Here is a 56,281-nt window from a genome sequence, read left to right as displayed (position 1 = left end):
CAAAGAGCTAGGATTTTCTTTCTTCTTTCAAATATACTTATATTATTTATGCAAAGCTGGACTTAAAAATGAAAATTATTTTTGTTGCACTGTTTTTTCTGAGCGCTTTATTTGGATCAGATATGGAAAAAGCTTTATTTGACGCTGTTTATAATAATGACATAAAACGATTGGAACAACTCATCAAACAAGGTGTAAATATTAATATCCAAAATCAGAAAAAACAAAGTCTTATCATGGTTGCAACATATAATAACAATATTAAAATGGTTGAAATGCTTTTTAAAAACGGTGCTGATGTGAATCTTCAAGATGATTATAAAAATACTCCGTTTTTATATGCTGGAGCAAATGGGCAGCTTGAAATTTTAAAAATCATTTATACAAAAGCAGACGCTATAAAACCATTAAATCGTTACGGTGGAAATGCCTTGATACCTGCTTGTGAAAAAGGACATGTTGAAGTTGTTGAATTTTTGCTTAAAAATACTAGCGTAGAAGTAAATCATATCAATAATCTTGGTTGGACAGCACTTTTGGAAGTGGTTATTTTGGGCGATGATACGCCAGAATATGCCAAAATTGTTAAAATTCTTGTAGAAAATGGTGCAGATATTTATATCAAAGATCACAAAGGAAAAGATGCTTTGTATTATGCCAAAAAGAACAAAATGTTTAAAATACTAAAGGTTTTAGAAAACCCATAATCACACAGTGGGTATTAAAATTTCAATTTTGTTTTGAAAAATAAATACTAAAAGTTATTTTAAGAAATTAAATTCGTGTAATTTTAAAAACTCTTGCTTAAAATTCAAATACTTATGATAATATAATTTTTTATTTTATTAGCAAGGAACAAATATGCAAGAAAATTCTCGTTTGCGTCTTGCCATACAAAAATCAGGCAGACTTTCAAAAGAATCTATAGAACTTTTAAACAAATGCGGGATTAAAATGCATATTCATGAGCAAAGTCTTATAGCTTTTGCGACTAATCTACCCATAGACATTTTACGCGTTAGAGATGATGATATACCAGGACTTGTTTTTGACGGTGTTGTCGATCTTGGTATCATAGGGGAAAATGTTTTAGAAGAAAATGAGTTGGAGCGAAAAAGCTTAGGCGAAGAAATAAATTATAAGCTTTTGACAAAGCTTGATTTTGGTTATTGTAGGCTTTCACTTGCCTTGCCACAAGAGAAAAAATTTGATAGTTTAAAAGATTTTGAAAATTTAAGAATCGCCACTTCTTATCCACAGCTTTTAAAACGCTTTATGAAAGAAAATAATATTAATTATAAAAATTGTATGCTTACAGGCTCTGTGGAAGTTGCGCCAAGGGCAAATTTAGCTGATGTGATTTGTGATTTAGTCTCAAGCGGTGCGACTTTACAAGCTAATAATCTTAAAGAAGTTAAAGTCATTTACGAATCTCGTGCATGTTTGATACAAAGATCTAGTGCTTTAAGCGATGAAAAACAAGCCTTAGTGGATAAGATTATGCTTAGAGTTGCAGGAGTAATGCAAGCAAGAGAAAGCAAATACATTATGCTACACGCTCCAAAAGAAAAACTTGATAAAATCAAAGCTTTGTTACCAGGCGTAGAAAAACCAACCATTTTACCTTTAGCACATGATGAAAAAAATGTGGCTTTGCATATGGTAAGTAAAGAAAATCTTTTTTGGGAAACCATGGAAGCCTTAAAAGAGGAAGGTGCGAGTTCGATTTTAGTTTTACCAATAGAAAAAATGTTAAAGTGAGAAAAAAATGCAAATAATAAATTTTAATGAATTAAATGAAGTCCAAAAACAAGAAGTTTTAAAACGCCCTGCAATAGCAGCAAAAGATGAAATTTCGAAAATTGTAAGTTCTATCATCGAAGAAGTAAGAGAAAAAGGCGATGAAGCCTTGATAGAGCAAGCTTTAAAATTTGATAAAACTCAAATTTCAAGCATAAAAATAAGCGAAGAAGAACTAGAAATTGCAAGTACTCGTTTAAGCAAGGATCTAAAAGATGCTATTTTGGTGGCCTATGAAAATATTAAAAAATTCCACGAAGCGCAAATTCCACAAGAAATCTCCGTTGAAACCACTAAAGGTGTTAAATGCGAAGTTTTAACGCGCCCTATCGAAAAAGTAGGACTTTATATACCAGGGGGCTTAGCACCTTTATTTTCAACCGTTTTAATGTTAGCAATTCCAGCTAAAATTGCAAAATGCGAAAAAGTAGTTTTAGCAAGTCCGGCTAAAATAAGTGATGCGACACTTTTTTGTGCCAAGCTTTGTGGTGTAGATGAAATTTATCAAATGGGCGGTGCAGGAGCCATAGCAGCACTTGCTTATGGGACAAAAAGTGTTTTAAAAGTAGATAAAATTTTTGGACCAGGAAATGCCTTTGTAACCGAAGCAAAACGCCAAGTAAGTAGTGATTTATCAGGAGCAGCCATTGATATGCAAGCAGGACCTAGTGAAGTTTTAGTTATCGCGGATGAAAAGGCTAATGCGAAATTTGTGGCTAGTGATTTGCTTTCACAAGCTGAACATGGAGCAGATTCTCAAGTGATTTTAGTGTGCTTAAGCAATGAATTTGCACAAAAGGTAAGCGATGAAGTAAGCTTACAGCTTGAAAACTTACCAAGAAAAGAACTAGCAAGTAAAAGCATAGCAAATTCAAGAATTATCATTGCAAAAGATTTAAATCAAGCTTTAGAAATTTCAAATCTTTACGCACCGGAGCATTTAATCATACAAACACAAAATCCACGCGAGCTTTTAAGTAAAGTCAAACACGCAGGATCAGTGTTTTTAGGCGAATTAAGCCCAGAATCCATGGGAGATTATGCAAGCGGGACCAATCATGTTTTGCCAACTTATGGGCTTACAAAAACGCATTCTAGTTTAGGTTTGGCAGATTTTAGTAAAAGAATGAGCGTGCAAGAGCTTAGCAAAGAAGGCTTTTTAAATTTAGGAAAAAGTGTTGAAATTTTAGCTACGAACGAGCATTTAGACGCACATAAAAACGCTGTTTTGTTTCGCTTAGAAAGTTTAAAATGAGTGAAAAAATCCTTTTTATCGATAGAGATGGCACGATCATAGAAGAGCCAAAAAGCGATTTTCAAATCGATAGTCTTGAAAAACTTCGCTTTGAAAAAGATGCTATTCCTGTGCTTTTAAAACTTAAAAATTTTGGTTTTAAATTTGTGCTTGTTTCAAATCAAGACGGCCTTGGAACACAAAGTTTTCCTAAGGAGAGTTTTGAAATAGCACATCAAAAAATGCTAGATATTTTGCAAAGTTGTGAAATTGTGTTTAAAGATATTTTCATTTGTCCGCATTTTGAAAATGAAAATTGCGAGTGCAGAAAGCCAAAAACCGCAATGCTTGATGATTATATTAAGCATAATTTATATGATAAAGAACAAAGTTTTGTCATAGGTGATCGTGATACTGATATGATCTTAGCTTCAAATTTGGGTATTTGTGGTTTAAAATATGGCGATTTGAGTTGGAAAGAAATAGAGCAAGAGATTTTAAATTCTTTTCGCACTGCAAGCACTTCACGTGTCACTAAAGAAACAAATATCAGCGTTAAAGTGTGTTTAAATGGTGGCAAAATAGCTATTGATACAGGAGTGCCATTTTTTGATCATATGCTTGAACAAATCGCAGTGCATGGTGGGATAGGACTTGAAATTTCTTGCAAGGGCGATTTGGAGATTGATGAGCACCACAGCGTTGAAGATGTAGCTTTAGCCTTAGGAAGTGCCATAAAAAAAGCCTTAGGTGATAAAATAGGCATAGCAAGATATGGTTTTGTTTTACCTATGGATGAGTGTTTGGCAAGTTGTGCGATGGATTTTTGCAACCGCCCACATTTAGTCTATAAAGCTAAATTTAAAAAAGAAAAATTAGGCGAGTTAAGCACAGAAATGATAGAACACTTCTTTTATTCACTAAGCTACTCCATGGGAGTAAGTTTGCATTTAAAAGTCAAAGGTAAAAACGATCATCATAAAGCCGAAGGACTTTTCAAAGCCTTTGCAAAAGCCTTGAAAATGGCAGTAAAAATAGAAAGCGAAAATTTAGCCAGCTCTAAAGGGGTGATATGAAAGTTGCTGATATTTTTTGTGGAGCTGGTGGTCTTAGCTATGGTTTTTCAACAAACTCTTTTTTTGATATGGTTTTCGCAAACGATATTGATAAAGATACGATAAAAAGCTATGCTTTAAATCATCCAAATACAAAAATTTATCATAAAAATATTAGCAAACTTAGCGAAGCAGAAATGTTGAATTTTGGCAAGATAGATCTGCTTTTGGGTGGTCCTCCTTGTCAAAGCTATTCTACTTTAGGCAAAAGAAAAATGGACGAACGAGCAAATTTATTTCAAGAATATCTAAGAGTGTTAAAAATACTTCAGCCAAAAATTTTTATTTTTGAAAATGTAACAGGCTTGCTTTCAATGCAAAAAGGGAAATTATTTGAATATATTTGCTCTCAATTTAAAAATTTAAATTATGTTATTAATTATAGTGTTTTAAATGCAGCTTTTTATGGAGTGCCCCAGATTAGAGAAAGATTGATTGTTGTTGGCATTAGGAAAGATGTGCATTATGGAAGTTTCATTTTTCCGCAAAAAACACATGATAATTTTGTAAGTCTAAAAGAAGCTTTAGATGATTTGCCTTTTATTCAAAGCGGAGAAAATGGAAACAATAAAGGCTATAGATTTGATCCTAATAATACTTTTTTGTCCTTTGTGCGAAAAAGTGAAATTTTAAAAGAACATTCTAGTCCAAAAAACAATATAAATCTCATTAAAATAATGCAAACTCTTAAAGATGGTGAAGGTAAAGATTCTTTGCCTTTGGAATTGCAACCAAAGTCAGGCTACTGCAATACTTATGCAAAAATGTGGTGGAATAAGCCAGCCCCAACCATAACTAGGAATTTTGCAACACCTAGTAGTTCAAGATGTATTCATCCTAGAGATTCTAGAGCCTTAAGCATTAGAGAAGGAGTAAGACTTCAAAGTTTTCCAGATGATTATATTTTTTATGGTAGCGATACTAGTAAAAAATTACAAATTGGAAACGCGGTTCCGCCACTTCTTAGTATAGCGTTAGCTAATGCTGTAAAAAACTATATTTTGCAAGGAAGATTAAATGTTTCATAAGGATGATTTTAAAAATTATAGACATATATTAGGTTTTGAATCTCAGCAAAAGTTTAAAGATTTTTTAAGTGCAAAGGATATAAAAGCTGAAATTGACTTTTGTTATATTGAAAAATTAAATCATAGATTATCAGAAATTTTTACAAAAATAAACAAAAACTATTATGATCCTTGTGATATAGAATTATTTTTGCAAAATTATTTATTTAATACTTACAATACGCTTAAAAATAATAATATTTTAAATAATTTAAATAATCAAGGAAGACGCAAAGAGGAAGTTTATTTTAGCTGGATGAGAGGATATTTAGTTTGTGAATATTTTAAAAAAGCAATAAGTGAAATTTTTGATATTTCTAAAGATGAAATTAAAAATATAGGCGATGATGATTTTCACTCTTTAGATACTTTTAGAAGAACACCTAGAGCAGATTTAGAAATTGATGATTATAGGCTTGAAATACAAAGTGGTTTTCAAGGTATTAATGATATTAAAGAGCATAAAGTTAGAGAAGCAAAAAATATATTCAATGATAAAAATAAAAACGCTAGTAATTCATTTTGATTTATTTAACAGGCAAGTTGCTTTTGTAGATATTTCTAACATTCAAGATAATGATTTAAACTGGATTACTAGACAGCAAATGGAAGGGCAAAGTGTGTTTAATATTGATTCTAATTATTTTCAATGGCTATTTTTAAATAAGCCTTTAAGATTTAAGGATTTATCACTATGAAACTAGTTATCATTGATACGGCTTGTGCGAATTTAGCTTCACTTAAATTTTGCCTTGATAGATTAGGATTTGAGGCTAAAATCAGCAGAGATTTGAAAGATTTGGAAAATGCGGATAAGCTTTTTTTACCAGGGGTTGGTACCGCAGCAAAGGCAATGAGTAATTTAGAAAGTTTTAATTTAATAGACTTTTTAAAAAATACCAAAAAACCCTTACTTGGTATTTGCTTAGGAATGCAAATTTTGGGAGATTTTTCCGAAGAGCTCGATCAAAAAACTTTAGGAATTATGCCTTTTAAAACACAAAAATTTGATTTGCTAAAAGAATACTCTTTGCCACACATGGGTTGGAATGAAGTTTCAAGCACGCACCCGCTTTTTAAAGGCTTAAATGGGGCTTATTTTTACTTCGTGCATAGTTACTGCATAGCATTAAATGATTACACTATCGCATCAAGCGAGTATGGAGTGAAATTTAGTGCGTCTTTAGCAAAAGACAATTTTTATGGCGTGCAATTTCACCCTGAAAGAAGCGGTGAAGCGGGCGAAGAGTTGATTTTAAATTTCATTAAGGATATGACATGTTAATCCCCGCACTTGATTTAATTGACGGAGAAGTGGTACGTCTTGTAAAAGGCGATTATGAGCAAAAAAAAGTTTATAAATACGATCCTTTGGAGAAATTTAGAGAATACGAAAAAGCAGGAGCGACTTGGCTTCATTTGGTGGATTTAAGCGGAGCAAAGGATACGAGCAAAAGACAACTTGCTTTGATAGAAAAGTTAGCCAGCAAAGTAAGTGTGAATTTGCAAGTAGGTGGTGGAATTCGTACTAAAGCTGAGATAAAAGCTTTGCTTGAAAGTGGAGTAAAACGCGTGGTAATTGGATCTTTAGCGATTACAAACCCCGTGCTTTGCGAGGAAATTTTATCAAGTTTTGGAAGCGAAGCCATCGTTTTGGCTTTGGATACGATTTTAAAAGATGAGTATAAAATAGTCATTAACGCTTGGCAAGATACTAGCGATAAAAGTCTTTTAGAAGTTTTAGAATTTTATAGTGCTAAAGGCTTAAAACATATACTTTGTACTGATATTTCAAAAGATGGCACTATGCAAGGAGCAAATGTCTTACTTTATAAATTTATCTACGAAAAATTCCCACAAATTCATATACAAGCAAGCGGTGGTGTGGCGAGTTTAGAAGATCTTAAAAAACTAAAGGGCATTTGTAGCGGTGTAATTGTCGGAAAAGCTTTGCTGGACGGAGTTTTTAGCGTAGAAGAAGGGATAAAATGTCTAGCAAATTAACTTATAAAGAATTGATTATAGAAGTTTTAAAACAAGCCAAAAAGCCTTTAAGTGTGAGTGAAATTTGGCAAATTGCTCTTGAAAAAGGTTTGGATAAAAAACTTAGTAGTATAGGGCAAACACCTACTCAAACACTTTGGAATAGACTACTTACGGATAAAATTGATTTTATCAAATCTTCCATAAAACCGACAACTTTTTGGTTAAAGGAAAGAGAAAAAGAACTTTTAAAACTTGGAAATAAAAATGAAATTATCATCGAAAAACAAGAAAAAAACAATTTTCACGAAAGAGATTTGCACCCATTATTAGTAAAATTCTTATATGAAAACGCAGATTTTAATTTAAATTGTAAAACCATTTATCACGAGCAAAGTAAAAAGGGTAAAAGTGGCGCAGATAAATGGAATTATCCTGATATTGTGGGAGTTTATTTTCCTTATGATGATTATGAAAAAGAAACCATAACGCTTTTAGAAAATATCAAACAAAATAGCTATAAACTTTTTTCTTTCGAGCTTAAAATCACTTTGAATTTTTCGAATTTAAAAGAAAGCTATTTTCAAGCTGTGAGTAATTCTAGCTGGGCAAATGAAGGTTATTTGGTGGTTTTAAAAGAAATTGATAGTGAAGTTTTAAGCGAGTTAAGACGCTTAAATCAAAGCTTTGGCATAGGAGTGATAAAGCTTGAAAAAGATATTTTTAATTCTTCGATTTTGCTTAGTGCGAAAGAAAGAGAACTTGACATACAAACTTTAAATATGCTGATTAATAAAAATCCAAATTTTAAAGAATTTATAGATGATATAAATAAGCAAATCAAACTAGGCAGTGAAGCTAAAGTTCAAGCTAAATTTGACAAGATTAAAAGCGATGAAGAAATGCAAAAATATCTCAAAGAGAAAGGTATTTGAAAAGACAAAATGCTTACAAAACGTATAATTGCATGTTTGGATGTAAAAGATGGCAGGGTAGTAAAAGGGACGCAGTTTAAAAACCATAAAGATATGGGAGATATCATAGAGCTTGCAAAGCGTTATTCGCAAAATGGTATCGATGAGCTTGTATTTTATGATATAGCTGCAAGTGCTAGAAAAGAACGCATTTCAAGAAATTGGGTAAGCGAAGTGGCTAAAAATATCAACATTCCTTTTTGTGTCGCAGGAGGCATTAAAAGCGAAGAAGATGCAGCCGAGCTTTTAGCTAATGGAGCGGATAAAATTTCTATCAATTCCCCTGCGTTAAATGATCCAAGCTTAATCACACGCCTTGCAAAAAACTTTGGTGTGCAGTGTGTTGTGGTTGGCATTGATAGCTTTAAAGATGAAAATGGCAATTTAAAGGTATTTAAATACACAGGCGATGAAAAGACAAGCACGCATAGTGGAAAAAGCACGATAGAGTGGGTTAAAGAAGTCCAAAATTTAGGTGCTGGAGAGATCGTGCTAAATATGATGAATCAAGACGGCGTTAAAAATGGCTATGATTTAGAGCAATTAGCCTTAGTAAAGCAAGAATGTAAAGTGCCTTTGATAGCAAGTGGCGGGGCTGGAAATATGGAGCATTTTTTAGAAGCTTTTGAAGTAGGTGTTGATGGAGCTTTAGCCGCTTCTGTTTTTCATCAAAAAATCATTGATATTAAAGAATTAAAACAATACTTAAAAACTAAAGGTATAAGTGTAAGGATATAAAATGCAAAATTATGAAAATTTAAATGAAAAAATCAATTGGCAAAAGGTAGATGGACTTATACCTGCCATAATACAAGATGCAAAAACTTGCGAAGTTTTAATGCTAGGATTTATGGATCAAAAAGCTTTAGAAAAAAGCTTAGAAATCAAAAAAGTCGTGTTTTTTTCACGCACTAAAAATCGCCTTTGGATGAAGGGCGAAGAAAGTGGAAATTTTTTAAATATAGTAGATTTAAGCCTTGATTGTGACAATGATACGCTTTTGATTTTAGCAAATCCCATGGGTCCAACTTGCCACACAGGAGATATTTCTTGTTTTGAAAAGCTTTCTAAAAATGCAGATTTTGTCTTTTTAGCAAGACTTGAGAAGCTTATTAATTCACGCAAAAATGCTGATGAAAGCACTTCTTACACTGCAAAACTTTTTAAAAGTGGCACCAAACGCATCGCACAAAAAGTCGGCGAAGAAGGTGTAGAAACTGCACTAGCGGCGACGATTAAAGATAAAGATGAGCTAATTTGCGAAGCGGCTGATTTAATGTATCATTTAAGCGTTTTGTTGGCGGATGCGGATTTAAGTTTTTCAGATGTGATTGCTAAGCTTAAAGAAAGACATAAAGAATAGTTTGAAAAAGATTATCTTAGGTTTTTTAATCTTTTTTGTTTATCCTGCTTTGATGATGCTTTTAATTTTAATACATAGAAAATACATTTCCGAAGTGCCTATGCTTAGTCCTCATACAAGCGTGGAAATTTTTAAACGCATAAGTATTTATTATTTTTATCTTTTGGTGATTCATACCCCTTTATTTTTAGTTTTGGTGTGGAAAAAAGTTATTTCAAAGATAGAAAGTTTAGATTTTATAAATACTTTTTACTTTGGGATTGCTTTTAGTCTTTGTGTATTTTTCTTGCTTACCTTGCCTTTAGATGGGCATTTAGCCTTAGTGCCTTTGCTATGTGTGTTGTTTAGTTTTGTCTTTGTTTTTAAATTTATTTATTTTTGTTTTAAGCAAATTTCTCATTTTACTTGGAAAAAACTTATTTTTATAATAACTACATTACTAGGTATTTGTGCAGGTTTGGCTTATATCTTTTTTTGCCTTTATTATCAACTTTATATTTTTGATAATTACGATTTTTTAGGTAAATTCTATAATATCCCTGCTCATAAAAGACCTTTGAATTTTATATTTTGAGCAGTATTTTAATTTTTTGTTTGATTTATATTAAATTTAAAAATAAAATAAGATTAAATTATGATAAAGTCTTTATTTAGATTGATTTTCAAAGGTTTAAAATGGAAAATTCACAAGAAATTTTACTTCAAAAGAAGATAAAAGAAAATCGTTTTAAAGCTATAGCGAGTATTGTTTGTGGCTTTTTAGGTATCATTCCTTATATTGGAGCTTTATTTTCTCTTGCGAGTTTGATTTTATTTTTTATTGTGCTTTATGATTTAAAAATCTATGGCGGTGCTAAAAAACTATTCATCAATTTCTTTATTGCGTTAGGAATTTTGATTTTTGGTAGTGTTATTGCTGTATTTATGATTTTAGAACCTCGCATTGGTTATAGTCGGTTTTATTTTAATGGGGATAATATCTTTTTAGGCATTGCTGTTTTTTTAATATTGTATGTCCTAATTATAGCTTTAATTTTTCCTTTTTTTAAGGTCTTTTATTATGAAATCGCTAGAGTAACTAAACAAAAGTATTTTATCAATGTTTTTTGGGCTTATTTTATAGGGATTTGCACTTTGCCTTTATTTAGTTTAGGTGCTATAGGAATATTAATAGGTGATATTTTAAAGCTTGTAGCGTGGATAGAATTTAAAGAATTTGATAAGCAAGAATTTTCAAACGAAGAAGAAAATTTAAACAGACAAGAAATTTTAAATAAAGAAAAATTTGCACTCTCAACACAAAAAGTTATTTTCGATTTTGATTTAAAATGGATTAAAATCACAATGGCTTTATCTTTAATTTTAAGTGCAATTGCTTTTGGAATTATAAATTTTTGCCAAAAATGATATTGTTTCAACCTATGTATTTTGATCCTATGAATTATGAGCCTAACGCTCGTCAAGACTTGTTGCAAAATCTTTTCAGCATCCATCCTTTTTTATTTTATTCGGCGATAATTTTAGCCTTACTTAGTGTGTTTTTATTTTGCAAAAAGTTAAAAACTTATAAAGTATTTATTTATTTTCTTGTGTGGCAGGTTTTGGTTGTTCTTGGATCAAATTCGTATTCTATTTTAAAATTAATAATGAGTGAAAATATTTCTTTTGCGAATGATATTTTTGGGAAAATTATAAGTATAGCTTCCATTATTCTTGCCTTTTTCTTCTTTAGGGCCTTAGTTCAAGTTACGAAAGAAAAACTTTTTTATTTTGTTTTTGTATTTTTTGCTTGTAAGGAGATTACAATATTTGTAAAATGGATTGTTTTTAAGATAACGGGTTTAGAATCGCCAGTATCAATGATAGCAACTTATATTAATACTCCATTGATAATTATTTATTTGATTTTGTTTTTAATTACTTGGCTTAATTTAAAAGGGCAAAAAAGTGCAAAAATTAATCCTTAATAAAACAAATAATCTTGCTTAAGATTTTAATGATTTTATAGCTTATTGAAAAAATTAGAAAAAAGGGGCTTGATTTTTTTTTGATAACATTTTTTCAAATTTTTAAAAGGAGAAAAAATGGCTATTACTTTAGCGGTTTAAAAGGGAAGTTTTATATATGTTTATGATGGAAACAAACAATTGTATGTTAAACCTGCAGGGCAGCTAGTTGGTTTCACAAGCTCAAATGTTAGTATAAAAAATTCGAGTTTTATATACACTTACGATGAAAAAGGAAGTCAAATATCTGTAACTCCTGTTTAAACTTTATACCTTTTTCAAGGCATAAAAATAATATCCACTAAGCTTTCATTTTCTAAAATTTCACATTCTTTTGGTGCTATCATTAATGCAGCTTTATTGTTAAGATTATTTATAATCGCACTGGAGCCTTCTTTTTTGCCTTCTAAATTTGCCAAAATGCGTCCATTTTTAAATTCTACATTACAAGCGACAAATTCCAAATAAGGTGTTTTTTTCTTATAATTTCCTTGTAAAAAAGCCTTACAAACATAGTCTTTTGGCTGAAGTAGCCACGCATTTATTATTTCTCTTGCATAAAGATTAAACATCACCATAGCAGAGTAAGGAAACCCAGGTAGGGCGATGATGAATTTTTCATCTATTTTAGCGATTTTTATATGACGCCCTGGTTTTATATCTGCTTTATCAATGATGAGTTCGTATTCTTTAATAGCTTTTTTCAAAAAGTCAAAATCCCCCATAGAAACGCCACCCGTTGTAACCAAAATATCACAAGCTTTTAAAGCAGTTTTTATAGCCTTTGAAGTATCTTTTTCATCATCTTTTAAGAGAGCAAATATGCGAACATCGCAATTTAAATTTTTAGCTAAATTTGCTATGGCGATGTGATTAGAAGATCTAATTTGTGCAGGATTTTCCAAACTTTCGCCTAAATCTTTTATCTCACTTCCACTGCTTAAAACCCCAATTATAGGCTTTATAAACACGCTAATGTGAAAAAATCCAAGTTCGGCTAGGAGTGCAATTTCACTATAATTTAGCTTCGTGCCTTTTTTAAGTAAAATTTCACCCTTTTTGTAATTTTCGCCAATCTCTCTAACCGCAAAGCCTTTAGGAACTTTTTTTTCTATAAAAAGCGTATTATTTTCCACTCTTACATTTTCCACAGGCACCAAAGTATCGCTTCCTTCACTCATCAAAGAGCCTGTAAAAGTCTTTACACAAGTATTTGCTTCAAGCTTAAATTCGGGCATTTTTCCAGCAGGAGTTATACCCAAAATTTTTAAAGGCAGATCTTGATCTTCAAATTTAATAGCATAGCCATCCATTGCTGAAGTTGGCATACTAGGTTGGTTTTCACTCGCTTTTATATCATTTGCTAATATGCGTCCCAAACACTGCGTTAAAGCCACTTTTTCCACTCTTTCGTAAGGCTTTATGTGAGAATGCAAGATCTCTAAACTTTTTTCATAAGGCATTAGCATTTTTACTCCTTGATACCAATGTAAATTTGGATTTTATTTGCAGTATAAAAGTCAAAATCTGTTTCAAATTTTCTTTGCAAATTTGAATTTTTGAAAAATTTATAAATTTCTTGCCAAAGTTTTGGTGTGATGATTTCAGGTTTTCCAAAGTCTTCAAAAAGCATATATTTTCCTTCTTTTATAAGCACTTTTTCACCCTTTTCTTTTTCTTTCACACCCACGCAGACTTTGTACTCTAAATTTTCTAAGTCTAAAGTGTTTTTATAATCATAATACATGCTATAATTTTCACTTGGTGTGCCAAAAATTTGATGAAATTTCTTCCATAAAGGAATGATTTGTGAAGTTTTAACATCACTTTCAAATTTGGCATTTGTCAAAGTGCTCACACCAAAAATGCTAAATTGTTCTAACTCTTTTATCATTTTAAAAGCCCAGCACCGCAGAGTTTGCTTGATCTTTCTTTAGCGTAAATTCTTTGCTTATTTATCACATCGTATTTCCAAATGGGCGCACTTGCTTTAAAATCTTCCACAAATTCATTGATGAGTTTAAGCCCTAATTTTCTTTGTTTGCTTAAAATCCCTGCTAAATACGAACTTTCGTGAATTTTTACATCGCCAATTGAATGTGCAAAAAGCAAAATCACTCCATCATTTTCAACCCTTTTTTGCCACTCTTTAAACCAATTTTTTAAAAGCGGCTCATAAATATCAAAACTCAAAGCTTCAATGCCATTTTCTTCACGCACTATGCCACAAAAAGTAAGCAAAGCACCACAATTTTTATTTTTTGCAAATTCATACCATTTTGTATAAATTTGTGGGATTTCTAAAGCCCCATTTACAAGTATAAATTCACTCATTTTAGCCCCCACAAACCGGTGGTAAAAGTGCTATTTTATCGCCATCTTTTAAAGGGGTATTTTCATCAAAAATGATTGTTTCGTTTAAAGATACGGCGCAAAGTTCTAGCCATTCTTTTAAGCTTTCATCTTGTTTTAAAATTTCTTTTAATTCTTTTAAATTATTGATATTTAATTCTAGTTTGGGTTTGTTTATAGGACCTAAAAATTCAACACTAACCATAATTTCTCCAAAATTTTAAAAGTTTGAGTATAGCATTAAATTTTTTAGATTTTGTTTTAAAAAAATAGGATAGATGAAAATCTTAAAGAAATAAAAAATTTACATAAAAATAAATTTTAAAAATCAAAACAATTAAAAAACCACAAAAAAACAAAATCACTTCTTTTATGGTAGAGGAATTCTCAAAGAAAAAAGAGTTTTAATAAAATCTTTAAAATCTTTTGTAAAAAAGTAAAGTGATTGAATTTCACTTTACTTGGTTAAAATAAACTTAGCTAAGTAAAACAAAATAGATTCATTTTACTGAGCTTTAAATCCTTAGAATCTATATTTAAACCCAACTTGCCCACTCACATAGGTTTCGTTTTTGCTATCTACTTTGCCTGCTAAGATTTGCTTAGCACCAATACCTGCATTAAGACTGAATTTCTCATTAATATCTACATTACCGCCTACGATGATTTGTCCATAAGTTTTTTTCTTATCATTAGCTTTTACATTGCTAAAGAAAGCATTGCCAATAGATAAATTTGCAACATAATCATCTCCACTATTAATAATAAATTGTTCTATCTTTGGAGTGATGAAAAGATAAGAGCTTTCACTCATATATTTTCTAAACTCAGCACCAAGCTCTAAACTTACAGAATTATTAGTCATAGAATCGATATTAAATCCGCCAAGTGCGTTATTTTCTTTATAATCTGGAGTATAAGAAAGATAATAATTTACACCCGCAAAAGGTTTGATAAATAAAGTATTATCACTAAAATCAAACACACGACCCACATTTGCACTTAAACCAAAGAATTTGCTTGTAAAATCAGAAGTTGCTAAACCTTGTGTGGTAATATTGCTTTGATCGGTCGGAGAAAGTTGTGCGTATGCTCTTAAGCCAAGTTCCCATTTAGGTGCGATATTAATAGTAGAATAAAGCCCTAATTGGAAATTATCACTATCTTGCTCTAAGCCATTATCTTTGATTTTTGAGCTTGCATAAGTAAAATAAGTCCCTAATAATACACTATCATTAATCTGTCTATCCCCGCCTATAGTAGCACCATATATAGCCCCACTATCGCCATCTATAATATTTGCACCACCAAAAGCATTAGCCCAAATACTGTTTTTATAATCATCTAAATAATTTCCAGCCATATCAGTGTTTGCAAATCTAAGTTTAGAAAGTCTTGAAGCATAGTTTCCATAAGGATTATTTAGCATTGCTACTCTTTGTCCTATGGATACATCATTGCTTATGTTCATGGTTGTATTGGTTGCATTTGAAGCAGAGTTTAGATTTGAGATAGCTTTACCTGTGTTGTCTGTGTCTTTTTTGATATTAAGGGCTAGTTTGACGCCGCTAAGACTTTTTAGATCTAGTCCTAAACCTTGATCTGCAAGTCGGTCTGCAATACCTCTAAGATTAAGCACAGCTTGATAATCGGCACTTCCTTCTTTTAGTCCATATAATTTTACTACTTCTTTGTCTAAGTTTGGATTGTTTTCGCCTTTTTGTATTATTTCATCTAATTTTGTTTTTTGTTCTTCAAGCTGAGCTTTTATTTCTTGATCTTCAGGATTGCTAAATTCTCCTATTAGTTTTCCTAGCATAGCTGAGTCAATTTTTAATTGGGTTAGGGTATCTTTTAAAGTATCAGTCGCTTTGCCATCTGCTACCAAGCATTTGCTAGATCCGCAATTTACTTCTTTTAAATTGTAATCCACCAAAGTGTCATCAAGTACTATACTTTGAAAGGTATCTTGACTTTTATCTATATTGATATAATCACTTGCAAATTTGCCATATGAAGCTTCGGCTGTATTTGATGTGCTTATGTCTTTATTAAATCCTTGCGCTTGGATTAAAAGTGTATCTTTATAAAGCAAATCTTTAAAAGATGTGCCATTTACACTAAATTTAGAATTAGTGATATTTACATTTTTAGCAACTTTTATAGAATAATTTTGCGTTGCGTAAGGATTTCCAAATTCAAAAAAGGTATTATTTGCATTTAAATTTCCATTCACGATAAGATCATTGCCATATACAGATACTCTTGAGCCTTTTAACGCATCATTATCTACCAAGCTAGTTCCGCTAAGGCTTAAATCTCCATTGATCACCGAGCCACTTTGATTAACATATAAATTCATATCTTTTAGTATAGTTTCTTTAGCATTTACATAAAGATTTGCAATGCTAGAACTTCCCATACTAACATTTTCGATATTTAAAGTATTTTTATCGCCCAAATTAAAGACATATTTAAATTCATCAGTATCGATATCTTTACCTTCTGGATTTAAAAAACCTTCATCATCAAACCTAGAAATATTTGATTTTATGGTTAAATCATTGCCTTTTAAACTATCTCTATCAATTAAAACTACATCTTGCCCTTTAACTTCAAAATAATCTTGCAGATTTTTTCCACTAGTTCTACCTAGTTCTATTTCAATTGGCGTTGTCGGAGCTTCAGCTAAGGCATTTTTAGAATTCAAATTTATTGCCATTGCATTACTACAAAGCACAGCACCTAAGCTAAAACCTACTAAAACTTTACTTGCCGAAAATGAAATTTTCGTCATAATTTCTCCTTGATTTTTTGTTTAAAAAAGGAAAAATTATAATCCCCCCCCCCCTAAAATTAAACTTAAATTTGTATGAAAACTTATAAAGAGTAAATAAAATTTTTAAAACATTACTTTTTGGTTTTTTATTATGCTTTACTTAGAGCAATAATAAAAGTGTGCGAGTGGGAGATTCTTCGCCTAAAGGCTCAGAATGACGAAGAATACTCACAATGACAATACAAAACAGCCAATTATTTTTCAACAACTTCTAAACTTGCCATCATTCCTAAATCTTCGTGTTCTAAAATATGACAATGATACATTCTAAGTCCTACAAATTCTTGTTTCATTCTTAGTCTTAATTCTTCATTTGGGCGCACATTGATTGTGTCTCTTAAGGCTCTAAATTCTGCTTTTTTAAGCTCGCCTTTAAATTTAGATGAGATGAGTTCAAATTGTGTTCCATGTATATGGAAAGGATGATCCATGTGAGACTTATTGATGATGATCCAATCTTCTGTTTCGTCAAGTTTTGATCTTTCATCCACTCTTTTCATATCAAAAACCTTGCCATTAAGTAAAAACATAGAAGCTAATGCGCTTTTCATTTCACTTTCGCTTTTTTTCATAATGCCATGCATTTTATGATGATCTTCGCTCATAATAATTTCTTTGAAATTTTTTGGCTCTTCTAAAGGTGGAAGTTGTCTTAAAATTTGCGGGATATTTTTAGCGCTATTTTTAATATTAACATCAGCTAAATGTAGAGTATATGGGCTTTCTTTTACCATCATTTTATCTCTATTATAATATGTACTTTCAAGTTTTACTTCGCCTTTTTTATCACTTGTGATTAAAACTTCCACGCGACTTGCAGGGCTTAAGAAAAGTTCTTGCATTTCAACAGGTTTTTCTATAAGTCCGCCATCTGTGCCTACAAGTACAAATTTAGCCCCGCTAAGACGCAAATTTAAATACCTAGCTGCACAGAAGTTATAAATGCGAATTCTTTGATTATCAACTTCGATTTTAGGCTTTAGTTGTCCGTTGATTAAGACAATTTCTCCTTCTCTGCCGTTTAACCAGTCGACTAAGGTATTGCTTGGAATTTGTGCGTTTTCATCAAGTCTTAAATCACTAATTACCCAATCTTGTTCTTTTAAATGTGACAATGCATCTTTTTTAGCTTTGACTATAAACACTCCCGCAAGTCCTTTAAAAACTTGTTTTGAGGTTGTATAGTGAGGATGTGGATGATACCAATAAGTTCCTGCACTTCCCATTGGTAAGGTAAAGCGATAAATTCTTTCTCTTCCAGCAAGTATTGGATCGTGTGGATTGCCATCTTGTTCAGGTGGTACAGGCATACCATGCCAATGGATAGTAGTGGCTTCATTTAGTTTATTTTTAACTAGAATTTCTATAGTATCGCCTTCATATGCCTCGATTTTTGGGCCAGGGATGAGTTTATTATAAGTGTAGCATTTGGTTTTTTTGCCCTTGGCAATTTCTATCTCACTCTCTGCTATTTCTATAGTGGCGCGAAAGAAATTTTTTTCTTTGCTTTCATTTTTAAGAAGTGTTAAAGGAGCTAATTTTTTCCCGCTTGCAATTTCGTTAATATTTAAAAGTTTTAAATCTTTAGGTGCAAAGTCAATAAAAGAAGTATTCATATTATTATGGTTTGAGTGATCCATTGTGCCGTGATTCATTTTAGAATGATCCATAGCATAAGCAAAACTTACACTTGCTAAACCTAAGGTATTAAATTTAAGAAAGGTTCTTCTATCCATTATTTTTCCTTTTTTAGTTAGATTTAAAATTACGGCTGAAATTATATAAGTTAATTTTTACAAATTGGTAAATATTATCAATTATCAATTTATTTAAATGTTAAGAAATTTGGTATCATTTTGCAATAAATTTAAAAGGATGATGATGTTAGATTATTTAGATGGGTTAAAAACTACTCCAGCTTATATTTTAGAAGAAGATAAACTTAGAAAAAATTGTGAGCTTTTAGCAAGTGTGGGAGAAAAAAGTGGTACAAAAGTGCTTTTGGCTTTAAAGGGTTTTGCCTTTTCAAGGGCGATGAAAATCGTGGGAGAATATTTACAAGGTTGTACTTGTAGTGGGCTTTGGGAAGCAAAATTTGCTAAAGAATTTATGGATAAGGAAATTCATACTTATTCTCCTGCTTTTAAAGATGATGAAATGGATGAAATAATAAATTTATCACATCATTTAGTGTTTAATTCTTTAAATCAATTTGAAAAATTTAAAGAAAAAGCAAAAGAAAAATCTTTAGGAATTCGTTGCAATGTAGAGTTTTCTTTGGCACCAAAAGAGCTTTATAATCCTTGTGGAAGATATTCAAGACTTGGAATTCGTGCTAAAGATTTAGAAGATACAAATTTAGAAGGGCTTAGCGGTCTTCATTTTCACGCACTTTGTGAAGAGAGTGCAGATGCTTTAGAGGCAGTTTTAAGAGCATTTGAAAATAGATTTAGTCCATGGATAAGAAAGGTAAAATGGGTAAATTTTGGTGGTGGTCATCATATTACTAAAAAAGGCTATGATGTGCAAAAACTCATTGATATTTGTAAAAAATTTAGTGATAAATATGGTGTGCAAGTTTATCTTGAACCAGGCGAAGCGGTAGGTTGGCAGAGTGGGAATTTAGTCGCTAGTGTGATTGATATAGTAGAAAATGAAAAGCAAATTGTCATTTTAGATACTTCAAGTGAAGCACATATGCCAGATACTATCATCATGCCTTATACAAGTGAAGTAAAAAATGCTAGAATTTTAGCCACGAGAGAAAATGAAAAAATTTCAGATTTAAAAAAAGGCGAATTTGCTTATTGGCTTACTGGAAATACCTGCTTAGCTGGTGATGTGATGGGCGAGTATGCTTTTGATAAAAAATTAAATATAGGTGATAAAGTGGTATTTTTGGATCAAATTCACTATACCATAGTAAAAAATACGACTTTTAATGGAGTGAGATTGCCGAATTTAATGTTCTTAAATTCAAAAAATGAGTTAGAAATGGTGCGCGAATTTTCTTATGAGAATTATTCTAAAAGAAATTAATTATGTATATTTAGCATAATTAATTAAAAAGATACAAGATTTAAAAAATAGCATTTGTATTTTTTAAATCTTTCAAACTCCTAAATTATCAATTTTGATAGTTAAATTCAGTGATTTTTAATTTAAATAGTATTACCATTAAAAGCGATAAAAAATCAAACAAAAAGTAAATATTACGCACTTTTGGCATAATATAATTTTTGTTGTGGTTTTATCAATTTTTTTAAAGTGAAAGTTATGGATATTTCAAAACTAAAAATTGCTAGAAGTCTTTATTATAAGTGTTTAGGGGAACTTTTTACCTTCTCGCTTTCTGGGCAAAGATTAACGCATTTAAATGAGTATTTAAGTGCTATGAAACAGGGGCTTTTTGATGAAAGTTTGGCGTCTTGTTTTGATTTTTTGCTTGAGAATTTAGAAAAAACGCAAAGTCCTAAAGATTTTTATGAAGAATACGACAAGCTTTTTTTGACTTTAAAGAATGCTATCCCCACAACTTTTTCTTATATAGAAGAAGGTTTTGAAAATTCAAAAGCTTTATTAAATGTGAAGCAAATTTTAGCAAAAAGTTCTTTGCGTCGTAATGAGAAGAATTTTAAAGAAAGTGAAGACAGTGTAGGTTTTTGCTTTTTATTAATGAGTGAATTTATAAAGGAAGAAAACAATGATTTAGCTAAAGAGCTTTTTGCAAAGCTTATCAATAAAAACATTGATGAATTTTTAAAACTGATTTTTGAGAATCAAAATGCAAATCTTTACAAACAAGTTGCTTTGATCGCAATGGCATTTATGGAGTTTGAAAGATTTTGTTTTGAACTTGAAAAACCTATGACAATATCTTCTAAAAAAGTTCAAAATGATTTATCGCGTTCTGAATTTTTAAGAAGAGAATCAAACAAACAAAGGAGGGCTCGTGAAAAATCGCAGGGAATTTCTTAAAAAATCTGCTATTGCCTTAGGAGCTACAGGAGTGCTTGGTGGTGCAAGTGTAGTTTTAGCGCAAGATGAAGAAAGAAAAGATCTTGTTAGAGGTAAAAGCAAGAAAAAAGAAGTGCTTTATCAAAGAAGTGCTAATTGGGAAAAATATTATATAAAGGCTGAGTGATGTCAAGTATAAATGAAAATATTAAGCTCAATCGTCGCTCTTTTCTTAAAATGGCAGCGCTTTCAAGTTTAGCTACACCGCTACTTGCAAGAAGCGAAAATTTGAGAGAAGCAAATGCAGATGAATTAAAAGAAGCTTATGAAGGAAGTAAAAAGGTTAAAAGTGTTTGCACCGCGTGTTCTGTGGGCTGTGGAATTATCGCAGAAGTGCAAAATGGTGTTTGGGTGCGTCAAGAAATTGCACAAGATCATCCTGTAAGTTTTGGCGGACATTGCTGTAAGGGCTCTGATATGATTGATATGGTGCGTTCGCATGTGCGTTTAAAATATCCTATGAAAAAAGAAAATGGAGAATGGAAACGCATCAGCTATGAACAAGCCTTAAATGAAATTGGAGAAAAGCTAGCTACCTATCGCAAGGAAAATCCTGAAAGTGTTATGTTTTTAGGATCTGCAAAGCTTAATAACGAGCAAGCTTATTATATAAGAAAATTCGCAGCTTTTTTTGGCACAAACAATGTAGATCATCAAGCAAGAATTTGACACAGCGCAACAGTCGCCGGTGTGGCGAATACATTTGGTTATGGCGCTATGACAAACCATCTTGGAGATATTCAAAGAAGTAAATGCATTATTATCATTGGTGCAAATCCTGCGGTAAATCACCCTGTAGGCTTTAGACATTTCTTAAAAGCAAAAGAAAAAGGGGCTAAGCTTATCGTTGTAGATCCTAGATTTACTAAAAGTGCAGCCAAAGCGGATATTTATGCAAGAATTCGTCCAGGGACAGATATAGCTTTTATGTATGGAATGCTAAAAATCATTTTCGATGAGGGCTTAGAAGATACAAAATACCTTGATGAAAGAGTTTTTGGTATAGATAAAATTCGTGAAGAAGCGGCAAAATGGACTCTTGATGAGGTAGAAAATGTTACTGGAGTTTCTAAAGAACTTCTCATTCAAATCACTCATGAGGTAGCTAAAAATAAACCAGCAACATTAGTTTGGGCTATGGGCTTAACACAGCACACCGTAGGAACTTCAAATACGCGTTTAGCACCTATTGTACAAATGGTTTTAGGAAATATAGGTAAATTTGGTGGCGGAGTAAATATTTTACGCGGACACGATAATGTGCAAGGCGCCTCAGACATGGCGTGTTTGAGCGAGAATTTGCCAGGTTATTATGCTTTAAATGAAGCGACTTGGAGATATTATGCCAAAATTTGGGGCGTGGATTATGAGTGGCTTTTGGGGAATTTTGTTAGTAAAGACTGGATGCATAAAACTGGACTTTCACTTGCTAGATGGTGGGCTGCAGCACTTAATGGCAAAGATGGAAATGATAAGGTTGATAATGCAGGAACACCTTTAAAAGCTTTAATGGTAATGGGAAATGGTATCACTTCAACCGCACAACAAGTAAAGGTTAAAGAAGGTTTGGAAGCTTTAGAACTTTTGGTTTTGATTGATCCTTTTGTCAATGAAGCAGGGATCATTTCTGAAAGAAAAGATGGAATTTATCTTTTACCTGCTGCAACGCAATTTGAAACAAGCGGAAGTGTAACAGCGACAAATCGTAGCGGACAATGGAGATTTAAAATTATAGATCCGCTTTATGAGAGCAAAGAAGATCAAGAAATTTTATTTGAACTTGCTAAAAGATTAGGTTTTTATGAAGATTATACCAAGACTTTGCGCGATGAAAAAGGTGAGATCGTTTGGCCTGAAAATGCAACAAGAGAAATCGCAAGAGCGGTTAGAAGTATAGGACTTAATGGTTGGAGTCCTGAAAGACTCAAAAAGCACACTTTAAATTGGGATAAATTTGACGAAGTGACTTTAGAGGGCAAAGATGAGGTTGCAGGGGAGTATTATGGGCTTCCTTGGCCTTGCTGGAGTGATAAGCACCCAGGAACTCCTGTGCTTTATAATACTGATATCGAGGTAGCAAAAGGCGGTATGGGCTTTAGAAACAACTTTGGACTCGAGTATGAGGGTGAGAGCTTATTGGCAAAAAATGCACCGCTAAATTCGCCTATTAATACCGGTTATCCGCAAATCACAAAGGATAATATAGAAAAAATTCTAGGTATCACTTTAAGTGCAGAAGAAAAAGAAAAAATGGGTGCAACTTGGTCTTATGATGATAGTAATATCATAGCAACTAAATGTATAGAAAAAGGCGTAGTGCCTTATGGAAATGCTAAGGCTAGAGCTGTAGTTTGGACTTTTAAAGATCAAATTCCACTTCACAGAGAGCCACTGCATTCTCCAAGAGCAGATTTAGTGCAAAAATACCCTAGTTTTGAAGATCAAAAAGCACTTTATCGCGTGGATACTAAATTTATTTCTGTGCAACAAGCTAAGGATTATTCTAAAGAATTCCCGCTTAATCTAGTCACCGCAAGACTTGTGAATTTAAATGGTGCAGGTATGGAAAATAGAGCTTCTATGTATTTAACGCGTTTAACGCCTGAAATGTTTTGTGAGATTAATCCCGAGCTTGCACTTGAGCAAGATATTAAAAAGGGCGATATGATTTGGGTGCATTCTCCAGAAGGCACTAAAATTCGTGTGCGTGTGAAAATCAATCCTAGCGTGGCAAAAGATATGATTTTCTTACCTTTCCATTTTACCGGCGTGATGCAAGGGGTGGATTTAACGCATAATTTCCCACAAGGAACTAAGCCTTACGCAAGTGGTGAAAGTGCCAATACCGTGACAAATTATGGCTATGATATTATGTGTCAAATTCCAGAAACCAAAGGCGGATTGTGCCGTATTTCAAAAGATGGAGTGTAAAAGATGAGTAAAGTCAATTTTGCAAATTTGGAAAAAGAACGCTTGAAATTCTTTTGCGATAATGAGCGTTGTATTGATTGTAATGGTTGTGCGGTGGCTTGTGATGAAGCACATGAGCTTCCTATTAATATCCGCAGGCGCCGTGTTATTACTTTAAATGAAGGTGTGCAAGGCAAAGAAGTTTCAACTTCAATTTCTTGTATGCACTGTGATGATGCGCCTTGTGCTATCGTGTGTCCTGTGGATTGTTTTTATATCCGTGCAGATGGTATTGTTTTGCATGATAAAGAAATTTGCATAGGTTGCGGATACTGTCTTTATGCTTGCCCTTTTGGCGCACCGCAATTTCCAAAAGACAGTGTATTTGGCAACAAAGGCATTATGGATAAATGCACCATGTGTGCAGGTGGGCCTGAAAGTACAAATTCTGAAAAAGAAAGAGAGCTTTATGGGCAAAATCGTATTGCTGAAGGAAAAGTACCTGTGTGCGCGGCAATGTGTTCAACTAAAGCACTTTTGGTAGGAGAAAGTTCTAAAATTGAAGAGATTTATCATAATAGACTACAAAGTAGGGGTTATGGCATAGCCAATCCTTCGCAAAGTATAGAGTGGAAAATCGCTTATATAGGAAAGGAACGCTTATGAAAAAAATATTTTTAGTACTTTTAGCAAGTTTTGCGAGTTTGTTTGCCTATGGCGATGAAAGAATGGGGCAAGATACGCAAATTTGGGCTCAGCAACGCATAGAAAATATAGCAACCTATGATACCTTTGGTAAGCTTTGGACAAGTTTGCAAGGAGAATATATCGCAAGCGTTGCTTTGATCTCTATCATAGTGGTTTTATCGGCTTTTGCTCTACATTTTATGGTTATAGGTCCTAAGAAATTTTCTCACGATGGAAATAAAATTTATGCTTTTAATTTATTTGAAAGAATTTTTCATTTTATCGCAGCACTTTCTTGGATCATCTTGGTGCCAACGGGTTTGATTATGATTTTTGGTTCGTATTTTGGTGGAGGTGTTTTTGTAAGGGTTTGTAAAAATTTACATGCTTTTGCGACGATTTTATTTATCATTTCTATTATCCCTATGTTTTTGTGTTGGATAAAAAGAATGTTGCCGGCTAAATATGATATCAAATGGCTTATGATAGTTGGGGGCTATTTAAGCAAAGTAAAACGCCCAGTGCCTGCGGGTAAATTTAATTTTGGTCAAAAATCTTGGTATTATATCGCTGTATTTGGTGGCTTTTTGATGATAATTACGGGTGGATTTATGTATTTTGTTGATTTTGATTCCACTGTGGTTCAAAGCGTTTTTGGATTGAGTCAAATTGATCTTTTAAGACTTAGTGCTATTATTCACAATTTCTTAGGAATACTTTGTGTGGTGTTTTTTTGCGTTCATATTTATATGGCTGTTTTTGCCATTAAAGGAAGTATCCATTCTATGGTTAGTGGCTATAAGGAAGAAGAAGAAGTTTATATCTTGCATAGCAAATGGTATGAAGAATTAAGTAAAAATAAACAAATCAATCCAAGCTTTAGTTATGATGAAAATTCTAAAAATTAACGACACGATAGGGTGTGATAAAATTCAAAATTAATAAATTCAGGTGGCATAGGCACTGATTTTACAAAATCTTGGTAGGTATTTCCTGCCAAGAAAGAAGTTAGCTCAATATCATAACTTACACTGCGATTTTCACCTTTTGTATTTTTAAAATTTTGAGTGTTAAACATTTCTCCGCTTGCATCACCTCTTTTGTCCACTATGGTAAATTTTAAAACACAATTTTTAACGGGATATTTGGAAAAATTATTGAGTCTTCCGCTGATAATTATACTTTCGCTTCTTAAATTTCTTTTGTAATTTATATTTGTAATACTTGTTTTTTTGGTGTATTGATTGATGGTTAAAAAAAGCGAATAGCTTAAAATTCCTATAAAAATCACATTAATACCATAAAAGATGGCTGCTATTTGTTTGTTTTTAATTTTGAGAAAAATCAATATACAAATGAGTATAAAACAAAGCAATAAAATAATTGAGATGATGAAATGAAAACCTGTAAAATACATTTAAAAACACTTTGAAACTAATTTGATGTCTATATTATCATTATTTTGAAAATTTTCAAAACTGATTCTTTGAATTTGTGTTTTTCCTTTTTCTAAATCATTTAAAATTAAACTTTTTATTTTAATAGGAATAAATTGAAGTTTATAACGCGTTAAAATATTATCATTAGGATTACTTTTTTGATAAATTTTTGCCGTAATTTTACAAAATTTGAAATTATATTTTGAGTGATTGCTAATGTCAAAATCGATTGCAAGCATAGCTGAGCTTTGCAAATTTTTAATAGATAAAATTTGAGTGCTTCTATCGCGAATTTTTTTATCTAAAAAATTGTAGCCAAAATATCCTAAAGCTCCTGATAAAATAAAGGCTAAAAAAAATATAAAAAAGGCCAAGAATGGTTTGTGTCTTGCAAACAAGCTAAGAATTAATATAAGTAAAAAGAATATAAGTACAAGGGTAAAAAAGAGATAATCAATTGTATATAAATGATTGATATAAAACATCAAAATTTCTCTGATATTTGTCATTTTTACCCTTTAGAAATTATTGTATAGAGCCTTGTTTTTTGATGTCTTTGGTATCCACCCAAATGTTTGGCACTGCTCCGCCTGGAGTTAAGAAAATTTTAGCATCTTGATTTACTTTTAAAGCCTCATTAAATTTACCTTGGACTTCAATTTGTTTTAAATTCAGTAAAGGAATGTTTAGGCTGTTTGCTATTTCTTTATTTGCATAAGATTGCGCTTGAGCTTCTATTTTAGTAGCATCTGCTTTAGCTTTTGAGTTAATAATAGTAGCATTAGCTTCACCCTCTGCTAAGATTGCTTTTCTTAAAGCTTCTTGTTGGGCACGAACTGCTTCTTGTTGGGCAATTTGTACGAGTTCAATTTGCTCTTTTACTCTAGCCGGTAAGATGATTTCTCTTAATTCTACAGACTGTAAAAATACAGGTTTATTGACAAGAGATGAAACATTTTTTGTAACTTCTTCACGGATTAAATCTGCTATGGCATTACGATTTGCTGGCAAAGTTTCTGCTGTATATTGACCTATAACACTTTGAACGACATTACGCACTGTTGGATCGATAATTTTATCTTCCCAGTTTAAATTCCAATTCGCTATAGTGTTTGAAACTTGTTCTGGATTAAGATTATATTTAATGGTAATATTAACAAGAACAGTTAAACCTTTTTTATCAAGCACAGAAATGGAACTTTTGTTGATAATACCCGCCCCAGTTTGTATGCTACTTGTGCTATCTTGAGAAGTGTAAGTCATTTGCCTTTGTCTGGTATCTACAATGATGATTTTTTGAATGATTGGGACAAAAAAGTGAAGACCAGATTTTAAAGGTTTTGGATCATAACTACCTGTGGTTACCTTGATTCCCATTTCCCCTTCATTGATAATAGCAAAAGGTTTTGCAAGAACTAAAAATAAAACAATGATAATTATTCCATAAATCAAAGGCGAAAATTTCCCAAAACCTTTGAAATTAAATTCAGGCACTTTAAAATTGAAATTTTGACGATTGTTTTGGTTGTTTGAATTTCCATTTTTTTTATTAAAATAATCATTTAAATCAGCTGGCATTTATTTCCTTTTTTAGATATAAGTTAACATTGATGCGTATTTTGCATTGCGTCCATAAACTACATCAAAGAATGCATCTTGGAGTTTTTTTGTAATTTCTCCCCTTGCACCATTGCCTATAATTCTTGTATCAATGTTGTTAATAGGCGTTATTTCAGCAGCAGTCCCAGTAAAAAATGCCTCATCTGCTGTGTAAGCTTCATCTCTTGAAATTCTTTGGCGAAGCACAGCAAGACCAAGATCGTGAGCGATTTTAAGTACAGTATCTTGAGTGATGCTTTTTAGGGAAAAATCGTTTGGCGGAGTGATTAAAACTCCATTTTTTATTATAAAGAAACACTCTCCTGTTCCTTCCGCAATGAAACCTTCTTCATCAAGCATTAAAGCTTCTTCATATCCTGCCTCAATTGCTTCAAATTTAGCGATTTGAGAATTTAGATAGTTTGCGCTTGCTTTGGCTTTTCCCATGCAAGATTTTACGCTATTTCTTGCAAAAGAGGAAATTTTTACCTTAATGCCTTTTTCTAAACCTTCTTCACCAAGATAAGCACCCCATTCCCAAGCAGCAATTCCTACTCTTACTGGAGCTTTTATATGATAAAGTCCCATAATACCATCACCTAAAAAAATCAAAGGACGAATATAAACATTGCCTTTAAAATTATTTGCTTTTAGGAGTTCAATTTGTGCATTTTCAAGTTCTTTTTGAGAAAAAGGACAGTTTAAAAGAGTGATTTTTGCAGACTCTAAAAGTCTTTTAGTGTGATCTTCGAGTCTAAAAATCGCTAAACCTTTATCTGTTTTATAAGCCCTAGTTCCTTCAAAAACAGCATTGCCATAATGCAAAGAATGGGTTAAAAAGTGCAAATTTGCATCTTTAAAATCAACTAATTTACCATCCATCCAAATTTTATCTGCTGAGATCATTTTTTTAACCTTGTAGTTTATATATGCTTAAAAAGCATTAATTTTATCAAAAGTAAATTAATGATAGGCTTTTTATGTTTTTAAATTTAAAAATTCAAAAGAATTAATTTTTGCAAAAATAAAAATAATTGTTTTTATTAAATTTCATTTGAAATAATTATAAAAATTAAAAAGGAGAAAAAATGCCAATAGTAAACATAAAATTAGCGAAACCGGCTTTAAGTAAGGAGCAAAAAGCCGAGTTAATAAGTGATATAACCGAGCTTTTAAGCACAAAATACGGCAAAGCAAAAGAAAGAGTTGTCGTAATGTTAGAAGATATTGAAGGCTATGATATAGGCTTTGGTGGGGAAAGTGTGGAAGCAATAAAAGCAAAGGCAAGCAAATGAATAGTTTGAAAATAGGCGAAAAAGCACCAAATTTTGAGCTTTTAAACCAAGATGGTGTAAAGATAGCCTTGAAAGACTTTTTAGGCAAAAAGGTGATTTTGTATTTTTATCCAAAGGACAATACCCTAGGTTGCACACAAGAAGCGTGTGATTTTAGTGCAAATTATGATAAATTCGGTGATAAAAATGCTGTGATTATCGGTATAAGTCCCGATAGTGTAAATTCACATGAAAAATTCATTACTAAATTTGATTTGAAGCATATTTTGCTAAGTGATAGCGAAAAGGAAGTTGCTAAAATGTATGGAGTTTGGGGACTTAAGAAAAATTATGGCAAAGAATATGAAGGCATTATCCGCTCTACTTTTATCATCGATGAAGCTGGAAAAATCAGCGAAATTTATAGCAATGTTCGCGTAAAAGATCATGCTTTAAAAGTGCTTGAAAGTCTTTAATGCTAGTGCATATTTGTTGCAGTGTGGATAGTCATTATTTCATAGAAGAGTTAAGAAAAGAATACCCTAAAGAAAAAATTGTAGGGTATTTTTACGATCCAAATATCCACCCTTTAAGCGAATATGAGCTTAGATTTTTAGATGTGAAAAGGTCGTGTGATAAGCTTGGAATTAAACTTTATAAGGGCAAATACGAGTATGAAAAATGGCTAAAAGCCGTAAAGGGCTATGAAGATGAGCCTGAAAAAGGTGCAAGATGTGAAATTTGCTTTGATTTAAGAATGGGCTCTAGTGTGGAATTCGCAGCAAAACTTGGAGAAAAAAAGCTTACAACCACGCTTTTAACAAGTCCTAAAAAAGATTTAGAGCAGTTAAAAAATGCTTTACAAAAAGAATGCGAACCTTATGGAGTGGAATTTTTAGCTCCTGATTTTCGCAAAAATGGTGGCACGCAAAGGCAATTTGCTTTGGCAAAAAAAGAAATGCTTTATCATCAAAATTATTGCGGTTGCATTTATGGGCTTAAGAAGCAAAAGCAAGATAAAAGCTTTATTGATGAATTAATGTCACCTATGAATGGGCAAATAATGCCCGCAAGCATAGAAGCAAGGATTAAGCTTTATAAAAAAGTGAATTTGCTTGAAAAAAAGGGTGTTAAATTTGAAATTATAAGGCAAAAATTTTTAAATTACCGACTTTTAAGTGCTTTAATAAAGCTTGATAAAAAGGCTACAAAAAGCCATATTTTGTTTTATTCTCATTTTAAAAATCATTACACAAGATTTTCTTTAGATGAAAACAATCTAAGCCAAAATTTAAAAAATGGAATTTATAAAAGCACAAAAGATGAGATGATTTTTATAGAATTTAGTCGTTTTAATGCTTATTTTAAAAGCAAATGGCAAAGCTTTGAAGACTTTTTAAAACACCCTTTAAGCGTAGAAGCAGAGATTAAATTTCGCACGAAATTTTGCGGAGCTTATGATCTTTCGCCCATTATTGTGCTTGAGAAAATTCTACCCGTAAGATATGAAATTATAGCAAAAAGTGAAATTTATTACGATACAAAAGAAATCATTGAAAAATTGTCTTAAATTTTTAAATAAAATTGATTTTGTTAATATAATTTTTAATGATTTTTTTATATAATTAAATTTTTTAATTGTTTTTAAGGCTAATTAATGATAGATGTAATGCAAATTCAAAAAATTCTACCTCATCGCTACCCTTTTCTACTTGTCGATAAAATCACAGATTTAAAAGTTGGAGAAGTAGTTAGAGGATATAAAAATATTAGCATAAGCGATCAAGTTTTTATGGGACACTTCCCAGATCATCCAATTTATCCAGGAGTGCTTATCTTGGAAGGTATGGCGCAAACGGGTGGAGTTTTGGCCTTTGAAAGTATGGATGATAAAGTCGATCCAAAAAGTAAGGTGGTATATTTTACAGGTATAGATGGAGCTAAATTTAGAAGCCCTGTAAGAGTTGGCGATAGACTTGATTATGAAATGTGTGTAGTTAAAAATCGTGGAAATTTATGGATTTTTAAAGGTCAAGCTTTTGTGGATGGGAATTTAGTTGCAGAAGCAGAGCTTAAAGCAATGATAGTGGATAAATAATGAAGCAAATTCATCCAAGCGCAGTGATTGAAGATGGAGCTATAATAGGCGATGATGTAGTTATCGAAGCTTATGCTTATGTAAGCAAGAATGCAAGAATTGGCAATGAAGTTATTATTAAGCAAGGCGCTAGAGTATTACCAAATGTTAGCATAGGTGATAATTCTAAGATATTTTCCTATGCGATAGTAGGTGATATTCCTCAAGATATTTCTTATAAAAATGAGCAAAAAAGTGGGGTTGTTATAGGTAAAAATGCCACTATTAGAGAATTTGTGACTATAAATTCAGGTACAGCTAAAGGTGATGGTTTTACTAGAATTGGCGATAATGCCTTTATAATGGCGTATTGTCATATCGCGCATGATTGTCTTTTGGGGGATAATATCATCATGGCAAACAATGCTACCTTAGCAGGTCATGTGGAACTTGGTTCTTATTCTGTTGTAGGTGGACTTACTCCTATCCATCAATTTGTCAGAGTAGGTGAAGGTTGTATGATAGCAGGAGCAAGTGCTTTATCGCAAGATATAGTACCTTTTTGTTTGGCTGAAGGAAATCGTGCGAGTATTAGGAGTTTAAATTTGGTAGGAATTCGTCGCCGTTTTGATAAAAGTGAAGTTGATATTTTAAGTAAAGCCTTTAGATTTTTATTTAGACGAGGAAATATTAAAGATAATGCCTTGAATTTATTAGAAAATACTTCGAGTGAGAATGTAAAAAAAATGTGTCAATTTATTTTAGAAACAAAAAGAGGAATTCCTATTTATAAGGAAAGAAATAATGGTTAAAAGATGTAGTTTTTGCAATGAAATTGAAAGCGATGAGAGAAGAATTTTAACTAATGATTATGATAATGCTTTTATTTGCGAATATTGCGTGCAAGGTGCTTATAATTTAATTTATGGAGAAGAAGAGCCTAAGCAAAATGATGAATACACGCCAAAGGATTTTTCTAGCATCACTCCAAAGGAGCTCAAAGCGCATTTAGATAAGTATGTAATAGGGCAAGATAGAGCTAAAAAAATCTTTAGCGTAGGGGTTTATAATCACTATAAAAGACTTTTTAGAGCAGATTTAGAAGACGATGATACCGAACTTTTTAAGTCAAATATTTTACTTATTGGTCCTACAGGAAGCGGAAAAACATTACTTGCGCAAACTTTGGCTAAATTCTTAGATGTACCTATAGCCATTTGCGATGCGACTTCTTTAACAGAAGCAGGTTATGTAGGAGAAGATGTGGAGAATATCTTAACGCGTTTGTTACAAGCTGCAGATGGAGATGTACAAAGAGCACAAAAAGGTATAGTTTTTATTGATGAGATTGATAAAATTGCTAGAATGAGTGAAAATCGTTCCATCACTCGTGATGTAAGTGGTGAAGGCGTGCAACAAGCCTTGCTTAAAATTATCGAAGGAAGCTTAGTTAATATACCACCAAAAGGTGGTAGAAAACATCCAAATCAAGATTTTATACAAATTGACACTTCGAACATTTTATTTGTATGTGGTGGCGCTTTTGATGGACTTGAAACTATACTAAAACGCAAACTTGGCGATAAGGTGGTTGGATTTTTTGATGATAAAAACAAAGAAAGCAATAAGGCTTTACTGGAAAAAATTGAACCTGATGATTTAGTGCATTTTGGACTTATTCCGGAGCTTATTGGTAGATTACATGTGATTGCATCTTTAAATGAGCTAAATGAAGATGACATGGTGCGAATTTTAACAGAACCTAAAAATGCGATTATTAAGCAATATCAAAAGCTTTTTACCATCGATGGAGTGAGATTAAAATTTGAAGACGATGCTTTAAGAGAAATTGCAAGACTTTCTTTGGAGAGAAAAACTGGAGCAAGAGGGCTTAGAAGCATTATAGAAGAGATAATGGTGGATTTGATGTTTGAACTACCAGAATACAAAAATTATGATATTATCATCACAAAAGATGTAGTAAGTAAAGGCGCAAAGGCTTTATTGATTAAAACACAAACAAAACAAAAAGGTGCAGTATGATATTAGATCAGCTTATAGGTTTTTTTTCTAGTGATATGGGTATAGATTTAGGAACGGCTAATACTTTGGTATTGGTTAAAGACAAGGGCGTAGTAATTAACGAGCCTTCGGTTGTGGCTATTGAAAGAGAGAAATACGGTGGGAAAGTAAGAATTCTTGCCGTAGGTAAAGAAGCAAAAGATATGGTGGGCAAAACCCCAGGAAATATTGAAGCTATTCGTCCTATGAAAGATGGCGTTATTGCTGATTTTGATATGACTGAAAAAATGATCCGCTATTTTATAGAAAAAACACACCGCAGAAAAAGCTTTTTACGTCCTAGGATTATCATTTCAGTGCCGTATGGTTTAACTCAAGTGGAAAGAAAGGCTGTAAGAGAAAGTGCTTTAAGTGCAGGGGCTAGAGAGGTATTTTTGATTGAAGAACCTATGGCGGCAGCTATTGGAGCAAATTTACCTATACAAGAACCTAAAGGAAATTTAGTTGTAGATATTGGTGGTGGAACAACTGAAATTGGCGTGATTTCTTTGGGCGGACTTGTGATTTCAAAATCTATTCGTACAGCCGGCGATAAATTTGATATGAGTATAGTTAATTATGTCAAAGAAAAATACAATCTTGTTATAGGTGAGAGAACAGGTGAAGAAATTAAAATTACAATTGGTTCAGCTGTGCAACTTACCAAAGAATTATCTATGATAGTAAAAGGACGCGATCAAGTTAGCGGACTTTTGAGTCGTATAGAGCTTACAAGTGAAGATGTAAGAGAGGCTATGAGAGAGCATTTAAAAGAAATTGCCGATGCTTTAAAAACAGTACTTGAAATGATGCCGCCTGATTTAGCAAGTGATATAGTAGAAAATGGCGTGGTTTTAACAGGTGGTGGAGCTTTGATCCGTGGGCTTGATAAGTATTTATCTGAAATTGTCAAACTTCCTGTTTATATTGCAGATGAACCTTTGCTTGCAGTTGCAAAAGGCACAGGTAAAGCTTTGGAGGAAATTTCATTATTGCAGCAATTAACAAATGAAGAATAAAATTCGTAATGTTTTAATTTTATCTTTTTTAGTATTTATTTCTTTTTATTATGGGGGAGTGATTAAGAAAAATATTTTAAATACCAATGATGTTGTGATTACAAGCTTTTATGACTTCATTGAGTATTTAAAAAATAAATTTAATGAGCATTTCGATCAAGCCGATGAGATTCGAAATTTGCGAAGTGAAAATGAAGAGCTTAGAAAAACAAGTATTTTAGTATCTTCGCTTAGTAATGATTTAAATCAAATTCTAGAAGATAGAAATTCTAGTCAATATTTTCCTAAAGTGTCTTTAGTTAGAGCGATTTCGTATGTGCAAGTGGGTGATTATAAAAAGGTGTGGCTTAATTCTTTTATTAGAGAGCATGATAGAAATAGGGGACTGATTTATAAAGGCTACACAGCAGGTATTGCGATCAATAAAGAAGATCGACTAATGGGTCTATTACAAGGCGATGAGCAATGCGTTTTTTCTGTGTATATAGGTAAAGATCGTCTGCCTGGTTTGGTACAAGGACAAAATGATAGGGCTATGGTTAAATTTATTCCCAAATGGGCAAAGGTTCAAGTCGGTGATGAGGTTGTAACTAGTGGCTTAGATGAGATATTTTTCCCTGGAGTTCCTGTGGGTAAAATTACAAAAATTATAGATGAAGATATGTATCAAGTTGCTTATATAGAACCTTATGCAAAAATCAATACCCCAGCTTATCTTTATATGGTTGAAAGTTTTTAAAATTTAATCATATTTTATTTTTAAGTTCCAAGCTTAAAACCTTTGTAAAAAGATTTCCATAAATAGTTTTTTCATCTATAATTTTACAACTTTGCAAAAGATCAAAATCTTCTTTTAAGCAATACAACAAAATTTCCATAATAATGCTTGCATCTTTAGGATCTATATGAGTAGGGCATTCTTTTGCATTAGTATAATGATGGTGTATTTTTCTTATAAGCATTGTGTTACGAATTTCTATAATCAACATTTCAAGCGGGGCTTTAAAAAACATAGAATTTTCTTTAATATTAATAGAAAGATAAAACATATCAAGCCCATAAATTTTCTTATCATAAGAATCAAAGAAATATAATGATTTATTCAAATTATCTTTAAAAGTATGTATCATAAGTTCTAAAATTTTGATTTTTTGTTCTTTGGTGTAGAAATTTCCTATAGGGGAAAAGCAAAATTCAAGTAAAGACTTAATCGAATACCACTCGCTAGCTCCAAAAGAATAAGCTCGCATTTTTTCTCCGCGTTTGGAGCGAAAAATTTTAGTTTCCTCATTGTCAATATCTTTATAGATAAAAGGCACAATAAAATCTCTATAAGCGGGATTTGGAAAGGCAGGATGAAGTATCAAAGAACCCTCATTTTCGTTCTCAAAAATATATTTTAAACCACCGATATATCCTTCATCAATAATACGAATTTCATCATTTTTAATATTGTTTAAAAGTTGATAAAAATCAAAGTCTTTACTGTCCCAGATTTCGATGGGATAGCGAAAAACTTCACAAATTTTTTCTTTTACCTTACCATCTAATTCTTTTTTTGTATTTTTTTCAAGCCAATTTGCTATTGTTCTGCGATCTTTTTCCAAAACTGTTGCAAATTTACTCATACTTAAGCCAGATTTTTTAAAAATTTCTGATAATTTATCAAGAGAGCTAAGCATTTTGAATTCTTTGGGCAGATATAATTACTTTATGTAACATTTTTATGATTTATTCCTTTTTTATTTTGTAGATTTTTGAAAAAATTTTAACAAATAATTAAACAAAAATATAAAAAATGCACAAAAAATATACATAAATTATCAAAGCAGTTTAAAATTTATACATTATGTAACAAAATAAAGCATTTAATTTTTTTTTCAAAAGCTTTATAATGCAAATTCAACATTACAAGAAAGGAAAATCATGGGCAGTGTTTATGAACAAACTTATCAAGAGTCCTTAGCTACTCCTGAAAAATTTTGGGCTGAAGCAGCAAAAAAAGTCCATTGGTACAATGAGTGGGATAAAGTACTTGATGATAGTGATGGGCATTATAGATGGTTTGTAGGTGGATGTATGAATACTTGCTATAATGCACTTGATTTGCACATTCACAATGGTAGAGGCGATCAGCTTGCTTTGATCTATGATTCACCAGTTACAGATACGAAGAAAAAATATACTTATAAACAACTTAGAGATCGTGTAGCAAAAGTAGCAGGAATTTTAGCAAATAAAGGCGTGGTTAAAGGAGATCGTGTTGTTATTTATATGCCTATGATACCTGAGGCTGTTATTGCTATGCTTGCTTGTGCAAGGCTTGGGGCAATTCACAGTGTGGTATTTGGAGGTTTTGCAGCGCATGAACTTGCTACAAGGATAGAAGATGCCAAACCGCGTGTTGTGATTAGTGCAAGCTGTGGTATTGAAGTGAGTAATATTATAGAGTATAAACCTATTTTAGACGAAGCAATTAAAAAAAGTTCTCATAAACCTACAACTTGCTTGATTTGGCAACGCCCACAATATAGAGCTAATATGCTTCCTTGGCGTGATGTAGATTGGGAAAGCGAAGAAGAAAAAACAAGAGGGGTTGATCCTGTTCCTGTTTTGGCAACAGATCCGCTTTATATACTTTATACCTCAGGAACTACAGGTTCTCCAAAAGGCGTGATTCGATCTAATGGCGGACATTCTGTTGCGATGAAATGGTCGATGGATAATATCTATAATGCAAAAGCTGGAGATGTATTTTTTACAGCTTCAGATGTAGGTTGGGTTGTAGGACACTCTTATATAGTTTATGGACCTTTGATGAATGGTTGCACCACTATTGTATATGAGGGAAAACCTGTCAGAACGCCTAATCCTTCAGCATTTTGGAGAATTATAGATGAGTATAAAGTTAATGTGCTTTTTTCAGCTCCAACAGCTTTTAGAGCGATTCGAAGAGAAGATCCAAAAGCAGAATGGCTTAAGAAATTTAATCTTGAAAGCTTAAAAGCGATTTTTGTAGCAGGGGAGCGATGTGATAGTGATACTTTAAAATGGATACAAAAAGTAACCAAAAAACCTGTTGTGGATAATTGGTGGCAAACTGAAACAGGTTGGGCAATCGCGGCAAATCCTATGGGTTTAGATCCTCAAGTAATTAAAGCAGGAAGTCCAACAAAACCTATGCCAGGCTTTAATCTTAAAGTTTTAGATGAAAATGGCAAGGAGCTTGGAGCTGGAAAAAAAGGTGCTTTATGTCTTAAACTTCCTTTACCTCCTGCTTGTTTGATGGGAATTTGGGAAAATGACGAAAGATATCGTAGAGGGTATTTAGATCAATTCCCAGGATATTATTTAACCGGAGATACTGGCTATATTGACAAAGAAGGTTATGTTTATGTTTTAGGCAGAATGGATGGCATTATCAATGTCGCAGGGCATAGACTATCAACAGGCGAAATGGAAGAGATTATCTCTAAGCATCCTGATGTTGCAGAGTGTGCGGTAATTGGCGTAAATGATGAATTAAAAGGCGAACTTCCTATGGGCTTTATCGTGCTAAAAAATGGAATCGAAAGAGATCATAGAGGCATAGTAGAAGGCGTGGTTGCTTTGGTGCGTCAAGAAATTGGTGCGGTGGCTGCTTTTAAAATTGCTACTGTGGTTGATGCTTTGCCAAAAACAAGAAGTGGAAAAATTTTGCGTAAGAATTTAAGAGAAATTGCAGATGGCTTGCCTTTGCAAATTCCAGCCACTATAGAAGATGAAAAAGTTTTAAAAAATTGTGAAAAAGCAATTAATGCTTTAGGCTATCCAAAAAACAAAGGAGAGAAATAAAATGAGTGCAGGAAAAAAATTTAAAGAATTGGTTAAAACAAATAAGCCCTTGATGATAGTAGGTGCAGTTAATGCGTATTCAGCTTTGCAAGCTACAAAAATAGGGCATAAAGCTCTTTATCTATCAGGAAGTGGTGTGGCAAGTGCGAGTTATGGCTTGCCTGATCTTGGCATTATCGCACTTGAAGAAGTTTGCATTGATGTTAGACGCATTTGCTCAAGAGTGGATACTCCTTTGCTTGTTGATGCAGATACAGGCTTTGGTGGAGCTTTTAATATAGCAAGGACTATTAAGGAATTAATCCGCGCAGGTGCAGCAGCCGCACACATTGAAGATCAAGTCGCACAAAAAAGATGCGGACATCGTCCAAATAAAGAGCTTGTAAGCACAGAAGAAATGTGCGATCGCATTAAAGCAGCTATGGATGCTAAAATCGATCCTGATTTTGTTGTTATGGCAAGAACAGATGCACATGCCATTGAAGGACAGCAAAGAGCTATTGAAAGGGCTTTAGCTTATGTTGAAGCAGGGGCTGAAATGATTTTTGCAGAAGCCATTCATACTTTAGAAGAATACGAGCAATTCACAAAAGTGATTAAAGTGCCGGTTTTGGCTAACATCACTGAATTTGGAAAAACTCCTTATTTTAGCACCGATGAGCTTGCTAAGGTTGGCATTTCAATGGTGCTTTATCCTTTAAGCGCAAATCGTGCGATGAATAAAGCTGCAGTGCAAGTTTATGAAAGCATATTAAAAAATGGACATCAAAAAGAAGTCTTAGATATCATGCAAACAAGAGAAGAGCTTTATGAAATGCTTGATTATTATGCTTATGAGAAAAAATTAGATGATTTATTTAAAAGGAGTGCTAAATGAGTGTAAGTGAAGCAAAGAAAAAACAAGGCGGATTAGCAGGAGTTATTGCGGGGCAAAGTGCAATTTGTACTTGTGGACTTGGAAATGGGCTAAATTATCATGGATATGGCATAGAAGAATTAGCACAGAATGCAGAGTTTGAAGAAGTGGCTTACTTGCTTCAATTTGGAGAATTACCAAACGCAAAAGAATTAGAAAATTACAAAACAAAAATCATTGCTCAAAGAGCTTTGAGTGAGAATTTAAAAAGTGTTTTAAAGGCTATTCCAAAAGAAGTTCATCCTATGAATTTAATGCAAGCAGCTGTTGCAGCATTAGGAGCTTTAGAAGGTGAAAATGAAGATTTTAGCAACCAAGATGAAAAAATCATCAGACTTTTAGGAATTTTACCAAGTGTGCTTTGCTATTGGCATCACTGGGTGAATTCTGGCAAGGAAATTGATTTTGACTCTAAACAAACAAGCATAGCGGGATATTTTTTAGAAAAATTAAAACTTGAGAGCCCAAAAAAAGACTTTATCAAGGCTATGCAGTGTTCATTAATCCTTTATGCAGAGCATGAATTTAATGCTTCGACTTTTACAGCTAGAATTTGTGCTTCAACAAAAAGTGATATTTTTAGTGCAGTTGCTGCGGCTATTGGGGCTTTAAGAGGGCCTTTGCATGGTGGAGCAAATGAAGCGGCTATGCATTTGATACAAAGTTTTAACAGTGTTGAAGATGCCATTAAGGGCGTGAATGAAAAATTGGAAAATAAAGAGCTTTTAATGGGCTTTGGTCACCGTGTTTATGGACTTGGAGGCGATCCTAGAAATGCACTTATTAAAGTATGGAGTAAGCATTTAGGGGGCGATAATTTATTGTTTAAAATCAGCGAAGCTATAGAAGCTTTGATGAAAGAAAAACGCCCAAGTTTGCCGCCAAATGCGGATTTTTATAGTGCTTCAGCTTATCATTTTATGGGAATTCCGACTGAGTATTTTACGCCGATTTTTATTATGAGTCGCGTAAGTGGTTGGTGCGCACACATTAAAGAGCAAAGAGCAAACAATAAACTCATTCGCCCGAGTAGCGAATATATAGGCGTTGAACCAAGAAAATTTGTAAAAATTCAAGACAGATAAGGAGAAAAAATGAGTGATATGGGAATTTTAGAGGCAAAACGCCCTGAATTTGATGAACTTTTGACAAAAATTGCAAAATATGCTGATGAATTTGAAATCACAAGTGATTTGGCTTTAGAAACGGCTAGATATTGTTTAATGGATACTATAGGTTGTGGGCTTTTAGCGCTTAAATATCCTGCTTGCACTAAGCTTTTAGGGCCAAGTGTTGAAGGGGCTGAATTTAGACCTTTAGGTGCAAAAGTATTTGGAACTTCTTATCAATTAGAGCCAATCCGCGGGGCTTTTAATGTGGGTGCTATGGTAAGGTTGAACCAAGAAAATTTGTAAAAATTCAAGACAGATAAGGAGAAAAAATGAGTGATATGGGAATTTTAGAGGCAAAACGCCCTGAATTTGATGAACTTTTGACAAAAATTGCAAAATATGCTGATGAATTTGAAATCACAAGTGATTTGGCTTTAGAAACGGCTAGATATTGTTTAATGGATACTATAGGTTGTGGGCTTTTAGCGCTTAAATATCCTGCTTGCACTAAGCTTTTAGGGCCAAGTGTTGAAGGGGCTGAATTTAGACCTTTAGGTGCAAAAGTATTTGGAACTTCTTATCAATTAGAGCCAATCCGCGGGGCTTTTAATGTGGGTGCTATGGTAAGATGGCTTGATTTTAATGATACATGGCTTGCAGCTGAATGGGGACATCCAAGTGATAATTTAGGTGCGATTTGGGCGGTAGCTGATTATGTAAGTCGTAAAAATATCTCTGAGGGAAAAGAGCCTTTGAAAGTAAAATGTGTGTTAGAAGCTATGATAAAAGCTCATGAAATTCAAGGAGTTTTGGCACTTGAAAATTGCTTTAATAAAGTAGGAATGGATCATGTTTTACTTGTAAGAATAGCAAGTACTGCAGTAGCTGCAAAGCTTTTGGGTTGTAATTTTGAAGAAATTCGCAATGCCATTTCTCATGCCTTTATTGATGGCGGAGCTTTAAGAACTTATCGTCACGCGCCAAATACAGGTAGTAGGAAAAGTTGGGCAGCAGGTGATGCTTCAAGTCGCGGGGTGGATCTTGCTTTAAAAGCTAAAACAGGAGAGATGGGCTATCCATCAGCTTTAAGTGCTAAATTTTGGGGTTATGAAGATGTGAAAATGAAAGGACAAAAACTCACTATTCCTCAAGAATTTGGCTCTTATGTAATGGAAAATGTTTTGTTTAAAATTTCTTTCCCAGCTGAATTTCACGCACAAACCGCAGTAGAAGCAGCTTTGGCCTTACATGATGAGGTAAAAGATCGTTTGGATCAAATAGAAAAAATCATCATCACAACTCAAGAATCAGGCCATCGCATCATCAATAAAGTAGGTGAGCTTGCAAACCCTGCTGATAGAGATCATTGTATCCAGTATATGGTCGCTGTGCCGCTTATATTTGGACGTTTAAATGCAGATGATTATGAAGATAGTGTTGCAAGCGATGAAAGAATTGATGCTTTAAGAGCTAAAATGCAAGTAGAAGTGGATGATCGCTATACAAAAGAGTATTTAGAAAGTGATAAAAGAAGCATAGCTAATGCCGTGCAAGTTTTCTTTAAAGATGGCACAAGCACAAAAAAAGTCGAAGTTGAATACCCTATAGGACATAAAAGACGCAGAAATGAAGGAATCCCTCTTTTAATCGCCAAATTTAAAGCCAATCTTGCTACGCGTTTAAGTCCAAAACAATGCGAAAAAATCATGCAAATTTGCGAAGATCAAAAAAGCTTAGAGCAAATGAATTTTAACGAATTTAGCGATCTTTTTTGGATGGGTTAAGGTAGACACAAGACTATTTTAGTCTTGTGTTTAATATAGTTAATATAATGAATAATTTTTAGGATTAAAATGTTATTTGAAAAAGCTATTCTAAAAGAATTTAAAATACTTTATAAACTTGATAACTATCATGGAATTTTTGCTGTATTATAAGATTTTTGGTAAATTACTTTGATAATAGTCATTTCTTGTTTTATGCAAAACATTTTTATGTATTTATTTGCAGTTTTATTTATTGGCATGGGACAAAGGGCTTTAGCGACTATTTTGCATGAGTCAGCCCATAGAATATTGCAAAAAATAGAAAATTAAATGATTTTTTAGGTAAATATCCAAGCGGATATCTTATTTTTCAGACTTTTGAAAAATACAGACAAAGTCATGTTATTAAACATCATGGTTTTTTAGGAATTGAAAATAAAGATCCTGATTATGATTTTTATATACAATCAAAGCTTTTTGCTTCCCGTTCTTTAAAAGAATTTATTTTTAGGCACCTTATCTTGCCTTTGTTTTTGGGTAAGACTTTTGATTTTATTTCTTATCTTATAAGAAATCGCTTGGGTGATTTTAAGGATAAAGAAATTAAATATCTTATTTTATTTTGGATTGCTATTTTTGGTATTTGTTTTTATGTTAATGTTCTTGATATTTTGTTAATGTATTGGTTTGTGCCTTTACTTACAAGTTTTCCTATGGTAGGACATTTTATAGAGATGGCAGAACATTTTCCTATTATAAAAAACAAAAGAGAAATAGAAAAATCTTGGAATAGATTTGGCAATAAAATTGAATTATTTTTTACTGGCTTACATAAGGAAAATTATCATTTAATCCGCCATTTGTTTGCAAATATTCCTTTTTGGAATTTAGATAAAGCTCATAATATTTTATGTAAAAATGAAGAATACAGACTTTTAAACTCTAATATGGGAGGTATTTTTAGCTCTTCAAATAAAGCTTCCTCTCTATGAAAAAAATAATTAAAAAGGAGCTTAAAATATGCTAAAAAATCCTAAATTTCAAGCTTTCTTTTTTGCTTTTTTAGCCGCTATATTTAACGCTTTTGTTGGAATTTTTAGCGTTTTTCTTTTTAGAAAAGGTTTTATGAGTTTTGAAGTAGCTTTTTATAAATGTTTTGTGGCTAGTTTGATTTTGTTTGCGATTTTAATTTATATGAGAAAATTGGGTGCTTTGCTAGTTTTTATCAAACAGAAAATTTTCACACTTTTACTTCTTGCTTTTTTTGGATTTTTTATGCTTTATCATTTTGAGAGTGCTGCTTATACAAGTATAAGTGTGGCTAATGTAGTTTTTGTGCTTTTTGGTGTGGGGATGATTATCGCTTTTATTTGTGAAGCATTGGATGCTAAACGCTTTTTTCATTTAAATGAGCTTTTGGCTATGGTTTTTACACTTTTGGGGCTTTGGATGATTTTTTTGGCTGAAGGTGGAACTTTGGAAAATTTCACTCATTTAAAAGGCCTGATAAATGCTATTTTAGCAGGACTTGGTTATGCTTTATTTTTGTTTTTTACTAGAAAATTAAAACTGGGTTTTGGATTAATTCCTCTTTGTGCTTTGCTTTTTATAGGAAGTTTGTATTTGAGCATTCCTTTGTTTGGAGCAAATTTAAATCTTAATTTTTCTTTAGAGAGTTTTATCTTAATTTTAGCTTTGGCGTTTTTGCCTACTATAGGTGGATTTTACTGCACTACTAGAGCCTTAAGTTTTGCAAAGTCAAATTCAGTCCAGCTTATAGAACTTAGTGAGCCTTTATTTGCTATGCTTTTTGGGTTTTTATTTTTGGCTCAAAGTATTTCATTTTTGCAAATTTTAGGTGGAGTTTTTATACTTTTTGCTATTTTTATCCACTAAATATCAATTTAAATTTAATGTAAATGAGAAATTGTTTTAATGTATTACATTTTTAAAATATTTTGTATTATTTATATAATATTAAATTCATTATAAATCTGTTTTATATACTAAAATTTAGTTAATAAAATAAATATTTTAAATTTTTTAACATTTTTTAATTAAAAATGTTACAAATTTATACATTTTTAATTAAAAATTTTTATTTTTAATGAATTTTTCTATCTGTAAAGATAAATTATTGCTAATATTCGAACAGATTATCACGGTAATAAAATACATTAAATAAGCAAAAATAAATTACGAATATTTTAAAGGATATCAAATATTGATTAAAAAATACAAAATAAAAACTTTAGCAATAAAATTATGCGAACGCTTGCAAAAACCAAAATGGCTTTTAATTTCAGTTTTTATGCAGTCTATGATCGTGGCAATAATGGCATTTGTTGTAGAGATATTACTTGGGACGCAAGTTATTGATTATTTACAGGTCCCATTCTAAAAAGCAAATTTGAAATGAATTTTTGGATATTTTCTATGTATTGATTGACTTTCATGCTAAAAATAATATTCTTAATGTTTTTCACTTTATAGTAACCATTTTCATTGCCATTTAATTTGCAGAGATTTTCTTGATATTTTTTTTGCAATTTTTAAAAGATAAATAGACTTAGCCAGATCTTTTTTAGAATCTATATCCACTGCCATATCGCAAACATCATAATATCTGGCTTTACAAGATTTATAAAAAAGTTTTTGGGGTAAATCAATTAAATTCTATGTCGATAAACATAGGTTTGCCACTTGATAAATTGGCTAACTTGTTTAACATATCATTTTTGTTAAATAATTCCACCCAGCCTTGTGCGAAGCAAAGTTTTGTATTTTTTTCACAAAGCTTAGAGCTTAATTCTTTAGCTTTTATCAAATCTTTTTTCACATCTCCCCATGCATACCCATAAGCAAGTCCTGCGTAAATGATATCATGTCCTTGTTCGCAACCTTTTTGGGCTAAGAGAATTGTCGAGTTTATATCTTTTTTATCAAGTTTAGAAATATGTAATCTACTAAAGCAATACTTGAGTTGTGATCTAAAAAATATTAGTTGTGATCTAAAAAATATTGTAAATTGCTTTGATAAGTTTTTTCATCTAAATCTTTTAAATACTTAAATTTTATGTAATTAACTTTTGCACAAGATTCTAATCTTCCTAATTTGCAAGCTTTTTGCGTGAGTAATAAAGCTTTGTTTAAATCTAAAGAAGTCTTACGCCCATTTGAAATTCTGAACCCAAATTTCCACAAGCACTGGCGTTGTTTTCTAAGCATTCTTTTTGAAAAAGGCTTAAATTCTCATCAAAAAATATTCCCCATTTGGAGCAAAGACAAAATTTTCTTTTAAATTTTCATCCACAAATTTTTCAATGCCTAAATTTTCTTTTATATTTTGAGGTAAATCACTAGCTAGAGCGCAAATTTGATAAAAAATATTATTAAAAAAAGATAGAATTTGGATTTTTTCACTTATTTTTCCTTATAAAATAAAAATGATAGCAAAATAAAAGTGAAATTTGTATAAAATTTTAGAGTGCAAAAAACACTCTAATAAAATCAGTTTTTCTTTTTAAATATCTTATAAAGCGGACAATAGCTATAAACCGCACTTAATAAAGGAAATAAAGCTACAACCCACCACCAGCTTTGGCACACAAAGCCAAAAAAGAAAAACCAAATTGCTGCGATTATTAATCTTATTGTTTTATCAAAATTACTCATTTTTAACCTTTCTTATGCTTTAGCATTTATCATAGCTTTCATTACCATTGGTTTCATCAAATAAACTTTAACAAACCAATTCATCCAGCTTTCTCTTGTTGCACCCATACATTCTAAAGTCGGAGCTGTGCCTTCATAATCAAATTCAACCATCACGGCTTTTCCGTATCTTGTAAGCAAAGGACAAGCAGTGTAGCCACTAAATTTGGCAGTGAGTTCCTTGCCTTGTAAATGCGAAAGTATGTTTGCGCCAATTACTGGGTATTGCTTTCTAATACTTGCGCCTGTTTTTCCTTTAGGAACTCCGGCACAATCGCCTATGGCAAAGATATTATCGTATTTTTTGTGTTGCAAGGTGTATTGATCCACATCAACCCAGTTTCCTTCTACATCGCCTTTGCTAACCCCAAGTCCTGCTTCGCTAATAATTGGAGTTGTAATCATTCTAGGTATGACAAATAAATAATCAAATTTACTCTCAAATCTTTCTCTAGCAACCTTTTTAATCCCATTTTCACTATAAGGCATAAGCTTATCAAAAATAGCGATATTATTTTTAGTATCAACTTCAACGAGCAAATGTTGTTTTAAATAAGGCATTTTTCTTTCTATATAAAATTGCTCTATCATCATAGCGTGAGCTGGGCTTGAAAGCATGGAATTTCCACCCACGCAAAGTAGCATTTCAACTTTATCTCTTGAATTTTCTTTCACAGCTAAATCTTCAAGTAAAAAATTCACTTTTTTATTTGCCCCACCGCATTTAATCGCAGTATTTGGTTCTGCAAATACAGCTCTTCCGCCATTTTTTACAAGTTTTTGTATAAAATCTCTTGCTTTTACAGCTCCATTGACAGTATAAATGCTTGTGATATTTGAATTTGGATCGTGTATGGTATTAAGATCAAGTCCTTTTACCTTTTCAAATTCATAATGCACGCCTGTTGCGATGATGAGGTAATCATAGTTGTATTCTGCATTTGTTTCAGTTTTAAGCTTATTTTGCTTAGGTTCTATTTTACTGATATCTTCTTTAATCCAAGTAATGCCATCTTGAATGAGATCGGCTTTATTATACTCCACATCTTCTTTTGTGTAAATTCCAGCCGCAATCAAAGTAAAACCTGGCTCATAATACATGGTTTCTTTTTTGTCAAAAAGTGTGATTGAAGCACGAGGTAGAATATCCTTTAAATGTGCTGACATGGTAATGCCTCCAAGTCCAGCTCCAATGATAGCAATTTTTGGTGCAAAAGAATTTTCTGCCTTAACTTGTTTTGGTAAAATCACATTACTAGCTCCTAATGTGGCAACTCCGCCAAGTCCCATAAGTTTAAGTAAAGCTCTACGATTTTTTTGGTGAGAATCTTTCATGAGTCATCCTTTATATTTGAAAGTAATTCATTTTACTTATATTTAATTTTTATTGATGTGATAAAGTTACAAAATAAGAAAATAGTTGTTTTGAATTTGGAATTTAAATTTTTGGAACTTTTTTTGCTTTTCTCGTATTAAGATAATAGATTAAAGGATTAATCAATGAGAATTGCACTTGTTTTTGCATTTTTTACCTTGAGTGTTTTTGGGGTGCAAATTAAAGATGTAGCAAATACAGTAGGCGTTAGGGATAATCAACTCATAGGATATGGTTTGGTTGTTGGACTTAATGGAAGTGGCGATGGGACTAGTTCTAAATTCACCCTACAATCCATTTCAAATTTACTTCAAGGAATGAATATCAAAGTCAATCCTAATGATATCAAGTCAAAAAATACAGCCGCAGTAATGGTAACGGCAAAGCTTCCAGCCTTTGCAAAATCAGGAGATAAGCTTGATATCGTCGTTTCGTCTATGGGCGATGCAAAATCTTTGCAAGGTGGGACACTTTTACTGACAGCATTGCGCGGAATTGATGGGGAAATTTATGCTATTGCGCAAGGTTCTCTTTCTATTGGCGGTTTGAGTGCTAGACCAGGAGGAAATGGGGGAAATCACTCCACTGCTGCAACTGTTTTAGGTGGAGCACATGTAGAAAGAGAAATCATGCAAAATTTTGAAAACAATGATTTAACTTTAAGTCTTAAAAATGCAGATTTTAAAACAGCAAGTGATATTGAGAGAGTTTTAAATGCTATGTTTGAAGATGGTGTTGCAAAGGCTGTGGATTCAAGAACGATAAAACTTAAAAAACCTGAAGATCTTTCAGCGGTAGAATTTATGGCAAGGGTTTTAGAGCAAGACATTGCATATACTCCAGAAAGCAAAGTCATTATTGATGAAAGAACAGGGACAGTTATCGCAGGAGTGGATATAGAAGTGGAGCCAGTGCTTATTACGCATAAGGATATTACTATAAAAGTAGACCCTAATATTGCAACACTTGATGCCACGCAAGGAATGGATATGAAAGATGGTGGAATGATAGATCCTGCGTCAAATATGTTAAGAATCAATACACCAAAAACCACAGTGGCAAATATCGCAAGAATGCTAAATAAGCTAGGTGCTACGCCAAATGATATTATCGCGATTATGGAAAATTTAAAAAGAGCAGGCGCGATTAATGCAGAACTCGAGGTTATTTGATGAGAGTAGATAATTTTTTAGCAACTTATAATGCGAATAATCCTTTGTTGGAAAATGTGGCAAAAAATTCTTCAAGTTTGCAAGCAGTGAAAAATTATGCAAGTGTAAAGTATAAAGTTAATGAAAATGAAGTGGTTGCAAATTCTGATTATGATAAGGCTTTAAAGGAGCAAACTGATGCTTTTGAGGCCTTTTTGATTAAAAGTGTGCTAGATGTTTCACTTAAAGAAAAGGCTTCACTTTTTGGCAAAGATGCTAGTGATGAAATTTATTCATCTATGTATAATGATACTATGAGTAAGGCTTTAAGCGGCGGACTTGGCTTTTCTAAATTATTATTTGATTTTTTGAAAGAAAGGAGTTAAATTTTTTAAGTTTTAGCCGATCTTGTTGCTAGGATAAAGATTGAAGGAGAAAAAATGATAAATCCAATTAAACAAGGCTATGCGACAGGCATTGCGGTGAATAATGCAGACAGTAAAAACAAACAAACAAAAACTAATGAAACTCAAAAAATGGAAAGCGATAGTAGGGTTTCTAAAATTGCAGAGCAGATTAAAAATGGAACTTATAAAATTGATTTAAGTGCTACAGCTACTGCAGTTGCGGATTCTTTACTCTAAATCCCTTCTCCCTTTTTTGAGCAAATTTAATTAAGGGAGAAATTTATGATTAAACAATACTTAGACACGGCAAATTCTATTCTTGAAAAGCTTATTAAGCTTACAGAAAGCGATATTAATGATATACAAAATGCCAAACATGAAAATGTTGCTAAAAGCGTAGAAGAAAAAAATAAACTCATTGCAGAGTTTCAGCTTGCAAAAAAGCAGCTTGATGATGAATTAATAAGACTTAATAATAGCAATCCTAAAGGTTTTATAGAGCTTTTAGATGATGAAGATAAGACTAAATTGGCTGAGTTAAAACAAAATCTTCAAACCCTACATAGTAAAAATAAAGAATATGCTAAATTTGTACTTATTGTGAAAGATTTTTTTGATGGTTTGTTAAACACCATGTTTGAAAATGGAAATGGAATGAATAATGCTTATGGAGATAAGAAAACAGAATTGGAATCTCTTTTTAAAATTAATGTTTAAACGAAGGAGCGAAAATGAGTATTTTTTCTAGTTTATATACAGGAGTTTCAGGACTTAATGCCGCTGAAATTCAAATTGCAACCACAGGAAACAATATTTCAAATGCTAATAGCACTTTTTATACGCGTCAAAGGGTGGTACAAACAACAGGTGGATATATTACTACGCCAGGTGGTGCACAAGTAGGAACGGGAACTTCCATAGAAACTATAGTGCGCCTTCATGATGAACATGCTTATTGGAAATTAAAAAACGCCACCACTCAACTTGAATATACACAGTATATGGGAGATGTTTTAAAAGAAATCAGTCAGCGCTTTCCAGATGTTCAAACTACCGGTATTTTAAAAGATTTAGAAAATTATAATAAAGCGTGGAATGATTTTGCATCAAACCCTAATGAATCTGCCACAAAAATAGCTCTTGTAGAGGCTACAAAAACTCTAACACAAAATATCAATAACACTTTTTCAAATTTAAATCAAATTCAAAAGAAAATGAATGATGATATTAAAATGACTGTTGATGAGATCAATAAAATTGGTTCAGAAATTGCAAAAATCAACAAGCAATTAAATGGAGAAGAAATTTTAAAAAGTGAAAGAGCCAATGAATTAAGAGATAGAAGAGATGAGCTAGAACTTCAGCTTTCTAAACTGGTTGATGGGGTTGCATCTAAAAATAAAATCACTCAAGATAGTTCGCTTGATTCTACTATTACAGATGGTGGAAAGTATTATAATCTTAGCATCGAAGGTATGACTTTGGTTGATGGCGATAGCTTTCATCCTTTAGAGCTTGAATTTGACAATCAACAAGAATCTTATAGCATACTTTATAAGATGAGTGATGAGAAGGTTATTGACTTAACCGGTAAATTAAAAGGTGGAAAATTAGGCGCACAACTTGATTTGCGTGGAAGATATTATGATCAAACTGAAAATAAATATACTGATGGTATGATACAAGAATACAAAGATATGCTTGATACTTTCGCAAAGACTTTAATCACGCAAACTAATAATATTTACGCTTCATCTGCAACCGAAGGAAAGGTTTCTGATCCTTTGAAAGGTTTGTCGCGTGATTTTCCATTGATGAGCTATGATAAAAATTTACAAGCAGGAACTTTTGATATAGTGGTTTATGATGCTTCCGGTAAGGAAGTAGGCACAAAAAGTATTACTATTAATGAAAATACTACGATGGAGTCCTTGCTTGCGCAAATTAATGCAGACACTGATGATAATGGTGACAACAACAATACTAATGATGTTGACGATTTTTTAAGTGCTTCATATAATTATGATGCAAAAACCGGTAGCGGAACTTTCCAGCTTAGTCCAAAAAATGGACATAGAATTGCAATAAAAAGTAATGATACAAATTTTGCTGGAGCTTTAAATATTGGAGGTTTTTTTAGCGGAAATGATGCAAGTTCTATTAAGGTAAATTCAAACATTGAAAATAATCCTGATAGCTTAAAAGCAAGTTCTAATGGGGTTGATGGAAATAACGATGTTGCAAATGCTATAGTGCAACTTCAGTATGAAAAAGTGAATTTTTATAATGAAGACGGTACGGTGAGCAATTTAACTATGGAGGAGTATTACCGAAAATTCACAGGACAAATTGCAAGTGATGGTGAAAATAACAATATAGTTCATTCAAGCAATGCAACGCTTTATAATTCTGTTTATGGCGAGTACCAGTCAAAAACAGGTGTGAACACTAATGAAGAATTAGCAGCCTTAATCCAATACCAATCAAGTTATGGCGCAGCAGCTAAGATTGTCTCAACTGTGGATCAAATGCTTGAAACCTTACTTGGAATCAAGTCTTAATTTTAACTTTGAAATTTGCTCTATGAGTCGATAGGGCAAATTTTATATTTAAATACAAATGCAAAATTTCAATCAATTAAAAAAAGAACTCGATCGATTAGCAAATGAGAAAAACATTATCCAAGCTCTTTTTGATGCACCCGATCCTTTGCAAATAGCCAAACGCCATAATGATGAATTTATTGCTTTAATTTGTGCTTTATTTGCTTATGGAAATGCTAAAAATATAGTGAATTTTTTAAACAAGCTTGATTTTTCTTTGCTAAATTTAAGCCAAAATCAAATTCAAAAAGAGTTAAAAAACTTAAAATATCGCTTTCAAAACGAAGAGGATATCACGCAGATTTTCATTACCTTTTCAAGATTAAAAAACGAAATTTCGCTTAATGAACTTTTTACCAAGCCTTATGAAAAAAGACAAAATATCACAGATTCTATACTAGCATTTATGCAAAAAATCAAGACTTTAAATTCATATTCAAGCTATGGTTATGACTTTTTCTTTAGTAAAATTTGGCAAAACACCCCCACTTCGCCACTTAAACGCTACAATATGTATTTAAGATGGATGGTTAGAAAAGATGAGCTTGATCTTGGGCTTTTTACAAAAATTGATAAAAAGGATTTGCTCATACCCCTTGATACGCATACACATAAAGTTTCATTAGAACTTAAGCTTTTAAAGCGTAAGATTTATGATTTTAAAAGTGTTTTAGAACTCACGCAAAAATTAAAAGAATTTGATCCAAATGATCCTGTAAAATACGATTTTGCACTTTATCGTTTGGGGCAAAGTAAGCAAGATTTAAAATAAAAAACTTATAATACACAAAAATTAAAAGGTTTAAAATGCAAACCATTCTTTCGCAACTTAATGAGCTTGAAACATTTTATTATTTTGTCTTATTTTTTATCGCGATTTTTGCTGGATTTATTGATTCTATTGTTGGCGGAGGAGGGCTTATTACATTACCTGCTTTACTAGCTTGTGGCATAGCGCCGCATTTGTCAATCGCCACAAATAAGCTTCAAAGCGTTTTTGGCTCTTTTACTGCGGCAATGACCTATTATAAATCCACTACCATTAAGCATTTGGCTTGGGGTGTGACTTTCACTGCGCTTGGAGCAGCTTTAGGGGCTTATAGTGTTTTGCTTATTAATTCTGAATACCTAAAGCTTATCATTTTGATTTTTCTAACTTTAACCTTTCTTTATACAGCTTTAAAGCCAAATTTGGGGAGATTTCCTACTAAGGCAAAGATAAAAAATATCAAAATTTTTCATATCATTTGTGGTTTTACTTTGGGATTTTATGATGGATTTTTAGGACCTGGAACGGGTTCGTTTTGGATTTTTGCTTGTGTGATGTTACTTGGTTTTAATATGAAAGATGCAAGTATGAATACCAAAATCTTAAATTTTTCAAGCAATATAGTTGCTCTAATCATCTTTTTATGGCGTTATGAAGTGCTTTGGCTTGTGGGTTTTTTGATGGGTTTTGGGCAAATTATTGGCGCGTATTTGGGCTCAAAACTTGTTTTAAAAACTCAAGGAAATTTCATTAAAAAATTATTTTTATTTGTTGTGGGTGCAACTATTGTAAAAGTTGCTTGGGATTTTTTTCGTTAAAATTTGGAATTTAATGGGTTAAATTCCAAATTTGGGTTATTCTGATTTTAAGGCAATCAAAACGCCTTCTATCATTTTTTTAATATCTCCATCTAAGATATTATCCACCTGCGAAAAGGCTTCGCCGCTACGATTATCCTTAACTTGCTGATAAGGAAAAAGCACATAAGAGCGGATTTGATGCCCCCAGCCTATCTCGCTTTTTTCACTTGAATTTGCACTATCTTGTTGCTTCATAAGTTCAAGCTCATAAAGGCGCGATTTTAGCATTTTAAAAGCAGTAGCTTTGTTTTTGTGTTGGCTTCTATCATTTTGGCATTGCACAACTATTCCGGTTGGAAAATGTGTGATTCTAACCGCACTTTCTGTTTTATTAACATGTTGCCCGCCTGCACCACTTGCTCTATAATAATCAATCCTTATATCTTTTTCTTCAATTTCAATTTCAATATCATCATCAAGTTCAGGGCTTACCATAACACTTGAAAAGCTTGTGTGACGGCGTCCAGCACTATCAAAAGGCGAAGTTCTTACTAAGCGATGAATGCCATTTTCTGCTTTTAAATAACCATAAGCATTATCGCCCTTAACCAAAAAACTTACATCTTTAAGTCCTGCTTCTTCGCCTTCTTGAAAGTCTAAAGTTTCTACTTTAAAACCTTCTCTTTCACAAAATCTTAAATACATTCTATAAAGTATGCTAGCCCAGTCATTGCTTTCCGTTCCACCTGCTCCTGGGTGAATGGAAACTATAGCATTTTTGCTGTCATTTTCTCCACTTAAAAGCATAGAAATTTCAAGACTCGTGATAGTATCTTCAAGGCTTGGTGCATCGTTAAATAATGCTTCTAGCGTCTCTGCATCGTTTTCGCTATTAGCTAAATCAAAAAGTTCACTCGCATCATTTAAGGCATTAAAAGCATTTTCGTATTTTTTAAGTAAATTGGTAATTTTTGTCTTTTCTTTGCCGATAATGCCTGCTTGTTTTACATCACTCCAAAATGATGGAGAATTTTCAAGCTCTTCAATTTCTTTAAGTCTTGCTTTAATCTCATCGGGTTTTATGATAGAGGCTATATTGCCTACTTTGTTTTTAAGAGTTTTTAAAAGTTCGCTAAATTCGTAATTATCCATAATTCTTTCCTAAATTTCATAAAGCGTAATTTTAGCAAATTGCATTAAAAAAGTCTATAATGTGAGTTTTGGTAATTTTTGTTGTTATTTGTTAAATTTGTTTTTCAAAAGAAAATTGAGTTTGATGCGAAATAGACCTTATCTTGGTATAGATTTGATTAATTACACTGTTTAAATATTTTCTTAGATACTTTTCTACATTATATAAAGATGACCACTTCAACTTTTTTCATAAAATTTCAATAAAACACATTTTTCTTATGCATAAAAAACCCTTAAATATTATTTTGATATTATTTTGATATTATTTTGATATCAAAAAAACGAATTTCAATACAAAAATTAAATAAAAGTGAGAAAAATGTCAAAACTTTATCTGATGTCTTTAGGTTGTAATAAAAATTTAGTCGATAGTGAAATCATGCTTGGGCGTTTGCAGCATTTCACCCTAGTTGATGATCCAAGCCTTGCTGATGTTTTGATTGTCAATACTTGCGGTTTTATCGATAGTGCAAAAAAAGAAAGTATAAATGCTATTTTAAATTTACACGAACAAAGAAAAAAGGATTCTCTTTTAGTCGTTACTGGCTGTTTGATGCAAAGATATCGCGAGGAGCTTATGAAGGAACTTCCCGAAGTTGATCTTTTTACCGGCGTGGGAGATTATGAAAGAATCGATGAAATGATACTTAAAAAGATGAATTTATTTTCAAATTCTACCTATTTACAAGGTGAGAATAGCGATAGAATAATCACAGGAAGCAATTCTCACGCTTTTATAAAAATCGCTGAAGGATGCAATCAAAAATGCTCATTTTGTGCAATTCCAAGCTTTAAGGGTAAGTTAAAATCGCGTGAAATCTCAAGCATTATAAACGAGCTTGAAAGCCTAGTAGCCAAAGGTTATAAAGACTTTTCATTTATCGCACAAGATACGAGTTCTTATTTGTTTGATAAGGGCGAGAAAGATGGACTAATTAAACTCATTGATGCAGTAGAAAAAGTAAAAGGCATAAAAGCGGCAAGAATTTTATATCTTTATCCTACAAGTGCGAGTGAAGCGTTAATCAAACGCATTATAAATTCCAACATTTTTGTAAATTATTTTGATATGCCACTTCAACACATCAGCGATAAAATGCTAAAAATTATGAAGCGTGGAGCAAATAGTACAAGGCTTAAAGAAATGCTGACTTTAATGAAAAGTGCGCCAAATAGCTTTTTACGCACTGGTTTTATCGTAGGACACCCAGGGGAAAGTGACGCAGATTTTGATGAGCTTTGCGAATTTATAAAAGAATTTGGTTTTGATAGAGTGAGTATTTTTGCATATTCTAAAGAAGAAGATACTGCCGCTTTTGATATGGAACAAGTGCCATTTAAAACTATCAATAAAAGACTAAAAATCATCGAAAAAATCGTAGATGAAGTAATAGAAAAAAGCTTTGAAAAAGAAGTGGGTAAAAAGCATTTGGTGGTTTGTATCGGAGAAAGTAGTGAAGGTGAGTTTTTCATCGCAGCTAAAGATTTAAGATGGGATAGAGAAATTGATGGGGAAATTCTCATCAATGAAAGCGATTGCGGTGATTTGGAAATGGGGCAAATTTATGAATGCGAAATCACACAAAATGTAGATAAAAAGCTAATCGCTAAGGCTTTAAGAAAAATTGATGAAAATTAAAGATGAGATTTTATCTCTACTAAAAAAGCGTAAAAATTTACTTGCTTTTTCTTATGGGAGTGATTCTAGTGCGCTTTTTCATCTTTTAGTGCAAGAAAAAATTAATTTTGATCTTGTGATGATAAATTATAAAACGAGAAAAAATAGCGTTTTAGAAGAAAAAAGCGCAAAAGAGCTTGCTTTGAAATTTAATAAAAAGATTTTTATCGCCCACGCGCCTAAATTTGAAAATAATTTTGAAAAACAAGCAAGAGATTTTCGCTATGAATTTTTTGAAAAAATTTGTCTTGAAAAAAATTACGAAAATCTCATTTTAGCACACCATTTAAACGATGCCTTTGAGTGGTTTTTAATGCAACTTTCGCGTGGAGCTGGTTTGGCTGAAATTCTAGGAATGAATGAATTTGAAAAAAGAAAAAATTACAATATCATCCGTCCTTTACTCCGCACATCAAAAGATGAAATTAAAGCTTTTTTAAAACAAAATGAAATTTTTTATTTTAATGATGAAAGCAATGAAGATGAAAAATATTTTAGAAATTATATAAGAAAGCATTTTTCTAATGATTTTGTAAGCAAATTTAGCGAAGGTTTAAAAAGAAGTTTTGTGTATCTAAACGAAGATAAAAATAAGCTTTTCAAAAATGAAATTAAAGAATTTAAAGGGATTTTAATCTGCGCTAAAGATGAAAGCTTAATTGCAAAGGCTTTAAAAATGCAAGGCATTGTGCCAAGTGCCAAACAAAGAAAAGAAATGCTAAAAAATGATTGTGTGATAAGTTCTAAAATCGCAGTGGTTTATAAAGATGAAAAAGCCTTTGTTTTCAAACATGAAAATTGCGAAAAATTGCCAAAAATTTTCAAAGAAGAATGCCGCTTGGCAAAAGTGCCAAAATTTTTAAGAGCTTATCTTTATAATCATGGCATTTTACCTAATGAATTTTTAAGCTTTTGGGCTTAAATTTAAGATTCTTTGATAGCTTAAATGTGTAAGAAAAATCACAAAAAATACAGGTAGAAAAAGACCCAAAAACGGCACTGAAGCAATAAGATAAAAACAAAGTGTGGAGAATTTAAATTCAAAAGGTGAGTTTTTGGCCCAGAAATTTTTGTATTCATCCTTTGAAAAAGCGCAACTTGCAACATCTAAAAGTAATAATTGATGGAAGAGATAATAAAATACAA

At 32.3% G+C, this 56,281-nt stretch carries 59 protein-coding genes and 2 pseudogenes (1 of these 61 cut by a window edge); 44 read left to right on the top strand and 17 right to left on the bottom strand.

Going from position 1 to position 56,281, the window contains the following annotated elements; all coding sequences use genetic code 11:
* The first annotated feature begins 122 nt into the window (after positions 1 to 122).
* From AAH949_RS08405 to AAH949_RS08340, 14 genes and pseudogenes are all read left to right on the top strand, one after another.
* Positions 123 to 707, top strand: a complete 585-nt coding sequence (locus AAH949_RS08405) for an ankyrin repeat domain-containing protein (RefSeq protein WP_348518498.1) — start codon at positions 123 to 125, stop codon at positions 705 to 707.
* Between the two features lie 154 nt (positions 708 to 861).
* Positions 862 to 1,761, top strand: coding sequence for an ATP phosphoribosyltransferase (hisG, locus tag AAH949_RS08400; protein ID WP_348518497.1), 900 nt, complete (start codon positions 862 to 864; stop codon positions 1,759 to 1,761).
* Positions 1,762 to 1,768: 7 nt separating this feature from the next.
* Positions 1,769 to 3,055 (top strand): histidinol dehydrogenase, encoded by a 1,287-nt coding sequence (gene hisD, locus AAH949_RS08395; RefSeq protein WP_348518496.1) that lies wholly within the window; start codon positions 1,769 to 1,771, stop codon positions 3,053 to 3,055.
* Positions 3,052 to 4,110: a bifunctional histidinol-phosphatase/imidazoleglycerol-phosphate dehydratase HisB gene (gene hisB, locus AAH949_RS08390; RefSeq protein WP_348518495.1), complete on the top strand. Its 1,059-nt coding sequence runs from the start codon at positions 3,052 to 3,054 to the stop codon at positions 4,108 to 4,110. Before hisD ends, hisB begins: the two co-directional genes overlap by 4 nt.
* Positions 4,107 to 5,177, top strand: a complete 1,071-nt coding sequence (locus AAH949_RS08385) for a DNA cytosine methyltransferase (protein WP_348518494.1) — start codon at positions 4,107 to 4,109, stop codon at positions 5,175 to 5,177. Before hisB ends, AAH949_RS08385 begins: the two co-directional genes overlap by 4 nt.
* A pseudogene (locus AAH949_RS08380) lies at positions 5,167 to 5,914 on the top strand (restriction endonuclease). Before AAH949_RS08385 ends, AAH949_RS08380 begins: the two are co-directional and overlap by 11 nt.
* Positions 5,911 to 6,501, top strand: a complete 591-nt coding sequence (hisH, locus tag AAH949_RS08375) for an imidazole glycerol phosphate synthase subunit HisH (protein WP_348518493.1) — start codon at positions 5,911 to 5,913, stop codon at positions 6,499 to 6,501. The pseudogene AAH949_RS08380 and the gene hisH overlap by 4 nt, the downstream one beginning before the upstream one ends.
* Entirely contained in the window at positions 6,495 to 7,220 is a 726-nt protein-coding gene (gene hisA / locus AAH949_RS08370) for a 1-(5-phosphoribosyl)-5-[(5-phosphoribosylamino)methylideneamino]imidazole-4-carboxamide isomerase (protein WP_134237784.1), read from the top strand. Before hisH ends, hisA begins: the two co-directional genes overlap by 7 nt.
* Positions 7,205 to 8,134, top strand: a complete 930-nt coding sequence (locus AAH949_RS08365) for an HTH domain-containing protein (protein WP_134237785.1) — start codon at positions 7,205 to 7,207, stop codon at positions 8,132 to 8,134. The genes hisA and AAH949_RS08365 overlap by 16 nt, the downstream gene beginning before the upstream one ends.
* 9 nt (positions 8,135 to 8,143) lie before the next feature.
* Positions 8,144 to 8,911: an imidazole glycerol phosphate synthase subunit HisF gene (hisF, locus tag AAH949_RS08360; RefSeq protein ID WP_348518492.1), complete on the top strand. Its 768-nt coding sequence runs from the start codon at positions 8,144 to 8,146 to the stop codon at positions 8,909 to 8,911.
* Position 8,912: 1 nt separating this feature from the next.
* Positions 8,913 to 9,536, top strand: coding sequence for a bifunctional phosphoribosyl-AMP cyclohydrolase/phosphoribosyl-ATP diphosphatase HisIE (gene hisIE, locus AAH949_RS08355; RefSeq protein ID WP_348518491.1), 624 nt, complete (start codon positions 8,913 to 8,915; stop codon positions 9,534 to 9,536).
* A gap of 1 nt (position 9,537) precedes the next feature.
* A complete protein-coding gene (locus AAH949_RS08350) occupies positions 9,538 to 10,110 on the top strand; it encodes a hypothetical protein (protein WP_348518490.1) in 573 nt (190 codons plus the stop codon).
* 101 nt (positions 10,111 to 10,211) lie between these two features.
* Entirely contained in the window at positions 10,212 to 10,943 is a 732-nt protein-coding gene (locus AAH949_RS08345; RefSeq protein WP_348518489.1) for a hypothetical protein, read from the top strand.
* Positions 10,931 to 11,503 carry a hypothetical protein gene (locus AAH949_RS08340; RefSeq protein WP_348518488.1) on the top strand — a complete coding sequence of 191 codons (573 nt, stop codon included), beginning with the start codon at positions 10,931 to 10,933 and terminating at the stop codon, positions 11,501 to 11,503. The genes AAH949_RS08345 and AAH949_RS08340 overlap by 13 nt, the downstream gene beginning before the upstream one ends.
* 317 nt (positions 11,504 to 11,820) lie before the next feature.
* Here the strand turns inward: AAH949_RS08340 and AAH949_RS08335 are convergent, their stop codons facing one another.
* The 6 genes from AAH949_RS08335 to AAH949_RS08310 all read right to left on the bottom strand — a co-directional run bounded on the left by AAH949_RS08335 (position 11,821) and on the right by AAH949_RS08310 (position 18,469).
* Complete coding sequence (locus AAH949_RS08335; RefSeq protein ID WP_348518487.1) at positions 11,821 to 13,011, bottom strand: molybdopterin molybdotransferase MoeA; 1,191 nt, start codon at positions 13,009 to 13,011, stop codon at positions 11,821 to 11,823.
* Between the two features lie 2 nt (positions 13,012 to 13,013).
* Positions 13,014 to 13,436, bottom strand: a complete 423-nt coding sequence (locus AAH949_RS08330) for a GyrI-like domain-containing protein (RefSeq protein WP_348518486.1) — start codon at positions 13,434 to 13,436, stop codon at positions 13,014 to 13,016.
* On the bottom strand, positions 13,433 to 13,876 hold the full coding sequence (locus AAH949_RS08325) for a molybdenum cofactor biosynthesis protein MoaE (RefSeq protein WP_348518485.1): 444 nt from the start codon (positions 13,874 to 13,876) through the stop codon (positions 13,433 to 13,435). The genes AAH949_RS08330 and AAH949_RS08325 overlap by 4 nt, the downstream gene beginning before the upstream one ends.
* Position 13,877: 1 nt before the next feature.
* Positions 13,878 to 14,099 (bottom strand): MoaD/ThiS family protein, encoded by a 222-nt coding sequence (locus AAH949_RS08320; RefSeq protein WP_087725400.1) that lies wholly within the window; start codon positions 14,097 to 14,099, stop codon positions 13,878 to 13,880.
* Between the two features lie 318 nt (positions 14,100 to 14,417).
* On the bottom strand, positions 14,418 to 16,616 hold the full coding sequence (locus AAH949_RS08315; protein WP_348519154.1) for an autotransporter outer membrane beta-barrel domain-containing protein: 2,199 nt from the start codon (positions 16,614 to 16,616) through the stop codon (positions 14,418 to 14,420).
* A gap of 311 nt (positions 16,617 to 16,927) precedes the next feature.
* On the bottom strand, positions 16,928 to 18,469 hold the full coding sequence (locus tag AAH949_RS08310) for a multicopper oxidase family protein (RefSeq protein ID WP_348518484.1): 1,542 nt from the start codon (positions 18,467 to 18,469) through the stop codon (positions 16,928 to 16,930).
* A gap of 145 nt (positions 18,470 to 18,614) precedes the next feature.
* Between AAH949_RS08310 and nspC the strand changes: the two genes are divergently transcribed.
* From nspC to AAH949_RS08280, 6 genes are all read left to right on the top strand, one after another.
* Entirely contained in the window at positions 18,615 to 19,772 is a 1,158-nt protein-coding gene (gene nspC / locus AAH949_RS08305) for a carboxynorspermidine decarboxylase (RefSeq protein WP_348518483.1), read from the top strand.
* 237 nt (positions 19,773 to 20,009) lie between these two features.
* Positions 20,010 to 20,711: a molecular chaperone TorD family protein gene (locus AAH949_RS08300; RefSeq protein WP_348518482.1), complete on the top strand. Its 702-nt coding sequence runs from the start codon at positions 20,010 to 20,012 to the stop codon at positions 20,709 to 20,711.
* Positions 20,686 to 20,877: a twin-arginine translocation signal domain-containing protein gene (locus tag AAH949_RS08295; RefSeq protein WP_134237795.1), complete on the top strand. Its 192-nt coding sequence runs from the start codon at positions 20,686 to 20,688 to the stop codon at positions 20,875 to 20,877. Before AAH949_RS08300 ends, AAH949_RS08295 begins: the two co-directional genes overlap by 26 nt.
* Positions 20,877 to 23,681, top strand: a complete 2,805-nt coding sequence (locus AAH949_RS08290; RefSeq protein ID WP_348518481.1) for a formate dehydrogenase subunit alpha — start codon at positions 20,877 to 20,879, stop codon at positions 23,679 to 23,681. The genes AAH949_RS08295 and AAH949_RS08290 overlap by 1 nt, the downstream gene beginning before the upstream one ends.
* 3 nt (positions 23,682 to 23,684) lie before the next feature.
* A complete protein-coding gene (gene fdh3B, locus AAH949_RS08285) occupies positions 23,685 to 24,326 on the top strand; it encodes a formate dehydrogenase FDH3 subunit beta (protein ID WP_087724969.1) in 642 nt (213 codons plus the stop codon).
* Positions 24,323 to 25,255, top strand: coding sequence for a formate dehydrogenase subunit gamma (locus AAH949_RS08280; RefSeq protein ID WP_134237797.1), 933 nt, complete (start codon positions 24,323 to 24,325; stop codon positions 25,253 to 25,255). The genes fdh3B and AAH949_RS08280 overlap by 4 nt, the downstream gene beginning before the upstream one ends.
* Here the strand turns inward: AAH949_RS08280 and AAH949_RS08275 are convergent.
* The 4 genes from AAH949_RS08275 to ilvE are packed head-to-tail and all read right to left on the bottom strand — an operon-like array spanning position 25,252 to position 28,291.
* Positions 25,252 to 25,764 (bottom strand): DUF2393 family protein, encoded by a 513-nt coding sequence (locus AAH949_RS08275; RefSeq protein ID WP_348518480.1) that lies wholly within the window; start codon positions 25,762 to 25,764, stop codon positions 25,252 to 25,254. The genes AAH949_RS08280 and AAH949_RS08275 overlap by 4 nt on opposite strands.
* Positions 25,765 to 26,295, bottom strand: coding sequence for a DUF2393 family protein (locus AAH949_RS08270; RefSeq protein ID WP_134237799.1), 531 nt, complete (start codon positions 26,293 to 26,295; stop codon positions 25,765 to 25,767).
* Between the two features lie 16 nt (positions 26,296 to 26,311).
* Positions 26,312 to 27,364 carry a prohibitin family protein gene (locus AAH949_RS08265; protein WP_134237800.1) on the bottom strand — a complete coding sequence of 351 codons (1,053 nt, stop codon included), beginning with the start codon at positions 27,362 to 27,364 and terminating at the stop codon, positions 26,312 to 26,314.
* A 12-nt stretch (positions 27,365 to 27,376) separates the two neighbouring features.
* A complete protein-coding gene (gene ilvE, locus AAH949_RS08260) occupies positions 27,377 to 28,291 on the bottom strand; it encodes a branched-chain-amino-acid transaminase (RefSeq protein ID WP_348518479.1) in 915 nt (304 codons plus the stop codon).
* Between the two features lie 182 nt (positions 28,292 to 28,473).
* Between ilvE and AAH949_RS08255 the strand changes: the two genes are divergently transcribed.
* The 8 genes from AAH949_RS08255 (at position 28,474) to mreC (ending at position 34,555) form a co-directional block, all read left to right on the top strand.
* On the top strand, positions 28,474 to 28,680 hold the full coding sequence (locus tag AAH949_RS08255) for a 4-oxalocrotonate tautomerase family protein (RefSeq protein ID WP_134237802.1): 207 nt from the start codon (positions 28,474 to 28,476) through the stop codon (positions 28,678 to 28,680).
* Positions 28,677 to 29,135 carry a thioredoxin-dependent thiol peroxidase gene (gene bcp, locus AAH949_RS08250; RefSeq protein WP_134237803.1) on the top strand — a complete coding sequence of 153 codons (459 nt, stop codon included), beginning with the start codon at positions 28,677 to 28,679 and terminating at the stop codon, positions 29,133 to 29,135. The genes AAH949_RS08255 and bcp overlap by 4 nt, the downstream gene beginning before the upstream one ends.
* On the top strand, positions 29,135 to 30,229 hold the full coding sequence (locus tag AAH949_RS08245) for an epoxyqueuosine reductase QueH (protein ID WP_348518478.1): 1,095 nt from the start codon (positions 29,135 to 29,137) through the stop codon (positions 30,227 to 30,229). Before bcp ends, AAH949_RS08245 begins: the two co-directional genes overlap by 1 nt.
* Before the next feature lie 87 nt (positions 30,230 to 30,316).
* Positions 30,317 to 30,757 (top strand): 3-hydroxyacyl-ACP dehydratase FabZ, encoded by a 441-nt coding sequence (gene fabZ / locus AAH949_RS08240; RefSeq protein ID WP_134237805.1) that lies wholly within the window; start codon positions 30,317 to 30,319, stop codon positions 30,755 to 30,757.
* Complete coding sequence (lpxA, locus tag AAH949_RS08235) at positions 30,757 to 31,548, top strand: acyl-ACP--UDP-N-acetylglucosamine O-acyltransferase (RefSeq protein WP_348518477.1); 792 nt, start codon at positions 30,757 to 30,759, stop codon at positions 31,546 to 31,548. Before fabZ ends, lpxA begins: the two co-directional genes overlap by 1 nt.
* Positions 31,541 to 32,779 (top strand): ATP-dependent Clp protease ATP-binding subunit ClpX, encoded by a 1,239-nt coding sequence (gene clpX / locus AAH949_RS08230; RefSeq protein WP_348518476.1) that lies wholly within the window; start codon positions 31,541 to 31,543, stop codon positions 32,777 to 32,779. The genes lpxA and clpX overlap by 8 nt, the downstream gene beginning before the upstream one ends.
* Positions 32,776 to 33,816 (top strand): rod shape-determining protein, encoded by a 1,041-nt coding sequence (locus tag AAH949_RS08225; protein ID WP_134237808.1) that lies wholly within the window; start codon positions 32,776 to 32,778, stop codon positions 33,814 to 33,816. The genes clpX and AAH949_RS08225 overlap by 4 nt, the downstream gene beginning before the upstream one ends.
* Positions 33,806 to 34,555 (top strand): rod shape-determining protein MreC, encoded by a 750-nt coding sequence (gene mreC / locus AAH949_RS08220; RefSeq protein WP_134237809.1) that lies wholly within the window; start codon positions 33,806 to 33,808, stop codon positions 34,553 to 34,555. The genes AAH949_RS08225 and mreC overlap by 11 nt, the downstream gene beginning before the upstream one ends.
* 7 nt (positions 34,556 to 34,562) lie before the next feature.
* Here mreC and AAH949_RS08215 read toward each other — a convergent pair whose 3' ends face one another.
* Positions 34,563 to 35,498 carry a hypothetical protein gene (locus AAH949_RS08215; RefSeq protein WP_348518475.1) on the bottom strand — a complete coding sequence of 312 codons (936 nt, stop codon included), beginning with the start codon at positions 35,496 to 35,498 and terminating at the stop codon, positions 34,563 to 34,565.
* A 244-nt stretch (positions 35,499 to 35,742) separates the two neighbouring features.
* Between AAH949_RS08215 and AAH949_RS08210 the strand changes: the two genes are divergently transcribed.
* The 7 genes and pseudogenes from AAH949_RS08210 to AAH949_RS08180 all read left to right on the top strand — a co-directional run bounded on the left by AAH949_RS08210 (position 35,743) and on the right by AAH949_RS08180 (position 43,340).
* Positions 35,743 to 37,650, top strand: a complete 1,908-nt coding sequence (locus AAH949_RS08210) for a propionyl-CoA synthetase (protein ID WP_134237811.1) — start codon at positions 35,743 to 35,745, stop codon at positions 37,648 to 37,650.
* 1 nt (position 37,651) lies between these two features.
* Entirely contained in the window at positions 37,652 to 38,527 is an 876-nt protein-coding gene (gene prpB / locus AAH949_RS08205; protein ID WP_348518474.1) for a methylisocitrate lyase, read from the top strand.
* A complete protein-coding gene (locus AAH949_RS08200; protein WP_348518473.1) occupies positions 38,524 to 39,651 on the top strand; it encodes a citrate/2-methylcitrate synthase in 1,128 nt (375 codons plus the stop codon). Before prpB ends, AAH949_RS08200 begins: the two co-directional genes overlap by 4 nt.
* Positions 39,652 to 39,660: 9 nt before the next feature.
* Positions 39,661 to 39,960 (top strand): annotated as a pseudogene (locus AAH949_RS08195) (MmgE/PrpD family protein); the annotation flags it as partial.
* Between the two features lie 47 nt (positions 39,961 to 40,007).
* The gene (prpD, locus tag AAH949_RS08190) at positions 40,008 to 41,462 is read left to right on the top strand and encodes a 2-methylcitrate dehydratase (protein WP_348518472.1); all 1,455 of its coding nucleotides are present in this window, start codon (positions 40,008 to 40,010) and stop codon (positions 41,460 to 41,462) included.
* Between the two features lie 290 nt (positions 41,463 to 41,752).
* On the top strand, positions 41,753 to 42,436 hold the full coding sequence (locus tag AAH949_RS08185) for a fatty acid desaturase family protein (protein WP_348519153.1): 684 nt from the start codon (positions 41,753 to 41,755) through the stop codon (positions 42,434 to 42,436).
* 28 nt (positions 42,437 to 42,464) lie between these two features.
* Positions 42,465 to 43,340, top strand: a complete 876-nt coding sequence (locus tag AAH949_RS08180; RefSeq protein WP_348518471.1) for a DMT family transporter — start codon at positions 42,465 to 42,467, stop codon at positions 43,338 to 43,340.
* Positions 43,341 to 44,109: 769 nt separating this feature from the next.
* On the opposite strand, the gene AAH949_RS08175 is transcribed toward AAH949_RS08180, so the two are convergent.
* The 4 genes from AAH949_RS08175 to AAH949_RS08160 form a co-directional block, all read right to left on the bottom strand.
* Entirely contained in the window at positions 44,110 to 44,283 is a 174-nt protein-coding gene (locus AAH949_RS08175; RefSeq protein ID WP_243832563.1) for a hypothetical protein, read from the bottom strand.
* A gap of 161 nt (positions 44,284 to 44,444) precedes the next feature.
* Positions 44,445 to 44,672 carry a hypothetical protein gene (locus tag AAH949_RS08170; RefSeq protein ID WP_348518470.1) on the bottom strand — a complete coding sequence of 76 codons (228 nt, stop codon included), beginning with the start codon at positions 44,670 to 44,672 and terminating at the stop codon, positions 44,445 to 44,447.
* Positions 44,673 to 44,954: 282 nt separating this feature from the next.
* A complete protein-coding gene (locus AAH949_RS08165) occupies positions 44,955 to 45,119 on the bottom strand; it encodes a DUF2892 domain-containing protein (RefSeq protein WP_134237816.1) in 165 nt (54 codons plus the stop codon).
* 12 nt (positions 45,120 to 45,131) lie between these two features.
* Positions 45,132 to 46,493, bottom strand: coding sequence for an FAD-dependent oxidoreductase (locus tag AAH949_RS08160; RefSeq protein ID WP_348518469.1), 1,362 nt, complete (start codon positions 46,491 to 46,493; stop codon positions 45,132 to 45,134).
* 165 nt (positions 46,494 to 46,658) lie between these two features.
* Here AAH949_RS08160 and AAH949_RS08155 point away from each other — a divergent pair, with 165 nt between their 5' ends.
* The 7 genes from AAH949_RS08155 to AAH949_RS08125 are packed head-to-tail and all read left to right on the top strand — an operon-like array spanning position 46,659 to position 52,281.
* Entirely contained in the window at positions 46,659 to 47,705 is a 1,047-nt protein-coding gene (locus tag AAH949_RS08155; protein ID WP_134237818.1) for a flagellar basal body P-ring protein FlgI, read from the top strand.
* Positions 47,705 to 48,070 (top strand): rod-binding protein, encoded by a 366-nt coding sequence (locus AAH949_RS08150; protein WP_348518468.1) that lies wholly within the window; start codon positions 47,705 to 47,707, stop codon positions 48,068 to 48,070. Before AAH949_RS08155 ends, AAH949_RS08150 begins: the two co-directional genes overlap by 1 nt.
* Positions 48,071 to 48,124: 54 nt before the next feature.
* Positions 48,125 to 48,328, top strand: coding sequence for a flagellar biosynthesis anti-sigma factor FlgM (locus tag AAH949_RS08145; protein ID WP_134237820.1), 204 nt, complete (start codon positions 48,125 to 48,127; stop codon positions 48,326 to 48,328).
* Between the two features lie 45 nt (positions 48,329 to 48,373).
* On the top strand, positions 48,374 to 48,808 hold the full coding sequence (gene flgN / locus AAH949_RS08140) for a flagellar export chaperone FlgN (RefSeq protein ID WP_134237821.1): 435 nt from the start codon (positions 48,374 to 48,376) through the stop codon (positions 48,806 to 48,808).
* A 14-nt stretch (positions 48,809 to 48,822) separates the two neighbouring features.
* Positions 48,823 to 50,652, top strand: coding sequence for a flagellar hook-associated protein FlgK (flgK, locus tag AAH949_RS08135; RefSeq protein WP_348518467.1), 1,830 nt, complete (start codon positions 48,823 to 48,825; stop codon positions 50,650 to 50,652).
* Between the two features lie 58 nt (positions 50,653 to 50,710).
* Entirely contained in the window at positions 50,711 to 51,466 is a 756-nt protein-coding gene (locus AAH949_RS08130) for a TIGR02757 family protein (RefSeq protein ID WP_348518466.1), read from the top strand.
* A gap of 35 nt (positions 51,467 to 51,501) precedes the next feature.
* On the top strand, positions 51,502 to 52,281 hold the full coding sequence (locus AAH949_RS08125) for a TSUP family transporter (protein WP_134237824.1): 780 nt from the start codon (positions 51,502 to 51,504) through the stop codon (positions 52,279 to 52,281).
* A 36-nt stretch (positions 52,282 to 52,317) separates the two neighbouring features.
* Here AAH949_RS08125 and prfB read toward each other — a convergent pair whose 3' ends face one another.
* A complete protein-coding gene (prfB, locus tag AAH949_RS08120) occupies positions 52,318 to 53,415 on the bottom strand; it encodes a peptide chain release factor 2 (RefSeq protein ID WP_348518465.1) in 1,098 nt (365 codons plus the stop codon).
* A gap of 361 nt (positions 53,416 to 53,776) precedes the next feature.
* On the opposite strand from prfB, the gene rimO reads away from it, so the two are divergent.
* Together rimO and tilS are read left to right on the top strand one after the other, a co-directional pair.
* Positions 53,777 to 55,096, top strand: coding sequence for a 30S ribosomal protein S12 methylthiotransferase RimO (gene rimO / locus AAH949_RS08115; RefSeq protein WP_348518464.1), 1,320 nt, complete (start codon positions 53,777 to 53,779; stop codon positions 55,094 to 55,096).
* Positions 55,086 to 56,057 carry a tRNA lysidine(34) synthetase TilS gene (gene tilS / locus AAH949_RS08110; RefSeq protein WP_348518463.1) on the top strand — a complete coding sequence of 324 codons (972 nt, stop codon included), beginning with the start codon at positions 55,086 to 55,088 and terminating at the stop codon, positions 56,055 to 56,057. Before rimO ends, tilS begins: the two co-directional genes overlap by 11 nt.
* Here tilS and AAH949_RS08105 read toward each other — a convergent pair.
* On the bottom strand, positions 56,040 to 56,281 hold the 3' portion of the coding sequence (locus AAH949_RS08105; protein WP_348519152.1) for an EI24 domain-containing protein. 472 nt of this gene lie beyond the right edge of the window; 242 of the gene's 714 nt are visible here — the last part of the coding sequence; its start codon lies off the right edge, out of view — the gene reads right to left on this strand; its stop codon occupies positions 56,040 to 56,042. The genes tilS and AAH949_RS08105 overlap by 18 nt on opposite strands.

Origin of the sequence: Campylobacter sp. CCS1377 (assembly GCF_040008265.1) — a bacterium.
In the GTDB taxonomy this organism is placed as follows: domain Bacteria; phylum Campylobacterota; class Campylobacteria; order Campylobacterales; family Campylobacteraceae; genus Campylobacter_D.
The sequence above is the reverse complement of the archived record's forward strand: the minus strand, read 5'-3'. Positions and strand labels throughout refer to the sequence as shown.

What these genes read in the sequence shown, in the direction of transcription:
- AAH949_RS08405 (WP_348518498.1), top strand. Translation starts at nt 123, where the DNA reads ATGGAAAAAGCTTTATTTGACGCTGTTTATAATAATGACATAAAACGA.
- hisG (WP_348518497.1), top strand. Translation starts at nt 862, where the DNA reads ATGCAAGAAAATTCTCGTTTGCGTCTTGCCATACAAAAATCAGGCAGA.
- hisD (WP_348518496.1), top strand. Translation starts at nt 1,769, where the DNA reads ATGCAAATAATAAATTTTAATGAATTAAATGAAGTCCAAAAACAAGAA.
- hisB (WP_348518495.1), top strand. Translation starts at nt 3,052, where the DNA reads ATGAGTGAAAAAATCCTTTTTATCGATAGAGATGGCACGATCATAGAA.
- AAH949_RS08385 (WP_348518494.1), top strand. Translation starts at nt 4,107, where the DNA reads ATGAAAGTTGCTGATATTTTTTGTGGAGCTGGTGGTCTTAGCTATGGT.
- hisH (WP_348518493.1), top strand. Translation starts at nt 5,911, where the DNA reads ATGAAACTAGTTATCATTGATACGGCTTGTGCGAATTTAGCTTCACTT.
- hisA (WP_134237784.1), top strand. Translation starts at nt 6,495, where the DNA reads ATGTTAATCCCCGCACTTGATTTAATTGACGGAGAAGTGGTACGTCTT.
- AAH949_RS08365 (WP_134237785.1), top strand. Translation starts at nt 7,205, where the DNA reads ATGTCTAGCAAATTAACTTATAAAGAATTGATTATAGAAGTTTTAAAA.
- hisF (WP_348518492.1), top strand. Translation starts at nt 8,144, where the DNA reads ATGCTTACAAAACGTATAATTGCATGTTTGGATGTAAAAGATGGCAGG.
- hisIE (WP_348518491.1), top strand. Translation starts at nt 8,913, where the DNA reads ATGCAAAATTATGAAAATTTAAATGAAAAAATCAATTGGCAAAAGGTA.
- AAH949_RS08345 (WP_348518489.1), top strand. Translation starts at nt 10,212, where the DNA reads ATGGAAAATTCACAAGAAATTTTACTTCAAAAGAAGATAAAAGAAAAT.
- AAH949_RS08335 (WP_348518487.1), bottom strand. Translation starts at nt 13,011, where the DNA reads ATGCTAATGCCTTATGAAAAAAGTTTAGAGATCTTGCATTCTCACATA.
- AAH949_RS08330 (WP_348518486.1), bottom strand. Translation starts at nt 13,436, where the DNA reads ATGATAAAAGAGTTAGAACAATTTAGCATTTTTGGTGTGAGCACTTTG.
- AAH949_RS08325 (WP_348518485.1), bottom strand. Translation starts at nt 13,876, where the DNA reads ATGAGTGAATTTATACTTGTAAATGGGGCTTTAGAAATCCCACAAATT.
- AAH949_RS08320 (WP_087725400.1), bottom strand. Translation starts at nt 14,099, where the DNA reads ATGGTTAGTGTTGAATTTTTAGGTCCTATAAACAAACCCAAACTAGAA.
- AAH949_RS08315 (WP_348519154.1), bottom strand. Translation starts at nt 16,616, where the DNA reads ATGGCAATAAATTTGAATTCTAAAAATGCCTTAGCTGAAGCTCCGACA.
- AAH949_RS08310 (WP_348518484.1), bottom strand. Translation starts at nt 18,469, where the DNA reads ATGGATAGAAGAACCTTTCTTAAATTTAATACCTTAGGTTTAGCAAGT.
- nspC (WP_348518483.1), top strand. Translation starts at nt 18,615, where the DNA reads ATGTTAGATTATTTAGATGGGTTAAAAACTACTCCAGCTTATATTTTA.
- AAH949_RS08300 (WP_348518482.1), top strand. Translation starts at nt 20,010, where the DNA reads ATGGATATTTCAAAACTAAAAATTGCTAGAAGTCTTTATTATAAGTGT.
- fdh3B (WP_087724969.1), top strand. Translation starts at nt 23,685, where the DNA reads ATGAGTAAAGTCAATTTTGCAAATTTGGAAAAAGAACGCTTGAAATTC.
- AAH949_RS08280 (WP_134237797.1), top strand. Translation starts at nt 24,323, where the DNA reads ATGAAAAAAATATTTTTAGTACTTTTAGCAAGTTTTGCGAGTTTGTTT.
- AAH949_RS08275 (WP_348518480.1), bottom strand. Translation starts at nt 25,764, where the DNA reads ATGTATTTTACAGGTTTTCATTTCATCATCTCAATTATTTTATTGCTT.
- AAH949_RS08270 (WP_134237799.1), bottom strand. Translation starts at nt 26,295, where the DNA reads ATGACAAATATCAGAGAAATTTTGATGTTTTATATCAATCATTTATAT.
- AAH949_RS08265 (WP_134237800.1), bottom strand. Translation starts at nt 27,364, where the DNA reads ATGCCAGCTGATTTAAATGATTATTTTAATAAAAAAAATGGAAATTCA.
- ilvE (WP_348518479.1), bottom strand. Translation starts at nt 28,291, where the DNA reads ATGATCTCAGCAGATAAAATTTGGATGGATGGTAAATTAGTTGATTTT.
- AAH949_RS08255 (WP_134237802.1), top strand. Translation starts at nt 28,474, where the DNA reads ATGCCAATAGTAAACATAAAATTAGCGAAACCGGCTTTAAGTAAGGAG.
- bcp (WP_134237803.1), top strand. Translation starts at nt 28,677, where the DNA reads ATGAATAGTTTGAAAATAGGCGAAAAAGCACCAAATTTTGAGCTTTTA.
- AAH949_RS08245 (WP_348518478.1), top strand. Translation starts at nt 29,135, where the DNA reads ATGCTAGTGCATATTTGTTGCAGTGTGGATAGTCATTATTTCATAGAA.
- fabZ (WP_134237805.1), top strand. Translation starts at nt 30,317, where the DNA reads ATGATAGATGTAATGCAAATTCAAAAAATTCTACCTCATCGCTACCCT.
- lpxA (WP_348518477.1), top strand. Translation starts at nt 30,757, where the DNA reads ATGAAGCAAATTCATCCAAGCGCAGTGATTGAAGATGGAGCTATAATA.
- clpX (WP_348518476.1), top strand. Translation starts at nt 31,541, where the DNA reads ATGGTTAAAAGATGTAGTTTTTGCAATGAAATTGAAAGCGATGAGAGA.
- AAH949_RS08225 (WP_134237808.1), top strand. Translation starts at nt 32,776, where the DNA reads ATGATATTAGATCAGCTTATAGGTTTTTTTTCTAGTGATATGGGTATA.
- mreC (WP_134237809.1), top strand. Translation starts at nt 33,806, where the DNA reads ATGAAGAATAAAATTCGTAATGTTTTAATTTTATCTTTTTTAGTATTT.
- AAH949_RS08215 (WP_348518475.1), bottom strand. Translation starts at nt 35,498, where the DNA reads ATGCTTAGCTCTCTTGATAAATTATCAGAAATTTTTAAAAAATCTGGC.
- AAH949_RS08210 (WP_134237811.1), top strand. Translation starts at nt 35,743, where the DNA reads ATGGGCAGTGTTTATGAACAAACTTATCAAGAGTCCTTAGCTACTCCT.
- prpB (WP_348518474.1), top strand. Translation starts at nt 37,652, where the DNA reads ATGAGTGCAGGAAAAAAATTTAAAGAATTGGTTAAAACAAATAAGCCC.
- AAH949_RS08200 (WP_348518473.1), top strand. Translation starts at nt 38,524, where the DNA reads ATGAGTGTAAGTGAAGCAAAGAAAAAACAAGGCGGATTAGCAGGAGTT.
- prpD (WP_348518472.1), top strand. Translation starts at nt 40,008, where the DNA reads ATGAGTGATATGGGAATTTTAGAGGCAAAACGCCCTGAATTTGATGAA.
- AAH949_RS08180 (WP_348518471.1), top strand. Translation starts at nt 42,465, where the DNA reads ATGCTAAAAAATCCTAAATTTCAAGCTTTCTTTTTTGCTTTTTTAGCC.
- AAH949_RS08170 (WP_348518470.1), bottom strand. Translation starts at nt 44,672, where the DNA reads ATGCTTAGAAAACAACGCCAGTGCTTGTGGAAATTTGGGTTCAGAATT.
- AAH949_RS08165 (WP_134237816.1), bottom strand. Translation starts at nt 45,119, where the DNA reads ATGAGTAATTTTGATAAAACAATAAGATTAATAATCGCAGCAATTTGG.
- AAH949_RS08160 (WP_348518469.1), bottom strand. Translation starts at nt 46,493, where the DNA reads ATGAAAGATTCTCACCAAAAAAATCGTAGAGCTTTACTTAAACTTATG.
- AAH949_RS08155 (WP_134237818.1), top strand. Translation starts at nt 46,659, where the DNA reads ATGAGAATTGCACTTGTTTTTGCATTTTTTACCTTGAGTGTTTTTGGG.
- AAH949_RS08150 (WP_348518468.1), top strand. Translation starts at nt 47,705, where the DNA reads ATGAGAGTAGATAATTTTTTAGCAACTTATAATGCGAATAATCCTTTG.
- AAH949_RS08145 (WP_134237820.1), top strand. Translation starts at nt 48,125, where the DNA reads ATGATAAATCCAATTAAACAAGGCTATGCGACAGGCATTGCGGTGAAT.
- flgN (WP_134237821.1), top strand. Translation starts at nt 48,374, where the DNA reads ATGATTAAACAATACTTAGACACGGCAAATTCTATTCTTGAAAAGCTT.
- flgK (WP_348518467.1), top strand. Translation starts at nt 48,823, where the DNA reads ATGAGTATTTTTTCTAGTTTATATACAGGAGTTTCAGGACTTAATGCC.
- AAH949_RS08130 (WP_348518466.1), top strand. Translation starts at nt 50,711, where the DNA reads ATGCAAAATTTCAATCAATTAAAAAAAGAACTCGATCGATTAGCAAAT.
- AAH949_RS08125 (WP_134237824.1), top strand. Translation starts at nt 51,502, where the DNA reads ATGCAAACCATTCTTTCGCAACTTAATGAGCTTGAAACATTTTATTAT.
- prfB (WP_348518465.1), bottom strand. Translation starts at nt 53,415, where the DNA reads ATGGATAATTACGAATTTAGCGAACTTTTAAAAACTCTTAAAAACAAA.
- rimO (WP_348518464.1), top strand. Translation starts at nt 53,777, where the DNA reads ATGTCAAAACTTTATCTGATGTCTTTAGGTTGTAATAAAAATTTAGTC.
- tilS (WP_348518463.1), top strand. Translation starts at nt 55,086, where the DNA reads ATGAAAATTAAAGATGAGATTTTATCTCTACTAAAAAAGCGTAAAAAT.